At 46.2% G+C, this 42,783-nt stretch carries 32 protein-coding genes; 14 read left to right on the forward strand and 18 right to left on the reverse strand.

The annotated features are described in order from the left end of the window. Nucleotides 1–15 precede the first annotated feature (15 nt). The 14 genes from parE to leuC all read right to left on the reverse strand — a co-directional run bounded on the left by parE (nucleotide 16) and on the right by leuC (nucleotide 21,928). The gene (gene parE, locus GQF01_RS35645) at nucleotides 16–1,983 is read right to left on the reverse strand and encodes a DNA topoisomerase IV subunit B (protein WP_161412048.1); all 1,968 of its coding nucleotides are present in this window, start codon (nucleotides 1,981–1,983) and stop codon (nucleotides 16–18) included. 64 nt (nucleotides 1,984–2,047) lie between these two features. After that, nucleotides 2,048–3,040, reverse strand: a complete 993-nt coding sequence (locus GQF01_RS35650; RefSeq protein ID WP_161412049.1) for an ABC transporter permease — start codon at nucleotides 3,038–3,040, stop codon at nucleotides 2,048–2,050. Nucleotides 3,041–3,055: 15 nt separating this feature from the next. After that, nucleotides 3,056–4,021, reverse strand: coding sequence for an ABC transporter ATP-binding protein (locus GQF01_RS35655; RefSeq protein WP_161412050.1), 966 nt, complete (start codon nucleotides 4,019–4,021; stop codon nucleotides 3,056–3,058). Between the two features lie 13 nt (nucleotides 4,022–4,034). After that, nucleotides 4,035–4,850 (reverse strand): GDSL-type esterase/lipase family protein, encoded by an 816-nt coding sequence (locus GQF01_RS35660; protein ID WP_235960833.1) that lies wholly within the window; start codon nucleotides 4,848–4,850, stop codon nucleotides 4,035–4,037. A gap of 1,006 nt (nucleotides 4,851–5,856) precedes the next feature. Further along, nucleotides 5,857–7,704: an ABC transporter ATP-binding protein gene (locus GQF01_RS35665; RefSeq protein WP_235960835.1), complete on the reverse strand. Its 1,848-nt coding sequence runs from the start codon at nucleotides 7,702–7,704 to the stop codon at nucleotides 5,857–5,859. Further along, nucleotides 7,701–9,536, reverse strand: a complete 1,836-nt coding sequence (locus GQF01_RS35670; RefSeq protein WP_161412052.1) for an ABC transporter ATP-binding protein — start codon at nucleotides 9,534–9,536, stop codon at nucleotides 7,701–7,703. The genes GQF01_RS35665 and GQF01_RS35670 overlap by 4 nt, the downstream gene beginning before the upstream one ends. A 270-nt stretch (nucleotides 9,537–9,806) precedes the next feature. Next, nucleotides 9,807–13,490: a dynamin family protein gene (locus GQF01_RS35675; RefSeq protein WP_161412053.1), complete on the reverse strand. Its 3,684-nt coding sequence runs from the start codon at nucleotides 13,488–13,490 to the stop codon at nucleotides 9,807–9,809. A 93-nt stretch (nucleotides 13,491–13,583) separates the two neighbouring features. Further along, on the reverse strand, nucleotides 13,584–13,859 hold the full coding sequence (locus GQF01_RS35680; protein ID WP_127451514.1) for an NAD/NADP transhydrogenase alpha subunit: 276 nt from the start codon (nucleotides 13,857–13,859) through the stop codon (nucleotides 13,584–13,586). A 25-nt stretch (nucleotides 13,860–13,884) separates the two neighbouring features. Further along, on the reverse strand, nucleotides 13,885–14,556 hold the full coding sequence (gene nth, locus GQF01_RS35685; RefSeq protein WP_161412054.1) for an endonuclease III: 672 nt from the start codon (nucleotides 14,554–14,556) through the stop codon (nucleotides 13,885–13,887). Between the two features lie 195 nt (nucleotides 14,557–14,751). Beyond that, the gene (locus GQF01_RS35690) at nucleotides 14,752–17,466 is read right to left on the reverse strand and encodes an S-layer homology domain-containing protein (RefSeq protein ID WP_202556838.1); all 2,715 of its coding nucleotides are present in this window, start codon (nucleotides 17,464–17,466) and stop codon (nucleotides 14,752–14,754) included. A 29-nt stretch (nucleotides 17,467–17,495) separates the two neighbouring features. After that, nucleotides 17,496–18,047, reverse strand: a complete 552-nt coding sequence (locus GQF01_RS35695) for a GerMN domain-containing protein (RefSeq protein ID WP_328803600.1) — start codon at nucleotides 18,045–18,047, stop codon at nucleotides 17,496–17,498. A 105-nt stretch (nucleotides 18,048–18,152) separates the two neighbouring features. Further along, nucleotides 18,153–19,604 (reverse strand): N-acetylmuramoyl-L-alanine amidase family protein, encoded by a 1,452-nt coding sequence (locus tag GQF01_RS35700; RefSeq protein WP_161412057.1) that lies wholly within the window; start codon nucleotides 19,602–19,604, stop codon nucleotides 18,153–18,155. A gap of 269 nt (nucleotides 19,605–19,873) precedes the next feature. Beyond that, the gene (leuD, locus tag GQF01_RS35705; protein WP_161412058.1) at nucleotides 19,874–20,479 is read right to left on the reverse strand and encodes a 3-isopropylmalate dehydratase small subunit; all 606 of its coding nucleotides are present in this window, start codon (nucleotides 20,477–20,479) and stop codon (nucleotides 19,874–19,876) included. Nucleotides 20,480–20,506: 27 nt separating this feature from the next. Then, nucleotides 20,507–21,928, reverse strand: a complete 1,422-nt coding sequence (gene leuC, locus GQF01_RS35710; RefSeq protein WP_161412059.1) for a 3-isopropylmalate dehydratase large subunit — start codon at nucleotides 21,926–21,928, stop codon at nucleotides 20,507–20,509. A 237-nt stretch (nucleotides 21,929–22,165) separates the two neighbouring features. On the opposite strand from leuC, the gene GQF01_RS35715 reads away from it, so the two are divergent. The 5 genes from GQF01_RS35715 (at nucleotide 22,166) to GQF01_RS35735 (ending at nucleotide 28,342) form a co-directional block, all read left to right on the forward strand. After that, the gene (locus tag GQF01_RS35715; protein WP_328803601.1) at nucleotides 22,166–23,200 is read left to right on the forward strand and encodes an ABC transporter substrate-binding protein; all 1,035 of its coding nucleotides are present in this window, start codon (nucleotides 22,166–22,168) and stop codon (nucleotides 23,198–23,200) included. After that, complete coding sequence (locus tag GQF01_RS35720; protein WP_161412060.1) at nucleotides 23,197–25,260, forward strand: iron ABC transporter permease; 2,064 nt, start codon at nucleotides 23,197–23,199, stop codon at nucleotides 25,258–25,260. Before GQF01_RS35715 ends, GQF01_RS35720 begins: the two co-directional genes overlap by 4 nt. Nucleotides 25,261–25,450: 190 nt before the next feature. Then, nucleotides 25,451–26,344 carry a LysR family transcriptional regulator gene (locus GQF01_RS35725; protein ID WP_161412061.1) on the forward strand — a complete coding sequence of 298 codons (894 nt, stop codon included), beginning with the start codon at nucleotides 25,451–25,453 and terminating at the stop codon, nucleotides 26,342–26,344. Nucleotides 26,345–26,374: 30 nt separating this feature from the next. Next, nucleotides 26,375–27,346, forward strand: a complete 972-nt coding sequence (locus GQF01_RS35730) for a helix-turn-helix transcriptional regulator (protein ID WP_161412062.1) — start codon at nucleotides 26,375–26,377, stop codon at nucleotides 27,344–27,346. 120 nt (nucleotides 27,347–27,466) lie between these two features. After that, on the forward strand, nucleotides 27,467–28,342 hold the full coding sequence (locus GQF01_RS35735) for an SDR family NAD(P)-dependent oxidoreductase (RefSeq protein WP_161412063.1): 876 nt from the start codon (nucleotides 27,467–27,469) through the stop codon (nucleotides 28,340–28,342). Nucleotides 28,343–28,350: 8 nt separating this feature from the next. Here the strand turns inward: GQF01_RS35735 and GQF01_RS35740 are convergent, their stop codons facing one another. Continuing rightward, nucleotides 28,351–28,800: an SgcJ/EcaC family oxidoreductase gene (locus tag GQF01_RS35740; protein ID WP_235960840.1), complete on the reverse strand. Its 450-nt coding sequence runs from the start codon at nucleotides 28,798–28,800 to the stop codon at nucleotides 28,351–28,353. A 253-nt stretch (nucleotides 28,801–29,053) separates the two neighbouring features. Between GQF01_RS35740 and GQF01_RS35745 the strand changes: the two genes are divergently transcribed. Then, on the forward strand, nucleotides 29,054–29,545 hold the full coding sequence (locus tag GQF01_RS35745; protein WP_161412064.1) for a cysteine dioxygenase: 492 nt from the start codon (nucleotides 29,054–29,056) through the stop codon (nucleotides 29,543–29,545). 363 nt (nucleotides 29,546–29,908) lie between these two features. Here GQF01_RS35745 and GQF01_RS35750 read toward each other — a convergent pair whose 3' ends face one another. From GQF01_RS35750 to GQF01_RS35760, 3 genes are all read right to left on the reverse strand, one after another. Beyond that, nucleotides 29,909–31,291, reverse strand: a complete 1,383-nt coding sequence (locus GQF01_RS35750) for a glycine--tRNA ligase (RefSeq protein WP_145655236.1) — start codon at nucleotides 31,289–31,291, stop codon at nucleotides 29,909–29,911. A gap of 362 nt (nucleotides 31,292–31,653) precedes the next feature. After that, the gene (locus GQF01_RS35755; RefSeq protein WP_235960845.1) at nucleotides 31,654–32,454 is read right to left on the reverse strand and encodes a carbon-nitrogen family hydrolase; all 801 of its coding nucleotides are present in this window, start codon (nucleotides 32,452–32,454) and stop codon (nucleotides 31,654–31,656) included. A gap of 85 nt (nucleotides 32,455–32,539) precedes the next feature. Further along, nucleotides 32,540–33,067, reverse strand: coding sequence for a DUF1572 family protein (locus tag GQF01_RS35760; RefSeq protein WP_161412065.1), 528 nt, complete (start codon nucleotides 33,065–33,067; stop codon nucleotides 32,540–32,542). Nucleotides 33,068–33,221: 154 nt separating this feature from the next. Between GQF01_RS35760 and GQF01_RS35765 the strand changes: the two genes are divergently transcribed. The 8 genes from GQF01_RS35765 (at nucleotide 33,222) to mtnB (ending at nucleotide 42,416) form a co-directional block, all read left to right on the forward strand. Continuing rightward, entirely contained in the window at nucleotides 33,222–34,424 is a 1,203-nt protein-coding gene (locus GQF01_RS35765; RefSeq protein WP_328803602.1) for a pyridoxal phosphate-dependent aminotransferase, read from the forward strand. A 390-nt stretch (nucleotides 34,425–34,814) separates the two neighbouring features. Further along, on the forward strand, nucleotides 34,815–35,915 hold the full coding sequence (proB, locus tag GQF01_RS35770) for a glutamate 5-kinase (RefSeq protein WP_161412066.1): 1,101 nt from the start codon (nucleotides 34,815–34,817) through the stop codon (nucleotides 35,913–35,915). 31 nt (nucleotides 35,916–35,946) lie between these two features. Beyond that, a complete protein-coding gene (locus tag GQF01_RS35775) occupies nucleotides 35,947–37,677 on the forward strand; it encodes a proline--tRNA ligase (protein WP_161412067.1) in 1,731 nt (576 codons plus the stop codon). Then, on the forward strand, nucleotides 37,670–38,917 hold the full coding sequence (locus GQF01_RS35780) for a glutamate-5-semialdehyde dehydrogenase (protein ID WP_161412068.1): 1,248 nt from the start codon (nucleotides 37,670–37,672) through the stop codon (nucleotides 38,915–38,917). Before GQF01_RS35775 ends, GQF01_RS35780 begins: the two co-directional genes overlap by 8 nt. Before the next feature lie 27 nt (nucleotides 38,918–38,944). Then, on the forward strand, nucleotides 38,945–39,814 hold the full coding sequence (gene proC / locus GQF01_RS35785) for a pyrroline-5-carboxylate reductase (protein WP_161412069.1): 870 nt from the start codon (nucleotides 38,945–38,947) through the stop codon (nucleotides 39,812–39,814). A 42-nt stretch (nucleotides 39,815–39,856) separates the two neighbouring features. Beyond that, a complete protein-coding gene (locus GQF01_RS35790) occupies nucleotides 39,857–41,125 on the forward strand; it encodes a 2,3-diketo-5-methylthiopentyl-1-phosphate enolase (protein ID WP_161412070.1) in 1,269 nt (422 codons plus the stop codon). Next, nucleotides 41,122–41,784, forward strand: coding sequence for a 2-hydroxy-3-keto-5-methylthiopentenyl-1-phosphate phosphatase (locus tag GQF01_RS35795; RefSeq protein ID WP_161412071.1), 663 nt, complete (start codon nucleotides 41,122–41,124; stop codon nucleotides 41,782–41,784). The genes GQF01_RS35790 and GQF01_RS35795 overlap by 4 nt, the downstream gene beginning before the upstream one ends. Then, nucleotides 41,781–42,416 (forward strand): methylthioribulose 1-phosphate dehydratase, encoded by a 636-nt coding sequence (mtnB, locus tag GQF01_RS35800; RefSeq protein ID WP_161412072.1) that lies wholly within the window; start codon nucleotides 41,781–41,783, stop codon nucleotides 42,414–42,416. The genes GQF01_RS35795 and mtnB overlap by 4 nt, the downstream gene beginning before the upstream one ends. The last annotated feature ends 367 nt before the right edge of the window (nucleotides 42,417–42,783 follow it).

The raw sequence follows: 42,783 nt of genomic DNA on the forward strand, positions 1-42,783 counted from the left end.
ACCACTCTTTTTGGTCTACTCTACATATTCGGTAAAATCGACGTTCTCGATAATCCAACGTTTACGTGGATCAACTTTATCGCCCATTAAGGTTGTTACTCGGCGTTCCGCCTTCGCTGCATCTTCAATTTGAACCTGCAGCAGCTGCCGGCTCTCTGGATTCATGGTTGTTTCCCATAACTGCTCTGGATTCATCTCACCAAGTCCTTTGTACCGCTGTAATTCGGTATTCTTGCCAAGCTCTTTCACAACGACTTGCAGTTGTTCGTCGGTCCATGCATATTTGTATCCGCCATTTTTGCCTTTTCTGGTCACTTTAAAAAGCGGAGGCTGTGCAATGTACACCTTGCCTGCATCAATCATAGGCTTCATGTAGCGGTAGAAGAACGTCAGAAGCAGTACTTGAATATGCGCACCGTCGGTATCAGCATCCGTCATAATGATAATTTTACCATAGTTCATTTCTTCGACTTCGAACTCAGAGCCGACTCCTGCTCCGATCGCTGCAATGATCGCTTTATACTCGTCGTTTTTCATAATGTCGAGTAGTTTTGCCTTTTCGGGATTCATAGGCTTCCCTTTCAGCGGCAAAATAGCTTGATGCTTGGAGTCACGCCCTTGCTTCGCAGAACCTCCGGCAGAATCTCCCTCAACGACGAACAACTCATTGCGCTGCAAATCCTTGGATTGCGCAGGGGTTAGCTTGCCGCCTAGATTCGAGCTCTCGCTCTTCCCTTTTTTCCCGCTGCGAATTTCTTCTCTAGCTTTACGAGCAGCTTCACGTGCTTTGGAGGCTTGAACTGCCTTCTTCAGCATCATCTGCGCGATTTGCGGATTTTCCTCGAGAAACACTGTCATTTTGTCTGAAACGACCGCATCAACTGCACTTCTTGCAATAGCGCTTCCAAGCTGATCCTTCGTTTGACCGACGAATTCGACATCGCCCATCTTAATATTGATCACGACCATCATACCTTCTCTTAGGTCGGTACCGTCAAGGTTTTTATCCTTCTCTTTGAGAATGCCCGCTTTACGTGCATATTCATTCATGACCCTGGTATATGCCGTCTTAAAACCCGTTTCGTGCGTACCGCCGCCGCGGGTTGGGATCGCGTTCACGAATGAGGCAATCGTTTCTGTGTAGCCATCATTGTACTGAAGAGCCACTTCCACTTCAATTTCGTCCTTCTCAGAGGCAAAATGAATCACAGGATGAAGTACTGTCTTCTCTTCATTCAGGAATTCCACGAATTGGCTTGCGCCGCCTTCATACTGGAACGAATCCTGCTTATCTGTGCGATCATCTTTCAAATTTACGAGTAAACCCGAATTCAGGAAGGCAATCTCCTGCAATCTCTCGGACAAAGTATCATAAGAAATGGTGGTTCCGCCTTGGAATACGCGTTTGTCCGGCTTGAACGTAACTTTGGTCCCTGTCCGGTTCGTATTGCCAATGACTTCCAGCTTGGTAACAGGCTCGCCAACATGCTCGACACCTGCATCATCAACCCGGTATTCAAAGCGCATTTTGTGTATCTTGCTGTCGCGATATATCTCAACTTCCAACCACTCTGAGAGGGCATTCGTTACCGAAGCGCCAACGCCATGAAGTCCTCCAGATTTCTTGTACCCAGAACCTCCGAACTTGCCTCCGGCATGAAGAATCGTAAAGACAACTTGCGGCGTAGGAACTCCTGTTTTATGTATCCCTGTCGGAATACCTCGACCGTTATCTTGCACCGTGATGGACTGATCTTTATGTATGGTCACGCTGATTTTGGAGCAGTGCTTAGCTAGATGCTCATCTACCGCATTATCGACAATTTCCCAAATCAAATGGTGCAAACCGGAAGAACTCGTGCTGCCGATATACATCCCTGGTCTTTTACGAACAGCGACAAGCCCTTCCAGTACTTGAATATCATCGACATCGTAATCCGATGTTGGGGCTTTTCCATTAGCAAATTCTAGTTGCTCAGTCATTGAAGCCCTCCTTTTTCTAATATAGGGATCCTTGATAGGAGTTTCGCGGCTCCTATGTATCTTGTTAATTCAATATATCCTTGCGGGAGAAAACAGTAAAGGAAACAATCAGCGAAATTGCGGCCCAGACGCTTAGAACACTTAGCGAGAAGGCTAAATCCATACCTTTTATCGGTGGCAGACCTCCCGTAAGATACTTGGTTAAGTCCAAGTTGACCATAAACAAATATTTCGCTGTTTCCCAAGATGAAACCATGTTCGAAAGAATCGTCCCCGAAATTAAGACTGCAAGCATGACCCCCATACCAGCAGCTGTTGATCGAATGAGGACTGAGATCATTAGCGACATGAGCGCAACGACAATTGCCGCAAACCACACTAATCCAAACTCCATCAAGAGGAAGAACCACTGATCAACCGCTCTTACCAGACTGAAGTCGACATCTGTGCCATTGATCTGAATGCCTGTAAAAATGGGCATCGTCCATCCGTTATAGCCGAAAACAAGGCCAGAAATCAAGTAACACAGCGCGCCAGTCGACAGAACCGTAAGCGAAGTAAAGAAAATAACAGTTATTAATTTGCTCAATAGGATTTTCCATCGCCGGACCGGTCTTGTCAACAATAATTTAATAGTCCCCGTAGAATGCTCGGATGATACGATATCTGCTGAAATGACCATGATGATCAGAGGAATGAATAAAGAGACGGCATTTTTGACAAACTCGCGGGTGAAAGTAACCGCATTAGGCGAGCTTGGATCAACATCCTTTTCCAGATAATAATTCGCAATCTGTATCTGTACTTTAAGCTGCTGCTTCCATTCTTCCGGTGTGCGAGCAGAGCTTAAACGCTTCTCCCAATCAATAATTTTCTGACGCTGATCTGCTTTCCAGTCTGTTGTTCCAAATTGCTTTTGTGTATTTTGAGCAACACGCATTTGTGCATAAGTAAACATAGGAATAAGGGCAAGCAGAATCAGGATGATCACATAAAATCGCTTCTTCTTGATCATTTTGATGCATTCATTTTTGACAAGTTCATACAGAATACGCATTTCTTTCACCGTCCCCTATTGTATGGTTTCACCCTCGGTTAGGCTCAAGAACAAATCTTCCAGCGTTGGGTTCTTGATTTCTACAGCATACAGGCTAATTCCTGCTTCCATCAATTGCCTACTTATTTGCGGGACATGCTCTTTATCCATTTGGGTAACAATTTGTCTCACTGAAGAATGGCTATGTGTTGGATCTACGGGTCCAATTTCCTCAATCGCATTCACGAGTGGCGACGCATCGAGAAGCCCCTCAGCCTTATCGGCCGGAGACACGGACCAAACCACTTTACCGCCTTGCGCAATCAACTCATCTACTGCTCCTACTTGAATAACTTCGCCATGACTAATTATCGCTACACGGTCACACATCTGCTGAATCTCGCTCAAAAGGTGACTGGACACAAACAAGCTCAATCCATCAGCCGCCAAGCGCTGAATAAATTCCCTCATTTCCTTGATTCCTTGCGGATCCAGACCATTGGTGGGCTCGTCCAATATTAATAAGCTAGGTCGACCAAGAAGTGCTTGCGCAATCCCAAGCCGCTGCCTCATGCCAAGGGAGTATGTGCGTACTTTATCATGAATACGCCCATCCATGGAAACAATTTCTACAACTTCTTGAATTCTCTGTTCATCGACATCTGGCAGCATTCTTGCAAAATGCTCGAGATTTTCCCATCCTGTCAAGTATGAATACAGCTCCGGATTCTCAACAATACAGCCAACTTGACGCATGGCTTGATTATGCTCTTTGCGGACGTCAAATCCACAAATGTGAATCGTCCCTTCCGTCGGCCGAATTAAGTCAACGAGCATTCGAATGGTTGTCGTTTTCCCAGATCCATTGGGACCTAGGAACCCGAAGATTTCTCCGGCATAGACATCGAAGGAAATCCCTTTGATAATCTCTTTATTTTTAATTCTTTTTTTCAAATTTTTCACGGACAATACGGTCTCAGGAACGACTACTGCTTCTGTCACTTTGCTGCCCCCATTACTTCAGAATTTGTAAAATTCGATCTGCAATCCGCTCATAACCATCCCCATTAGGATGAAAATGATCAGCTGATGACAAATATTTAATCAAATTTTGTTCAAACAAATCATAAGTTGGGACTATGACCATTTGCGGATAACGATTGATCATCTCGAAAACACCATTATTCCAGCGCTGTACAATGAGTGATCCTTCTTGTTTGGGATCCAAATCTAAGAATGGATGATACAAACCAACGTACATAACAGTTGCCTTAGGGTTGGCCTTATTAATAGCTTCTAGAATTTTCTGCATTTTATCAAGTGCTGGACCCACGCGGCTTACTGCTGCTTCAGGGTTGAACTCGGTCTGGTTATCCCCTGTGAAAAGCCCATCTCCACCTGCAAAAATATCATTACCGCCGATGGTGAGCAAAATAATGTCGGCCTGCGCAAGCGCATCCTGTGTCTTCTTTAGTGCCAGATCAGCTAAAAGCTGGTCGCTTCTGTAGCCTGGAATTGCTAAATTATTAAGTACAAATACCGGTTTGCCTGTCTCTTTTTCCAGCTTTTCACGGACGCGGCCTACATAACCTTTGCCTGTATTATCGCCAGTCCCTGCTGTTAATGAATCGCCGAGTGCAACAATTTGCAGCTTGGCTTTACTGTCAATCATCGATTCCTTCTTCGGAGCCTCCGTCGCCAATTGAAGCGTTCCAGAAGCTTTCGGAAACCATATCTGATTCGCCGCGTAAGCAAATCCTACAGCGAAAACAATCGTCGTAATCGATGCGGTTAAGCCAATTGCCCCCCATATGAAGCGAGATGATCTCAAGAATGTCCCCTCCTGCGAATAAATGGCATAATTCATACTAAGAGTATAGCTTCTAGAATAATTTTGCAAACGTTGCAAATTAGCGCCGCTCAAAATTCGATCATATGTTCGTTTTTCTAGTATAACATACTTGGTCATTAATCAAACAGCCTCAATTATGTTTGTCTTGTGGTGTGCTGGTGGGGGGTGCGTTGTTACTGTTGGTGGTGCTACGGGGTTTCTGTTGCGCGTTGCGGTATTACTGTTGCTGGGGTTCGTGGTTTTCAAATTGCGAGTTGCGCCAGTCCATATGGTTACGGATACAATGATCTAACGGACTGAGGTGCCGCTATTGGTTACTTTTAGAGTAAATTTGGAATTTAACGGACACAGGGGACCTTAATCGTTATAAAACTAGCTAAAACCACTGTAAATTGCTTAAATAACAGCTCTGAGGTCCGTTAGATTCTCAAAATGGGCTAATTTGGCCAAATAGCGTCTTATAAGTCCGTTAGCAGAAGATGTAGAGTAGCGGAAGGAGCTCAGTTTGTGGAATGTAGCATATCACCGGGTTCAGCTCTGCGGAATGTAACGTTTCACTGGGTTCAGCTCTGAGGAATGTAACGTGTTACTGAGTTCAGTTCTGAGGAATGTAGAGTACCGGAAGAAGCTCAGTTTGTGAAATATAGCGCATCACTGGGTTCAGCTCTTCGGAATGTAACGTATCACGGGGTTCAGTTCGGCGAAATGTAACGTATCACGCAAGGGATTCAGTATGTGGAATGAAACGTATCACGGGGTTCAGTTTGTGCAATGTGACATATCACGGGGTTCAGCGAATAGGTGCAGTCGTGCCCAATCTTACTTGTCATGGCGGTGTAGTGGTTACTTCTGGAAACTTCCACTCACCATACTGATCCTGTTCCTAGTACGAAAGTTTGGGCATGCACCTCCGCCGCTTTTAACCAAATAAAATAAACCTAGCGGTATGAAGATCACCGCCAGGTTATCGTTTTTAGAACATAAATTAAACAGCATCCTGCAAAAACTTATACTGCGCTTGAATTAAGCCGTAATAGATTTTTTGCTCTTTCATCAATTCATCATGATTGCCGATTTCCATCATGCGGCCATGATCCAGTACAACGATTTTGTCCGCTTTCCGAATCGTAGATAGCCTGTGCGCCACAATGAAGGAAGTTCTGCCTGCAAGGAGTGTTTTGAGAGCTTCCTGAATTTTCAGCTCCGTATCCGTATCAATGCTGGCTGTCGCTTCATCCAGAATGAGCACTCGCGGATTCGCAAGCAGTGCTCTCGCAAAGGAAATCAACTGACGTTGACCCATCGATAACACGTTACCGCGTTCCTGCACTTCTGTATCATAACCGCCAGGCAAGCTGACGATAAAATCATGCGCATGAACGGCTTTGGCCACCTGTTCAATCTCTTCATTCGTTGCATCTAGCCGACCAAAACGGATGTTATCTCGAATCGTCCCTGAGAATATGAACGTATCCTGTAGCACGACCCCGATTTGCGAACGCAAGCTTTGAATCGTAACATCGCGAATGTTTACGCCGTCAATCATAATACGACCTTCTGTAGGATCATAGAATCGGCAAAGCAAATTCATAATCGTACTTTTACCTGATCCCGTATGCCCAACTAAGGCAATAGATTGTCCTGCATGTACATCCAGATTAAAACCTTTCAATGCTGGACGTCCAGCCTCGTACTCGAATACGAGATTTTCAAACTTCACATTTCCTTGGATGTTGGCCAGGTCTTTCGCACCTTCAAGTTCAGCAACAGATGGCTTCTCATCAATAAACTCAAAAATACGCTCAGCAGAAGCCATTGCAATAAGCAATTGGGAATACATTTGGCCTAGGCGCGTAATCGGCTCCCAGAAATAACCTATGTAAGTTGCAAAGGCAACCAGCAAACCGACTGAAATTTCCTCCGTTTGGATTAAATAAGCTCCAAGCCAGAATAGAATGCAGTATCCGATAGCGCCAGTAATTTCGATGAGAGGACCGAACGTCTGATTGAGCATGGAAGCACGATTCCATGACTGACGGTTGGTCATATTCATTTTAGTGAAAAACTGAATATTTTCTTTTTCCTGCGAATAAGCTTGGGTGACCTTAATCCCTTGAATACACTCATTCAAATGGGCATTAAGCCGCGATTGCTTCATCGTTACATCTTGCCAAGCATGGCGAATTTTTTTGCGCAGCTTGGTAGAGATAATAAACATGATGGGAACCGTCACAATAATGGCTGCCCCTAATTTAAAATTAAAGGTCAGCAAAATAATAATGATCCCAACCAGCTGCACGACGTCAATCAACAAGTTGACGACCCCGTTCGTAAACAAATCTTGCAGCGAGTTCACATAGTTCGTTACACGAACAAGAACAGATCCTGCAGGACGTGTATCGAAGAATCGGAAAGAAAGCTTCTGAATATGGCTGAACAGATCGTGCCGCAAATCGTAAATAACACGTTGTCCTGTCATATTCGTGTACTTAATGCGGAACGTATTTGCCAGCCATTGAATGATATATACGCCTAGCATGATACCAACAATGATTAACAGCAAGTTTGAATTTTTAGGTATAATTGCTTTATCAATCGCTTCTCTGATCAATAAGGGTACCGTCAGTTTGGTAATGGCACCAACTAACATCATAATGATGATAATCGGGAGCATTTGTTTCTTATACGGCTTCATATAACTAAATAAACGTTTCAATTGCCCCCAGTCGAAGGGCTTATCGATCAACTCATCGTCTTGGTAGACAAATCGCTGCCCGACTTGCGAGTCTTCGTTCTTCGCCGTTTCCTCGGCTTGATTCGGTTTCGTACTCAATGTGCTAACCTTCTTTCTTGCAAAGAGGAATGGTTTCGCGTTTTCGCATCTAATTCTGGATCTTTGGCTGCAGCCACTTGATCATCTTGGTCCGCTTTCTTAGGTTGATCAGCGTACTGAATATCGTAAGTTTGACGGTAAAGGCCGTCCTGATGCAGAAGCTCATGATGTTTGCCTCTTTGAACGATTCTTCCTTTATCGAGCACAATAATTTCATCCGCATGCTTCAAGGAAGATATCCGATGGGCAATAATGAATGTCGTTCTTCCTTGCATGACCTCACTAAAGCCTGCTTGAATCTCGTGTTCTGTTTCCATATCAACAGCGCTAGTTGCATCATCAAGCACGAGAATTTTGGGATCCTTGATCAGTGCTCGAGCAATGGCAATACGCTGCTTCTGACCACCTGATAAACCTAATCCGCGCTCACCGACAACAGTGTCATAGCCCTCTGGCAGCTCAGAAATGAAATCGTGTGCTTTCGCCAGTTTCGCTGCTCGAATAATTTCGTCCATCGTGACATCTTTGCGTCCATATGCGATATTGTTAAGGATCGTGGACGAGAACAAAAACGTTTCCTGGAAAACAGTCGCAATCTGATTACGATAGCTTTCAAGCTCAAGCGAGCGAATATCTTTTCCATCCAGCATCACACGGCCGTCTTTCACGTTATACGCTCTCATCAGCAGTGAAATTACCGTTGTTTTACCTGAACCCGTGCTGCCAAGCAGCCCGATTACGGAGCCTGGTTTAGCATCCAAGCTGAAGTCATATAAAGCCGGCTGCTTTTCTGGATAAGCAAAAGTAACATTGTCGAATCGTATATTTCCTTGCACTTCACTGCTTTTTACGATGGTTGCATCTGCTTGATCTTTCACATGTAAATATTGATGCAAAATATCGAGAATTTTCTCACCAGAAGCTTTCGTATTCGTAAAGTTATTGATATGGAAGCCAAGTCCCCACATCGGGCCGATGATGTACCAGATTAAGCTGAAGCAAGCCACCAGCTCACCAAGGGAAATCGTATTCTGGATAACCATGTAACCCCCGACGCCAAGCAGCATAACGACGCTCAGATTCGCCAGAATTTCCATGATCGGGAAGTACCTCGCCCAGATCCCGGAGCTTTCAATATTCATCGCCTTATAGTCCTCATTACGAGCCGAAAACTTATCCACCTCATGAGCTTCGCGCGCGAACGATTTGACGGTCCGAACACCAGTAATGTTTTCTTGTACCGCGGTTGTCATTGAGCTAAGCGATTGGCGCACCATCCGAAAAGCAGGATGAATTTTGCCTTCAAAACGAATTGCCGTAAACGCCAGAAATGGCATCGAAATCATCGTTAATAATGCTAATTTCCAATTGATCGAGAACATCATGCTCATGCCGAAGATCAGCATCAATAGCACGTTTAACAATTGAGCAAAGCCAAAGCCGATAAATTGCCTGATGGCTTCCAAATCAGCTGTCAATCTGGACATCAAGTCCCCTGTTCTTGCTTGATCGTAGTATTGAAAGGACAAATACTGCAGCTTGTTGTAGAGCGCATTCCGCAAATGGTACGCTACTCGGTTGCCCAATCGGCCTCCGCACAAGCCATGCAGGAATTGAAGCAATCCCTTAACCGATACGACAATCACAACAACAATCGCTAATCTTGGAACGAGTTCAAATTGCTTTTTTGCGATCACGTCATCGATCAAATACCGGAGTAAATTCGGATAAACGAGACCTAATGCAGTTGCTGAGGCTAAACATAGAATTGCTAGGAAAAACAGTTTTTTCTCTGGCCAAAAATAGGGCTTCAGTCGCCTGAATACATCCACTTTGGTGACCCCTCCTCAAGAAGGTGAATTTGGAAAAGCTAGGTAAGCGTTTTAATACTTAATGAATCTTAACACCATCCCCATATGCGGGCAATCAGAAGAATGCGTGATATATTCGCTTAAAAGCCCATAACTTCACAAAAACGTGCAGGAATCCCCCCTATTCTTTAAAATCATCCCGATAACCAACGATGTAAGCCTTTACATACACATGCGTGAAAAAGGGTTGGTCACGTTCAATTGAACATGGCCAACCCTTTTGTTTAAATGTTAAACAAACGACTTTAATTGATGCTGTTTGGATATTAGTTCGTTCAAATCAATCTTCATTTCAAGGGCATCGCGCATCCCTTCGGCGTGCTCACTGAGCTGCCCAAGGAGCTGATTTTTCTGTTTCATCAGCCAATTTTCCAGCTGATTCGCATAGGCCTCTTCGAGCTCAGAAGTTTGAAGCTCAATAAACTGAGCCACCGGTGTTGTCATCCGATTCTCCAGATCAGCTCTCAGTTTGCTTTTGCCATCACCCTCAAAAAATTGCTTCGGATTCTTGAAATGACTTTGCAGCAATTTAAGCGAAATCTCTGGTGCTTCCATTTTAGAGCTGATTTCAGGCGTAGTAAACGTGTTGGACTCGTAAGTACCGCTCTCGAAGCCATCCATCACTTGACGAAGCTGCTCTTCCCATCGTTTAACACGATTTCCGGATATCAGATTCATGCGATTCTCAACGCGCAGCGTCGTAGCAAGCACTTCCTGAGAAAGATCATAACCGATCATGCGCAGCAGCTCGCCCCAGGCCGACTGGAGCGCTTGTTTCGGATCTCTCGCTTCCTCACGGAATGTCGAGGGATTAAAGGCATAATTGTACAATTCGCCAAACCGGTACATCGTACGCTGTTTCACATAATACAGAAGTTCCTGAATCTCTTTCTTCAATTCTTTAAGCTCCGCTTCGAAAACCGTACGGTCAAGCAGTTCTGCGCACTCTCGCTCAGACTGTTCCAGCTTCACAAGCTGTTGCTTCCGCTGTTCTTCCCCTGTTTGGGCGCTCTCCAGCCACTGCTGCATCGTGGAAATTGCACGGTGAAGCTCTAAATTCGCTGCATGTATGGCTACATCACTAAGTTCATTGAATGTAAACTGTACAAATTCACCTTCAAACGGTCGGATACCTGATTGCGCCACAAGTGCTTCGTTACCGGTAATTTTCCCTTCAGCTGCTAAATAACTGGATATCGGGTAAATACGCGGATTCCGGATACCATGCTGTACGAGATTCGTTTCCACATGGGTCATCACACCTTGCAGTTCTTCGGGGCTTGCGGCAAGATCGGCGGCATTCACGATGAAGAACATTTTATCCATTTCAAAACTATCTTTGACACGTCCAAGCTGTAAAAGGAATTCACGGTCCGCCTGCGAGAACGCATGATTATAATAAGTCACGAAAAGGATAGCATCAGCATTTTTAATATAGTTAAAAGCAACGCCCGTATGGCGGGCATTAATGGAATCTGCACCAGGTGTATCAACGAAAATAATGCCTTGTTCCGTCAAGGGATTCGAATAATATAATTCTATAAATTCAACAAAACAAGACTTCGACTCGTCGGCAACGTAACTTGGGAACTCTTCTTTGGTGATTTTCAACTCCGTGCCCAAATGATTCTGTGCCAGCTCCCAGCCCTTCTCGACGGCCTTTAGGAAGGAATAATGCGGTTTTCCTTTCGCCGTTACATCTGCTGGCGAAAGAGCGCCTATTCGTTTCAATGAGGACGCCATATCGCTGGCTTGCACGCCTAAAATATCAAGTGAGTACAGAACGTCCTGCAGGATCGCGTCCGCTTTCTTCATCTTCACCTTGGCTGTGCCATGCGGCCAACCTTCTTGCGGCGGCATAATTTTATTAATTGCCGCCGTGGTTGGGTTCGGCGAGACCGGCAGCACTCTTTCACCAATCAAAGCATTGGCGAAAGAGGACTTGCCGGCGCTAAATGCGCCGAACAGCGCAATCGTGAACGTCCGCTGCCGCAGACGTTCCGATTTCTCGCGCATGGCGCGCGCGATCGACCGCATCGACGGCAATCCGTCGATGAGCTGGGAAGCCGCCAGCAAGTCGGCGGCTTTGCGCTCCATGCGCCTGCCGTGTTCACCCGAGGTGAACGCGGCTCCCGCTGACGCTGCCTCCACAGGGGCAGCGGTAGGCGCTGCGGCCGCGGATGCTGTCGCAGCGGCCTGCAAGATCTTATCCATGGAGGTGACATGCAGCCCCCCGCTCAGCGGGGCGGCTGCTTGCTCCTCCATGGGGGTGTACTGCTGCGCGTCCGGCAGTGCCGGCGCAGCGGGTCTTGCCCAGCTGGCCATGCGCAGCAGCTGGGCTGTCGCTGCCGCCTCGGCTTCCTCGAGGCGGCGCAGTTCACGGGCAGCGCTGAGGCGGCTGCCCAGCGCTTCTAGCTCAGCAGCAAGCGCAGCTGCGGCTGGCGCACTGTGCTCGCGGACGGCAGCCGCGAGCACATCAATCACCGCAAACGCCTTTTTGCGGTACTGCTGTTTAATATCGGACGCAACTTGCTTCATGAAGTTGAGCGTGTATTCGCCGCCGAATGTGGCCCCAGCATTGACTTGATCTGCAAGCCATTGCGACGTAACTTCCACACGCAAAGCTTCAATCTGACCCAAGAGATCCGTATCATGCTGCCCTTGATTTTGCGCAGCCTTCTTCAAAGCATCCCGCAGATGCCAATCCAGCTGCGCTTCCACTTGCTCTGATAAATCCGCTTGAAACGCTGTCAGCCGTTTCTCTGTCTCCAGAGCTGTCTGTGCAGCTCTGGAGAAGAATCCTACCTTGAACCCGGGCTTGCGGCTCTCTAAGTACGCATGAGCTTGATCGCGGGTCAAGGCTGGCGTGATGTTGGCATTCTCAATAATCGTGCCAACTTCCTTACGCAGCTGTGCCGTCAATGTTTCCGGCAATCCCTTCAAGGTCGTCAGCTCCTGCTGTTTGGCAGTCGCCTGCGCCTCGACCTTCTGTACATCGCCTTCCAGGCTGATTTGTTCCATAAGCTCAACCTTCTGGGGCTCATGCTGCTCAGCTAACCATTTGCCATGCTCGTCTGCAAGATAACGCGCAGAGGCGTCAATGCTGAAGCTGCGCAGTTCATCGCCGCGCTCAATTAAGCGGCTTAAGAGCCACTGCAGCTTCCCATACTCATTATGAGGGTGATTCGGCTCTTTCATTGTGACAAAGAGCAGGTCATCCGGCACGATTCCCCAGTTCAAAAAGGCTTGTTTCGTCCCCTCTTGATACTGCGAAAAAGGCAGCTCCCATTCTTTGTGCTTATCGATCATATTGACTATGAGATAGAGTGGTTTACCCCACTCCTTCATTTTCTTTGTAAATGCGAGATTCACTTCGGATTGCACATGATTGTAATCCATCACATAAAACACAACATCCGCCAAATGCAGCGCCGATTCCGTTGATTTATGATGGGCGTCATCCGTGGAATCAATCCCTGGTGTGTCCAGCAGTGCTGTATGTTCACCTAGAAAAGCAATGGGAAACGATATCTCCACCGTTTCAATGTCTGTACCGTTAACACAATAAGCTTCCAGCTCATCAAGTGGAATTGTATTCATTTTCCCTTGTAGACTTGTCTGTCGATGCGTTACATGAGCGCCAGGTGTCCCATTACGGATACTTACGATATTAGCACTCGTTGGTATCGGAGAGGATGGCAGCAGCGGATGCCCGCATAACTGGTTAATTAAGGTTGATTTCCCCGCTGAAAAATGTCCGCAGAAAGCAATATTCATTCTGCCTGAATCAATCTTCGCGAGAAGTTGCCCCAGCTTACTAGCGTTATCTAAATCCCCAGTTGTTTGCAGATTCAACTGCATTTTCTTAATCGCATCCGGCATGACCGAAATGCTTGTATCAATAGCTTGCGTCATTCGTCCGTTCCGCTCCTTATTAACCGGTCTTCTATCCAATCTTATATCTATGATGATACAGAAAAAAATCTCCCAGAGGGAGATTTAATTTTTTTAGGACATAACCACTTTTTCTTTTTCAGGCAAGAAAATTTCAAAAACATCACGATGCTGAAGAATCGTAATATCCGATTCTTTTACTTTCATCACAACAACCTCAGTTTTTGTTTTCATCTTGTCTATGTAATTCTGAGGAACTTCACCTGACTCACTGACTGTAATACCTTCAATGACTTTTTCCTCATTATCGGCTAATGGAGTATTAATCACTTGTTCAAAAATATCGGAGAATTGTTCAAAGCTATTGGTGTATACGGCGATGCATTTCATTTAAATCCCATCCTTTGTCTGCATATCATTTGTTTGTAATAGTTTTCCTAGTTGAGCTTGGTTTCATACGTTTCTTACCCTCGCGACAATGATCCAAAAGTGGACAAACCTCGCATTTCGGGTTTTGCGCTTTACAATGATATCGGCCAAAAAAGATCAGACGATGATGGGTTTGTGTCCACTCTTCTCGAGGAACCTTTTTCATCAGCTTCTTTTCAACCTCAAGCACCGAATCATCGATGCCTGCCAATCCTAATCGCTTGGACACGCGTTCTACATGAGTATCAACCGCAATAGCAGGCACTCCAAATGCGTTTGAGACAACGACGTTTGCCGTTTTTCGGCCTACACCAGGCAGCTCGACTAAATGTTCGTGCTTCTCTGGGATCTCACCATCAAACTTGTCCAGCAATAGCCGGCACAGTTTTTGAATATTGCTCGCTTTATTCCGAAATAATCCAATCCGTCTGATATCTTGTTCCAGCTCCTCTAAGGGAACGGCCAAGTAATCTTCGGGACGCTTATATTTCTGAAATAAATCCAATGTCACCTTATTTACGGTTTCATCGGTGCATTGAGCGGATAGCAAAACAGCAATCGTTAATTCAAATGGATTACTGTGACGCAGCTCGCAATGTGCATCCGGAAATAGTTCACCAATCGTATCCAAAATATGCCTTACTAACTTTTGCGTCATGACTTTGCTTCCTTAGGGTCGTAATATTCTCCAGTTTAGCGAATTGTGACGTTAGAATCAATGCTTGTTAGCGTCAAAATGCGAACATTTTCTAAAAAATTGCCATATTTATTTTTAAATGAATAAAAAAACCGCCTGCAGCAGGAAACAAGCTCCTACGATACAGACGGATTCGGCGTTTAATTTGTTCAAAATTTACTTTTCAATCTCAACGATTTTATTATCCAACACATAAATTGTGACTTGATCGCCAGACACAAAAGAAGCTGGACCCACAATATCTGTTCCTTTGTGATAATAAGCTCTTGGGAAAAGACTATAGGAGGTCTTATCTCCAGCTGCAGTTGCCTTCAAATACATTTGATTAACAACGGAGCTATAATTATCAACTTCTCGTTTAGAAGCAGCAGCAACTTGAATCATCAGCTTATCACTAGCGTCTTTCATTACTTGTACACGATCGCCTACTTTAATGGCAGAGAAACTGTAATCCGATCCACCATTCAGCTTAACGCCGAAATTGGTTCCCGCATTAATGACTTGACTTTTTCCGGTGAAATCTTGAATGGTCAATGAGGAGTTCGCTGGGTTTACACCCGTTACTTTCCCCCTGATTGGTGTCACGATCTCAGCTCTAATAACGGCTAAACCTTTGAAAGTAAGCTTAACATAATCGTCAAGAGCAATATCCGCAATCGTACCCGTGCTTTGGTCTGGTTTAATAATTGGAACATTGTCGAGAGACACCGCATATGACGTATTAGCTTCGTCGGTTACTGTAATCTGCTTCGCATTCGAATTGTTCAAAATTGTTTTGTACAAAGCGATTTTACTTGTCACGATTTTAGTTACAATGTTTTGATCATAGCTTAAAATCAAACTTACGCCATCTCCAACTTTCAAATCAGAAAGAGTGCTATTGGATTTGTTAGCAAGCTCAACCGTAGGAGCATACTGGAGTTTGAACGTCAAACTTTGACCGCTATCTGTTTTTAACGTAATATCGTTCGTTTGAAGGTTCAACTGGGTTAAAGTGCCGTCCAATTGGGAAGACATTTTAACTTGCGTAACGTTATTTTTGGAGACTAACAAGTCAACGTATTTGCCAGTTGTAAAAGTGGTACTAAAGCTTGCAAATGGAAGTGTTGTTCCCGCATAGGAAATAGAAACATTTTCAGTCATTTTATAAGCATGTGGATTACCAGAATTATCGGTTACCGTCAAAAGTTTGGATGTTGGATTGTAAGAGTCAATTTTCGCAAAGTATAAATTTTCAATTGAGCGATTTGTTACGGTAATTAAAGTAACTTTATTATTGAGAACATCCAGCTTAAGTTGATCACCTGGCGCAATATCATAAATGCTTGCTGTCGCTAGACCATTGATTTGTACTTGAACATTATCCGCTAATAAGTATGATGCCAAAGGTGTACCCGTCGTCTTCTCAATCGTTAGGTATGTTTTGTCATCACTCAAATCTTTGAGCGTACCTTCAATGCTAACGCCAACATCCGCTTGCTTTTTAACGGCAATCTTTACGACTTCGCTGTTCTTAACTGTGTATTCAATTGTATCCCCAACATGCAAGGAATTCAGATCTGCCAAGCTGTTATCCGTAGAAGTAATCACCAAAGCAGAAGAGTAACTGTAAGATTCAGGTTGGCCTGATTCCGTATCCAGCAGCGTAATTTGTGCGGAGTCTTTGTTCAGGTTTTGAATCGCTCCATTGGCTGTTTTATTAACCGGCACTTGTTTGACAATGATGGATGTGTATTTGTCCGTTTTGACAATTTTACTTTTACGCAACTGAATTGTACTACCGGTTACAATGTCTCCAAGACTGAGGCCGCGACCTTCCGTATCCGTTACGGCCACATCTGTCGCCAAATCATAACTTTCAAAATCATCCAAAGTAGCTTTCAGGGTGCTCATGTTTAATTTGAGCAATTTCCCCTCTTGGATGTCTAGTTGCAGCTCATCTTTCACGATTTCAACATAGTACGCAACGCCATTCACTTCAACAATCGAAACTTCATAAGTTTCTTGAAGTTCTTTCGGATCGATCGCCGTATCGTTTTTGTTACCATAGAAGACAGCGTTCGGTGAGAGTTTATATGTACTCGTGTTGCCATCTTTGTCCATAAGGCCAATCGTGCCGCTGGTGAGTGTGGTCAAATAGCCTTTCTTTGCGTGCGCTGGTAAAGACGTCAAATCTTTCTGCGAACGGCTTAAGAATGCCGCCATTTGAGCACGTGTTACCGCACCTTTAGGCTGGAACGTCCCGTCTTCGAAGCCATCAACAACTTTCAACGCCACCGCAGCATTAACATAGCCAAGCGATGTAGAACTGATGTTGTTATTATCGTTAAATGTCGTTTGTGTTTGGGATAAGCTTTGGGCGAAAGCACCTTTGCCAATCGCACGAATAACGATCTCTGCTACCCATTCTCTTGAAGCTTTGCGCTGTCCCCACTTCTCTTTGGACTTATCACTCGCGCTTCTCTCTTTCTCTTCTTCGTTCGTAATTAAACCTTTTTGAAGCGCTACAGCTACATAATTCCTCGCATAACTATCAACAAGCATGAAATCAGGAAAAACCGTTGTTGATGTCATGTCATTAACTTCATCCTGCAAGCCCATCATACGAACAGCCATAATCAGCACGTCTTGCTGGGAAACTGAATTTTCAGCGCGGTAGGCACCATCTTCATAGCCTTCGATGATTCCTTCCAATGCCAATTTCGAAATATGACGAATTCCCCAATAATCTGATTTTACATCTGGGAAAGATAATTTCACGTTGTTAGTGGAAGTTCCATTCGTGGAATCTGCGGCCAGAACTGGCGTTCCTGCTAAACTTGTTACAATTAAAGAACTTAAGATTGCGCTTGCTAACTTCTTGTTTCTCATCACTCGTTTTAACTCCTCTGCTCTTCCATTTAATTAGGTCGTTTGATTGGGTAGGGAAGCTCCAGATGCCCCATTAAGCTGTCCACTTGTTTGCCATCCTTCAGGATGTACAAAGCTTTTACTTCAGGAAATTGAAAAACCGTTTTCTTTAGTGCATTCAAAAACATTTCTTCCCCAGGGGCGCCCAATTGCGTTTTGGGTCCAAAAGTGAGATCCACTTTCAGTTCCCCTTTGGTTTTATCAAAAGTTGAACTTGCAAACTTCAAATCATCAAATAAAGGAATGGCTTTAGGATCATCACTTTTCTTAAGTGCGTTCAGGGCTGCCCCATATACATCTGAGTCCTTCTTGTAAGAAATCGTAACTTCTTTCTCTACAAGCTTCGTTTCGTCTTGATCGCTATAATAAGCTTTAATCTTTTTTTGCAAGACAGGTTCTGGTGTTGGAGTCGCCGCAACCGTTGGTGCAGGACTTTGAACCGAAGATGTCGAGATTGGGGCTGTAGATGTCTGTGCTGCATTACCGCTTACCAATTGGTTTTTTTGACCACATGCCGTTACAGACAATGTTATAGCACTCACAAGGAGTGCCCCCTGTATGAATCGTTTTGTTTGAGTCATTTCACTCACTCCTTCGCGTTTTGCTTAGCAAAACTAGCATCGTAGCATAAATAGAGCTCTCACCTCTTACTTGAGGTTCAAATATTCTTTGATAGCAGTAACGAGAGCAGCGGCTAGCTTGTCCTGGAACGCATCCTTATACATCGCAGTTTCATCGTTCTTATTAGACAAGTACCCTACTTCCAGCAGAACAGCCGGCATGGTCGTTTTCGTGATGACTCTAAAATCAGCTTCGCGTACTTTGCGATCAGGAAACCCTATAGCAGGGACCGCATATTTGTGAATGACATTCGCAAAAGCTGCGCTTTCCGGTCTGTTGTAGTACGTTTCTGTGCCGGATACCGAAGCCTTAGCACTATTCCCGTGAATAGACAAGAATAGGTCCGATTGAATGTTATTAGCAAAAGATACCCGATCATCCAGCGGGATGAACGTATCATCAGAACGAGTCATCAAAACATTAAGACGCTTGTCCTGAAGGAGAAGCTGCTCTACTTTCTTCGCCATAGACAGTGTGAAATCCTTCTCATGTCTGCCAGTTATGGATAATGCGCCAGGATCATTGTCGCCGTGGCCAGCATCAATAACAACAGTCAACTGATGTTCAGCAATTGTTGCTTTCCATTGGTTAGGCAGCTTGGAAGACTGAGCCTTAATATCAGCGGTGCTTTTCAAATCCAAAATAATTCTTACAGTAGCTGGGTTATCGTTAAAATTGGAAAAGCGAACTTTCTCAACGAGCGGATTCTTGGAGCTGAGTTCTCCCGCATTTTTGACAAGCAGTTTCTTCAAAGGCTCATCAAGAACTGTGTTAGGGAAATCTAATACAATCCGATTCGGATTGGCTAATTTCATCGTCGTCGGTACAAGCGAGCCGTCTTTGGCCGTTACCGTTAAGTCCTTATCGGTCAACACGATCGATTGCACCAGATGAACATTTGGATCTGGAATGTTGTTCCCAGTTCCAGTACCTGTGCCTGTACCAGTGCCATCCCCTGGTTTGACTGGATTTGTTGGTGTTGTTGGCGGCGTTGTGGTTGGCGGTTTCGTTGGCGTATTGTCATCAACGACATCAACCGGACCTGTTACCGGTTTGGAATCGCTCTCGTCTTTTTTGAACATATGAACGGAAGAAGTGGATGCGTCCCATGTAAATTCAATACCCATTTGCTGGCCAATGAAACGTAGCGGCAGCATGGTATTGCCTTTATCAATGATCGGAGCAACCTCCATGACTTCCTTTTTGCCCTTAATCAGCGCCGTTTTGCTATTGATCACCAATTGAATATTCACATCGTCTTTGACAATTGTTACTTTTTTCGAGGCTTCATCCCAAGTTACCTTAGCGCCAATTTCTTCAACAATAATCCGCACGGGCACTATTGTATTTCCACTAATGATACGTGGTTCAACTTCACTCGAAACTAATCTTTTTTCATTCAAAAAGAGCTTTATCGCCTTAGGAGCCTCTGCCCCCAAGGCAGTAGTAGGCAGCAGCAGCACAGAAACCAGCAGCATGAAACAAAATGCAGGAAATTTCATCATTCACCTCTATATATTGTCGGAATTATAGTCGAAATCACAAAAATGAGACCTCTGTCTCTCAAAACCTAGCAGCAATTATCCTTTATCTCATATTAGTCACTTAGCCCGACAGCAAAACCCCCGTCCGTTCGACAATCTAGTAATCTATTAGACGTAAGAAACTACCAAAAGTTGCATAATAAATTAACAAAAAAAAGACGCATCCTATGGAGTCCCCATAGAGATGCGTCTTCGACCCGAACTTATTTATAAGCCAAACGCTTTGCGTGAGCTTGCTCGTAAGCCGTAATTTTGTCTTCATGCTGGAGTGTTAAGCCGATATCGTCCAAACCTTGCAGCAAAAACTGACGACGGTGCTCGTCAATGTTAAAGCTAATTTCCAGGCCATAATCATCTGTCAGTTTGTTGCTCTCAAGGTCAACATTTAGTTTGTACCCTTCATGCTGCGCTGTGCGAGCAAATAAATCATCCACTTGTTCTTCCGAAAGTTTAATTGGCAGAATGCTGTTTTTGAAGCAGTTGTTATAGAAAATATCCGCATAAGAAGGAGCGATGATGACGCGGAAGCCAAAATCTTGAATCGCCCATGGTGCATGCTCACGAGAAGATCCGCAGCCGAAGTTCGCTCTGGAAAGCAAGACAGAAGCTCCTTGGTAGCGATCCTGATTCAGTGGGAAGCTCTCGATCACGTTACCCGCTTCATCCCATCTCCACTCGAAGAATAGGAATTGACCGAAACCGGAGCGCTCAATTCTTTTAAGAAATTGCTTAGGAATAATTGCATCTGTATCTACATTGACACGATCCACAGGACCTACTAGGCCTGTATGTTGTTTGAAAGCTTCCATGTTTTCATTCTCCTTAATCAGCCAAAATTAAGCTTGTTGGTATTCTTTAATTTCCCAATCACGAACATCGTAGAAATGACCTTTGACCGCTGCAGCAACAGCCATCGCTGGGGAAACGAGATGCGTACGTCCACCGCGGCCTTGACGGCCTTCGAAGTTACGGTTGGAAGTCGACGCACAACGTTGACCTGGTTGCAGAACGTCTGGGTTCATCGCCAAACACATACTGCAGCCAGCATCGCGCCATTCGAAGCCTGCGGCTGTAAAGATTTTGTCCAAACCTTCTTTTTCAGCTTGAATTTTAACGCGGCCTGACCCTGGTACTACGATTGCAGTAACGGTTGGATCAACGGAGTATCCTTGCGCAATTTTGGCAGCTGCACGAAGATCTTCAATACGTCCATTCGTACAAGAACCGATGAAAACATAGTCAACTTTCAGCTCTGTCATTGGTGTTCCTGGTGTTAAATCCATATATTCAAGCGCTTTTTCAGCTGCTTTACGTTCATTTTCGGTTTCAAAGCTTTGTGGATCTGGCACAAGAGCAGTAACGCTTGTCCCCATACCCGGGCTAGTTCCCCAAGTTACTTGCGGAATCAAGGAATCAGCGTCAAATTCAACTACCCAATCATACTCCGCGCCTTCGTCCGTTACATACTGGGACCATTCAGCAACTGCTGCGTCGAAATCAGCGCCTTGAGGCACATATTCACGACCACGCAGGTAGTTGAAAGTTGTCGCGTCAGGAGCAATTAGTCCTGCTCTAGCTCCGCCTTCGATGGACATGTTACAAACTGTCATACGCTCTTCCATGGAAAGACCACGAATAGCTTCGCCTGTATACTCGATAACGTAACCAGTTGCAAAATCCGTACCATATTTCGCAATTACACCAAGGATCAAATCCTTCGCTGTCACACCCGGTTTCAAATTGCCCGTAATGCGAACTTCTAGTGTTTTGGCTTTGGATTGTTGCAGCGTTTGCGTTGCAAGAACGTGCTCAACTTCACTTGTACCAATACCGAAGGCAAGCGCCCCGAAAGCACCGTGTGTCGATGTGTGGCTATCGCCGCAAACGATTGTTTTACCTGGATGTGTTAGACCCAGTTCAGGCCCCATAACGTGTACGACACCTTGGTCGATGCTGTCAAGATCGAATAGTGTTACGCCGAAATCACGGCAGTTTTGCGAAAGTGTATCAATTTGTTGTTTGGAAATAGGATCCGTAATATTGAAACGGTCCTTCGTCGGAACGTTATGATCCATTGTTGCGTACGTCAAATCTGGTCTGCGAACTTTACGACCTGATAAGCGAAGCCCTTCAAATGCTTGTGGTGATGTTACTTCATGCACCAACTGCAAGTCGATATAAATAACGCTTGGTTTGCCTTCTTCCTGGTTAATTACGTGATTATCCCAGATTTTCTCGAACATCGTCTTTTTACTCATATCCAGTCACCTCTTGTCATTATCCGCTCAATTTGTTAATGTCTTACCCTCATAACGTAGTTTAGCACGATTACCGTCATTGCTCCAAGATATAATAACTATAAGCTTGATAGATTAATCCTATAATTTAATTTACCGTTGACTTTATTATTGATAATGATTATCATTCTCTTGGCGGGGTTGAAATGGCCATCAATCCTTTCCAATTTATAGATACATACTCAGGAGGGTTTATTTGTGCGTAAATTTGTAAAACCATTAACTGTTACAGCTTCACTCATCATGCTTTTCCTTACTGCTGCTTGCGGGAATTCCGCCAGCACGTCGTCTAGTTTGGCACCTTCACCAAGTGCGGCTGCTTCAGCGAAGCCTACAACGGCTCCTACCGCTGCTGCCGACACGGTCAAAACCATTACACATGACCTTGGGACGACTGAAATCAAAGGTACTCCTAAACGAATCGTTACCTTAGAGTGGACATATGCGGAAGACTTGCTCGCCGTTGGAATTCAACCTGTCGGGTCTGCTGATAAAAAGGGATATCAAAATTGGGTGAATGTTACTCCTGCTTTGGACGCTTCTGTTGTTGATGTAGGAACTCGACAAGAACCAAACCTCGAAACGATTACAGGACTCAAACCAGATTTGATTATTACTAGCACTTTGCGTTCAAGCAAAAATTATGAAGCACTCAAAAAAATCGCACCTACGATCGTATTTAACTCCTACCCTGCTGATGGGAAAGGCGATCAATATGCAGAGATGGAAAACACTTTCAAAACCATTGCTGATCTTGTAGGTAAAAAAGCGGAAGGCGACAAAGTGCTTGCCGATCTTCAAAAATCATACGCCGATACAAAAGCAAAACTTGCTGCTGCTAAAAAAGAAGGCGCTGAAATCGCATTGACACAAGCTTTCAGCAATCAAAATAACGCTGATCTTCGTATGTTCGTAGACAACTCTATGGCTGTACAAATTCTTCAGCGTATTGGCTTGAAGAACGTATTTAAAGCCAACAAATTTGAAATGTACGGCTATTCGACAGCTTCAGTAGAAGCATTGCCTGCCGTGCAAAACGCCAACTTTATTTACATCGTTCAAGACAATGATAATGTGTTCGAGAAGCAGCTCAAAGATAATGCGGTATGGAAAGGTCTTTCTTTTGTAAAAGAGAACAAAACCTACAAGCTGCCTGGTAACACTTGGCCTTTCGGCGGTCCCTTGTCCGCAAAAGTATTCGCCGAGTTGACAGCTAACGCCTTAACAAAATGAGTCAAATTCAAGTAAAAGAAAATACCATTTTACATCGGCAATCGACCTGGAAAGCTCTTCTCGTTTTTGGAGGAGGCTTTCTAGCTCTGCTTCTGGTCCTCTTCCTGAACATCACGCAGGGTGAAGCCAACATTACCGTTCATACCATCGTGAGCGCATTGCTGAATCCACAAGATACCCCCGACCATCATATGGTTCGGGGGCTTCGCTTGCCGCGGGCCGTCATCGGCCTACTGGCCGGAGCTTCGCTCGCTGTTGCTGGAGCTTTGCTTCAAACGGTTACACGCAATCCACTTGCCTCAGCTTCTACACTGGGCTTAAATGCAGGTGCTTATTTTATTATCGTATTAGCAGCGGTGTACTTCCCTAGTCTAAAATCGGATCATTCCTTGCTGTTAGCACTCATTGGCGCATGCGGCGCGGCCGCCATGGCCTACTTGATGTCAGGCGGACGCAAAAGCACTCCGCTGCGCATGGCTTTGGCCGGCATGATCGTTTCGCTAGTCCTTTCTGCCTTCACTAGTGGACTGCAGATTATGTATGAGAATGAGACCAACGGTCTATTCATGTGGGGCTCAGGCGCTTTAGGACAGAATGATTGGCTCGGCGTGCGCTACGCTCTTCCTTGGGTTTCGATTGGGTTAGTCGCTGCCCTTTTGTTCAGTCAGAAGCTGGATATGCTAGAGCTGAGTGAGGATACAGCCGTTTCCTTAGGGGAAAATGTGAATTTGATCCGTTTCATGGCGCTTGCTGCTGCCATTCTGCTAGCCGGGGTAACGGTCAGTGTTGTTGGTCCTATTGGTTTTGTCGGACTCATTGCCCCTCATCTGATCAGATTGATTGGACTTAGACGACATAGGTTCTTAATTCCAGGCAGCGCAATATGGGGAGCGGTCGTGCTGATTTCAGCGGATACAATTGCCAAAATGTTTCGCAGTACGCTAGGCGAGTTGCCTGCCGGGTCCGTCACTGCCGTTCTTGGGGCTCCATGGCTGATATGGCTTGCTGTTCGAGGCTCGAAGATGCAATCATCATCGGATAGCGGCTCAACAATGGGTGTCGGCTATATCGGCAGCAAAATTCCGTATCCCTTGCTTATTCTGATTTCTTCTGCTTCTCTGCTTGTACTTATTCTGACTGGTTTATCTGCCGGTGCTTTAAAAATTCCATTATCCGAAGTCCTTGCCGTTCTGTCCGGTGGCGGTCCCGAGATGTCCAGCAATGTCATCCTTAACTTACGCTTGCCTCGCGTGCTAGTGGCCGCACTTGCTGGAGCTTCCCTTGCGATTGCCGGCTCCATGATGCAAGGCGCCGTTCGCAATCCGCTCGCCGACCCCTCCGTTGTCGGTGTGACGACAGGAGCTGGTATGGGAGCGCTTCTCGTGCTCACCATTTGGCCAACAGCTTCGGGCATGTGGGTGCCGATCGGCGCAATGGTCGGCGCACTTCTCTCTGCCGGCAGTGTGTATATGCTAGCATGGAAAAAAGGGCTGAACCCCGTCGTCCTCATCCTTGTCGGCATCGCCATCTCTGCGCTTGGATCAGCTGTCATCCAATTCTTAATCATTAAATCCAAGCTTGGTGCTGCTCCAGCACTCACCTGGTTGGCCGGAAGCACGTATGCCAGAGGGTGGTTGGAATTCTCCCAATTGAGCGTGGCGATGGTTATTCTTTTGCCAATCGCTTGGCTGCTTGGCCGCCGTGTGGATTTGCTTGCGTTTGGAGATCTGGTCTCACTCGGTTTGGGCCTCAAGCTGCAGAAAACCCGCCTGATCGCTGCAAGCATCGGAGTCTTGATCGCTGCAATAGCGGTAGCTTGCGTAGGCACCATCTCCTTCATCGGTCTGCTCGCTCCTCATGCCGTTCGGATCTTCATGGGACAACGTCACCAGAAATCGGTTGTATTATCAGCTTTAATCGGCGCCATATTGCTTGTCATCGCTGATATAATTGGCAAAGTAATCGCCATTCCCAAAGAGATCCCATCTGGCATCGTGGTTGCTGTCATCGGTGCTCCGTATTTACTGTTTCTGATGTACCGGAGTACAGTGAAGAAATAATGATTTACATTCATTCGAGTAAAATGGCTGTCCACATGTAGATTTATTCTATGTGTGTGACGGCCTTTTTTATTTATTGGTTATGCTAAAATACGATCATGATATATGATAAATAAAACACGACTGTCTGCTTTATAGTTAAAAGCAATAAACATGACCCTTATCATTCACTTTAGGAGTTGTAAAATCATTGGAATTACGTCAACTACAATATGCGATTCAAATAGCCATTGAACGAAACTTTTCACGAGCTGCCGAAAAACTTCATATCGCCCAGCCTTCACTCAGTCAGCAGTTGTCCAAGCTTGAGAAAGAAATCGGTGTACTCCTGTTCCAGCGCAGCACGAACTCTGTTGAACTTACACATGCCGGTTCTTTATTCGTTGAAAAGTCCCAAAAGATTCTGGATATGGTGGAGCAGCTTAAAAAAGAAATGGAAGACATTTCTCAGATGAAAAAAGGACGCCTTGTCGTAGGCAGTATGCCAATCACTGGTTCGACCATCCTCCCTTTCGTTGTCCCTGTTTTCAAAGCCGCTTATCCGGATATAGAAATTTCGCTGGTTGAAGAGACTTCAGCGAACCTGGAGACTTTGACTATGAACGGGCAAACCGATATTTCTCTCCTTTCCTTGCCGATGCGGGAAGAGTCGCTTATTTATGAAACACTTTTAGAAGAAGAAATTGTCCTTGCTGTACCCCCGCGTCATCCATTAACTCTGGCCAAAGAACCGATCTCCATCTCGCAATTGGAAAAAGAAGCTTTCATTGCCCTAAAGAAAGGACAAGGTTTTCGAAAGCTTACGCTTGATCTCTGTCAAAATGCCGGTATTGTTCCTAATATCGTGTTCGAGTCCAGCAACATGGAGACCGTCCAATCTCTTGTAGCAGCTGGGATGGGCATCGCATTCGTGCCGTACTTGATCTCAAAGCGCAGCTTCAGCGAGTTGTCCCCCGCTCACCTTGCCTTAGAAGGCAGACCCACTCGAACATTAGTCATCGCTTATCGCAAAGGCAGATATCTCTCCAAAGCAGCCGAGGCTTTCGTCAGCACCATGAAAGAGGTTATGCAGACAATTGGTTAACGGTAAGAGTCCAAGGAGGTACGAACGGTCATGAACAAAACGCAGCGTTTGATCCAGCTTATGATGGTGGTCAATGAGCGCATGGCTTTCACGACCAAGGAGCTTGCTCAGGAATTCGGCGTCTCGGAACGAACCATGCACCGCGACTTGCAAGAGCTTAGCGAGCTCGGGATGCCGCTGTATACGGAATTCGGCCCGCATGGCGGATATCGCTTGCTGAAGAAGCGGATGCTCCCTCCTATTTTGTTTACGGAGCAAGAGGCGGAAGCCATGTTCTTCGCTTTTCAGTCGCTCCAATATTATGGGGCGCTGCCTTTTGCAGCAGAATCAACTTCAGCGTTAGGTAAGTTCTATCACTATCTTCCGACAGACACCAAGAAAAGAATTGATGCTCTTAAGAGCCGCGTATCCTTCTGGACACCTACTCGAACGCAAAGTTCTCCTTACTTGGAGGAAATACTGGAGGCTTCGATCGATGGTCTCCCCCTCCACATCACCTATGCCTCCAAAGAAGGAGCAAGGGAACGAACCATTCAGCCTATCGGCATTTACGCATCGAATGGCTACTGGTACTTTCCATCCTATTGTTTTCAAAAAGACCGCATCCTGTTATTTCGTACAGATCGCTTGCAAAGTTTGGAACTCGCTGAGCCGGACCATCCGCGCAAAGACCTCAAGAACTATACAATTCTTGATTGGCTATCCGGAGGTATGGACCAAAAGGCAGGTTCCTCTGAGCACATGAAACTCCGCGTCAAGCTTACTCCTGCTGGTGTCAGAGCTTACGAGCGAAGCAGTGGCAGGGATGAGCATGTCAAGATACATGTTGATGGGAGCGGTGAATTAGCCACTGAGATGCACCAAAGCAATTTACTCTATTTCTCGAAGTTTTTCCTTGGCATGGGTGCAGATGCTGTTGTCGAAGAACCATCAGAAATGGTGGAATGGATTCGCGACCAGCTCCAGGGAATGCTTCGCGCGTATGACGCCTTGGCAGATTGATCAATTCAAGCTATTTTGCGCAAATATAATCCATGACAAGTATTGTCATGGTATCGAGGTAAGCTATACATGTAATACATGTAAATTAACTTGTTGAATGATATAGAGGAGGCATAAAGGATGATGAATAGTAAGCAGCTTCAAGGTAAGGTAGCCCTAGTGACTGGATCAAGCCGAGGCGCTGGCAGAGGGATTGCCTTAGCGCTTGGTGAAGCAGGTGCCACCGTTTACGTCACTGGCCGCAGTACTAGGGCACAATCGACTCAGACTGATCTTACAGGTACGATTGAAGATACAGCGGATGAATTGACTGCACGCGGAGGCGTTGGAATTGCGGTTCGATGCGATCATACCATTGAATCCGATGTCAAAAAACTGTATGACCAAATCAAACAGGAGCAAGGATCACTTGATCTTGTAGTCAACAACGCTTGGGGTGGATACGAGGACATTGAGAAGGATGACTTTTTAGCGCCTTTCTGGAAGCAGCCATTGAAACGTTGGGATAACATGTTTGATGCTGGTTTACGCGCACAAATGGTGTCCAGCCGATATGCCATGTCCACCTTCTTCCTTGAGCAGAATCGTGGATTAATCATTAACACAGGGGTTTACTCTGATATTGGCGGCGACTACCCTGTGAATGTATTTTATGACACTGTGAAACGTGCAGTTGTGAATATGACACGTGCTATGTCTCTCAATCTTAAGGCAAACCAACTAGATGTGACAGCACTAGCGTTAGCTCCCGGTTGGATGCGTACGGAAGCCGTGTACAAACATTACGGTCTCGAACCTGGCGATCCTGACTTCATGAAAATTGAAGAATTACATCCAACGGAATCCGTCGAGTATATTGGGCGCGCCGTTGTCGCGCTTGCCTCTGATCCACTGGTAGATCTGAAAGCTGGGCAACTACACGAGGTGGGTTCCTTAGCTGCCGAATATGGTTTCACGGATATCGACGGCAGACGGATGCCTCCATTTCGCGTCTAATTCGCCTTTTATTTCATAAACCATTGTTGAATAAAGTTCGGCGGCTGGATGCGGCAGTTGTGGAAGGCTGCGATTTTCCAGCCGTCTTTTTCTTTGATCAATACATTCGTATTAATAGAATCTCGGTTTTTCGGAGCTTTCCTCTGCCACCTAAGCTTAATCGCTCCAACACAGTGAGCAAGAGCCATGTCCGCATTCAAAAATCGAATCTGAATCGAACCTCCCTCCGTCATCAAGGAACCTCGCAATACACCGTCAAATAGCTTCTGATGAACTTCCGCAATCGCTTGACGCCCTTTCAAGTGCTGACCATTGAACGTGACATAGTCGGCCTCCTCCGTAAAACATTGGCCAAATGCCGATCCATTGTGCTCATTCCATGCAGCTTGCAGGGCGCTGAACACCCTGTGAATCTCTTGTTCATTTTGCTTTTTCAAATTCGCATCCATTACTTTCATCAGATCAATCCCTTCGATAAACTTTCGCGCTGCTCTTCTACTCCTCATTGTGTCAGACTTCATGGCCACTTGCCTATTGCACAAAAGAATGAAAACTTCCCCTTCTGCAGACCGATTGCAAGCCCTTTTCTTCTGGAAATTATGCCATTTTCCCTAACCCTTTCATCTCCAAAAGCATACAATATAATAAAAACTTATCGTTTCTCTAATTAATATTGATAAAGAGATACTCAATGCCTAGGAGGCAGAAACCATGAAGTTAGTAAAAGCAATTGAGCAGACATTCTGTAAGTTGCAAGAACCCTCATTCGAACAATTAAAATCAGCCCTTCTATCCCTAAACAGTTCACTCCATGAGGTGCCAGCTTATAAAACCGAGCCCGTGAAACTCCCTTATGGCCGAAATGTCATCTACAGCACTAAGGAGCTTGAAGTTATTATCATTCATATTCCCGCTTCTGCCGCAACAGCCATTCATAATCACGGAGCGTCCGTAGGCGCCGCTTGCCTCGTTCAAGGCAATATTGTCAATTCTAAATTCCTGCTAGACACGGAAGGTTACCCGGTTGTTCACAGCGACGATTTTATCAAAACAGGTGATTACTTTACGGCTCCGAAGGATCAAATCCATCAGCTTAGCAATCCGTTCCATGAGCCTGCCGTATCCATTCATGTTTATAGTCCGCCGCTCACTGAAGTTCACCGCTATCTGCCCTATAGTGAAGTTCTCGATTACGTTATTTAATTGAAAAAGAGGCTATCCCTATCCGTCATGAAAATGACGAGGGACAGCCTCTTTTGCAGACTTTCATCTTAGCCCATTCTAAATAACGGAACTATAGGGCTTTATTCTGGATAAAAACGACAATTCGAGGAGGAAGCGGAACTACAGGGCCTTATGTCGTGCCAACCGCGTAAATATCCACCAACACTGGAGAAATAGCGGACCACAGATCCCCTTCACCACTCAAATGGCTTTTTTGGGCAAAATAGCGCCCCGTAGTTCCCCTCACTCACTCACTCACTCACTCGCTCGCTGCAGCGAACTCGAGCAGAAAAAATAGGCTGACCACAAGGTTTATTTACCTTAATGGCCAGCCTTTTTAAATTAGAACTGAAGCGAATTCTCAATAAATGCTTTCAATTCAGAGATAGGCATCCGCGTTTGTTCCATGGTGTCACGGTCACGAACCGTTACTTGACCATCTGTCTCGGATTCGAAATCGTATGTGATACAGAATGGCGTACCGATTTCATCGTGACGACGGTATCTTTTACCGATTGAACCTGTATCATCATAGTCAACCATGAAATGTTTCGCTAGATCAGCAAACACCGCTTGTGCGCCTTCATTCAACTTCTTGGAAAGCGGGAAAATAGCTGCTTTGATAGGAGCTAGGGCAGGGTGGAAGTGAAGCACAGTACGGCTGTCGTCACCTTCCAGTTTCTGCTCTTCGAACGCGTCAATCAAAAGCGCCAACGTCACGCGGTCTGCGCCAAGGGATGGCTCGATGCAGTAAGGTACATAACGCTCATTCGTTTCTTGATCGATATAGTTGAAATCTTCACCGGAATGCTCCATGTGCTGTTTCAAGTCGAAGTCAGTGCGATCCGCAATACCCCAAAGCTCGCCCCAGCCAAACGGGAATTTGTACTCAATATCCGTCGTAGCATTACTATAGTGAGACAATTCGTCTTCATTGTGGTCACGCAAACGAAGGTTTTCACCTTTAGCGCCTAGAGACAACAGCCAGTTATGGCAGAAGCTTCTCCAGTACTCGAACCATTTCATATCTTCGCCTGGTTTGCAGAAGAACTCAAGCTCCATTTGTTCAAATTCACGAGTACGGAAAGTAAAGTTACCTGGCGTGATTTCGTTTCGGAAGCTTTTGCCGACTTGACCGATACCGAATGGCAGCTTTTTACGCATTGTGCGCTGTACATTTTTGAAGTTAACAAAAATACCTTGAGCAGTTTCAGGACGCAAGTAAACGACGTTCGAGCTTGCTTCTGTTACGCCTTGGAACGTTTTGAACATCAGATTAAACTGACGAATGTCCGTGAAATCCTTGCTGCCGCAATCCGGACAAACGATGTTATTCTCGACGATCAGCTTCATCATGTCATCGAATGTCATGCCGTCCACAACGATTTCGATGTCTTTTTCAGCTAGTTTATTTTCAATCAGCTTATCTGCACGGTGGCGTGCTTTACAGTTTTTGCAATCGATCATTGGATCGTTGAAATTTCCTACATGGCCAGATGCTACCCATGCCTGTGGGTTCATCAAAATGGCTGCGTCAAGACCTACGTTATACGGGGATTCCTGAACGAATTTTTTCCACCAAGCGCGTTTGATATTATTCTTTAATTCAACACCTAATGGGCCGTAATCCCATGTGTTAGCCAAACCGCCATAAATTTCGGAACCTGGGAATACAAAACCTCTGTGCTTTGCTAATGCGACAACTTGATCCATCGTAACACTCATTGTTCATTCGCTCCTTCAGCTTATCATAATGGGCTAAGCCCTAAGACGTCCGTTTGGATATGAGCACGCAAAAAAAGCTCCACATCCAAAGGCATCAAATCATGCCTAGGGACGAGAGCCTTACGCACCCGCGGTTCCACCCTAGTTGATACACCTGTATAAGCCTGTATCCCCTTTATCGTATCGGCTCCGGATAGCCTTTTCCTTGAGCTCCTGTCTGGGCTCTCACCGTCCCCAGCTCGCTGAACAAGAAGTTGTTCAAGTACTATTCATCCTTCACAGCCGCAATTGATCATTCAATTGGCTTTAGTTTACAGAAAAACCGACAAAAAATCAAATGTTAACCGCCTAATTCAAAAAAATTAATACAAATGCGGACGCCGATCCTCAAAGACTGGGATTTTAGCCCTCACACGCACAACTTCCTCTAAATCAATGGTTGCATGCAAGATTGCTTCGGTTTCATCGCCCTCCACAAGCACTTCGCCCCAAGGGTCAATAACCATGGAATGTCCAAAGAAACTCGTTGTACCGCTTGTTCCGACACGATTGCAAGAAACGACGTACATTTGATTCTCAATGGCTCTGGCCATGAGCAGCGTACGCCAGTGATGCAAACGAGGATGCGGCCACTCTGCGGGCACGAATAAGATTCTAGCTCCATCAAGGGCTAATTTGCGCGCCAGCTCCGGGAAGCGAATATCGTAACAAATCATAGCACCCGCTGGAACGCCTTCGAGCTCGAATTGGCCAAGCTGGTCGCCGCTGTGCAGAAATTTTTCTTCGTCCATCAAGCGGAATAAATGAATTTTGGAATACTCCGCAACTTCCATTCCTTCGCGATCGAACGCATAAATCGTGTTCAGCACACGATCCTCTTTTTTCTCGGCAATCGAACCGCCGATTATATTCACATGGTTCGCTTTGGCAAAGCCGCTCAAGAGCGCTTTCGTCCGTTCCCCATTCACGTCTGCTAGCTCCTGAATCTCAGTTAAGGCGTAGCCGGTATTCCACATCTCAGGAAAAACAATGACATCCGGCTTGGGATTATTTCGAACGGCATCTTGGAGAAGTTTCTCCAATCGTATAAAGTTCGTCTCTGGCTCACCAATCGTAATATCCATTTGAATGAGTGCCACATGAAGCTGTTTGGAATCTGACATACTGTAAATACTCCTTCCACAGGGCAAAAATAGCCATTTATGTTATCCATCATAATCGAAAATCGGTTTGAACCCAAGTGCTGACTTAAGATGGCCTGAAAGCTTTCGATTGTCCTCTTGCAATGCTGAGCGTTTTCCAGCTTTGGCTGGCCAAGTGTTTGCTCAGAAAAACAATTTGTCCCACATGATAGCCGTAGTGAGAAACTTGGCGTTGGATACCTTGAATCACAGTAAGTTCTTGTCCGCGAATGAGAACAATACGAAGAACATCATCTGGTGTTAACGCGTGCAGGGCATCAAACAGTGCCTTCCACCCTTCCTCCCACAAAGAAATGAGCTCCTCCCTCGAGTATCGACTGGTTTCAAACTCCCCATCACGCTCACGCGTCTCCTTTTCCCCATCCGATGTTAGAAAATCGACCCAACGGGATAACATATTCCCATGCATGTGTTTGATCAACACTTCCAAAGAGTTCGACTCTTCATCTAATACTTGATAAAAATGCTCGTCCGCCGCTTGCGCAAATGCTTGATCCGCCAGCTTTTTCATATTCTCAAAAGCCCGAATCGACTCCTGCAAAAAAACTTGAGCAACTTGTGAGGATTCCGACATGGCTCTCATCCCTTTCCACAGCTTTTGAACTAACTGTATGATAAGGCTGGAACATTGTAAAATCGATTTTTTTCATCACTATGAAAAAAAGACTAATCATGTTACATTTAGGTTATTAATTAAAATCCCGACCTCCGGAGTGTGAATTAAAGACGTGACTACGCTATCTACCAAAACAAGTGCTTTCCCCATACAACCTGCTGAACGTATGAAAGGCTTGCCTACCCAATTTTTTGCTACCCTCGTAGGTAAAGCGAATGAACAAATTGCCTTAGGACACGATGTTATCAATCTCGGCCAAGGTAACCCGGATCGCCCGACGCCCCCTCATATCGTAGCTTCGATGCAGGAAGCGGCGGCTAATCCCTTGTATCACAAATACCCGCCTTTCAGTGGTTTTCCATTTCTCAAACAAGCGATTGCTCAACGTTACAAAGAAGATCACCAGGTTGATCTTGATCCGGATACAGAAGTCGCCATACTTTTTGGAGGCAAAACAGGGCTCATCGAGATTGCTCAGTGTCTGCTGAACCCTGGCGATGTTTGCCTGGTGCCTGACCCAGGGTATCCCGACTATTGGTCAGGTGTTGCATTAGCCGGCGCGGAGATGGCTTTCATGCCTTTGCGAGAAGAAAATAATTTTCTTCCCGACTACTCGGCCTTGAAACAATCCGATCTGGATCGTGCGAAACTTATGTTCATCAACTATCCCAATAATCCAACTGGTGCCACTGCACCCGCTTCCTTCTATGAAGAAACGGTTCAATTCGCACAGCGCAACAGTGTGGTCGTAGCAAGTGATTTCGCATACGGCGCTATAGGATTCGATGGCGAGAAACCACTCAGCTTCTTACAAACGCCTGGCGCCAAAGAGGTTGGCATCGAGTTTTATACACTCTCCAAAACGTATAACATGGCTGGCTGGCGTGTTGGCTTTGCACTTGGTAACCGAGAGGTTATCCGCCTCATCAACTTAATGCAGGATCACTACTACTGCTCCTTGTTCGGTGGCATTCAAGCAGCTGCAGCAACGGCGCTTACCGCTTCGCAAGATTGCGTTACCGAGCTCAGAGATGTATATGAGAGCCGTCGTAATGCCTTGTACGCTGCACTTGCGGACATTGGCTGGCATGCACGTCCTTCCCAAGGCTCTTTCTTCTCTTGGCTGCCTGTTCCGAAGGGACACACGTCACAAAGCCTTGCTGACTTGCTTCTTCAAGAAGCAAAAGTTGTGGTCGCGCCAGGCATTGGCTTTGGCACACATGGAGAGGGTTATGTGCGTCTGGGTCTCTTATCTTCGGAAGAAAGATTAGCAGAAGCTGTACAACGAATCGGGAAGCTGAATCTATTTGGTTAATCAGAAGAAATAGAGGCTAATGCTTCTTTACAAACGCTCGTACCCCGTGCTATTCTATATAGAACCAAAAAGGAAGTCTTCCAAAACTTCTATATCGCAATGTTATGATGGGAATAGTAGGAACGTGCAGCACGTAACCAGAGAGTGAGCTCCAGCGACTGAGAGAGCTTGCCGTGAACCGATTCCGAACCCGCCCCTGAACCGTCAACGATGAGTTGAACAGTCCCCTGCTGTTATCCAGGGAATCTAGAGTTGGGTGCAGCCTTTTGGCGTGCGCCAATCTAAGGTGGTACCGCGGAAGCTAACAGACTTTCGTCCTTATGTTATGAGGACGGGAGTCTTTTTTGTATCTACATATACATATTTGCTCAAACAAAGGATGGGATCGTAATGATACAGCGCATCGTCGTGAAAATCGGCAGTTCTTCTTTAACTTCAGATACAGGTGGGTTAAATCCCGATAAAATCCGTTTTTTCGCATCGGAACTAGCGCAATTGCAGAAGGATGGCAACCAAGTTCTGCTCGTGACATCCGGGGCGGTTGCCGCAGGCTTCACCTCCCTTGGATACCGTACGCGGCCCAAGGTGCTGCACGAGAAACAAGCCGCTGCCGCTGTCGGGCAAGCGCTGCTCATGCAGGCGTACCATGAAGCCTTTGCGTCCCACGGCATTAGCGTGGCACAAATTCTGCTGACCCGGTACGACTTCTCCAACCGCAAGCGCGTCCAGAACGCGATTATGACGATCGACGAGCTGCTGCAGCGCGGCGTCGTCCCGATTATCAACGAGAACGACACCGTCGCGGTGGATGAACTGAAGTTCGGCGATAACGATACGTTGTCAGCCCTGGTGGGCAATTTGGCGAAAGCCAGCAAATTGATCATCATTACAGATATGGACGGCCTGTACACGGACGATCCCCGCAAGAACGCGAACGCACAGCGAATCGATCGCGTTGCTGCTATCAGCGACGAGCTGTTCAGCTTCGCTGGAGGCTCTGGGAGCGCGGTCGGCACCGGCGGCATGCGCTCGAAGGTCGAAGCCGCCCGCATCGCGATGCGCGGGGGCGTGCCGGTCTTTATCGGGCGCGTGCTGGAGCCCGGTGATCTTGCCAATGCCGTTGGCGGCAGCGGCAAGGGCACGTACTTTGACACCGTGCTGAATAATCTGCCGGTGAAGAAACAGTGGGTAGGCTTCCACTCGCTGCCCCAAGGGCAAATCCTTGTCGATCCAGGCGCGCGATCGGCTTTGATGAGCGGCGGCAAGAGCCTGCTCCCCGCCGGTATCATTGGAGCTACCGGGGACTTCCACCCCGGCGACGTGGTCGAAGTGCTCAGCAACGAAGGTACCTTGCTCGGACGCGGTGTCGTTAATTACGCAGCATGGCAAATACAAGCGGCTGCGGGGTTATCGACCGAGGAAGTTCAGAAGCGTGTAGAAGTCGCAAGAATTGAAGTCATTCACCGTGATGAATGGGTTCCGCTTGCTTAATAATGATAGATGAAAGTGAGGCACATGAGCGATGAGACAACAACGCATGTTAATCCCGACTTTACGAGACGTCCCGGGTGATGCTGAAGTCGCAAGCCACAAGCTGATGCTGCGTGCAGGATTGATACGCCAGCTATCCAGCGGTATTTATTCCTACTTGCCTTTGGGACTTAAAGCCCTTCAACATATCCAAACCATCGTTCGGGAAGAGATGGACGCCGCCGGTGCGCAAGAAATGCTCATGCCTGCGCTGCATCCTTCCGAATTATGGAAGGCATCTGGCCGTTGGGACGTATACGGACCCGAATTAATGCGTCTGGAAGACCGGCATGGTCGTGAGTTTGCTCTAGGAGCGACGCATGAGGAAGTTATTACAACGATTGTGAAAGACGAAATTCAATCCTACAAAAAGCTTCCTGTTACTCTTTATCAAATTCAAACGAAGTACCGGGATGAACGAAGACCAAGATTCGGTCTGCTGCGCGGACGCGAGTTCCTGATGAAGGATGCGTATTCCTTCGATCGTTCACAGAGCGGTCTTGATGAAAGCTACGAGAGCATGTACAACGCTTATGATCGTATTTTCACCCGTTGCGGGCTAAATTTCCGGGCAGTTGAAGCTGATTCCGGGGCTATCGGCGGTACGGATACGCATGAGTTCATGGCACTTGCCGACATTGGGGAAGATACCATTGTTCATTGCCCTTCCTGTCATTATGCAGCCAATTTGGAGAAAGCGGTTGGCCAATTGCCAGCAGCATCTGCTTCAAGCAAGCAGTCAGACCTTAACGCCAAGCCCCAGAAAGTGCATACACCACAAGTGAGCAGCATTAAACAGCTAAGTGAGTTCCTTCAAATCTCACCTGAGCAGATTATTAAATCTATCGCGATTGAAGTGAATGGCACGCCTGTTATCGTCCTTCTTCGCGGTGACTGTGAAATCAACGAAATTAAATTGAAAAATGTCTTAGGCGGTTCAGAATTCACGATGCTTTCGGAAGCTGGTATTCACAAATTAGGCTCCGTCGCTGGGTTCATAGGTCCCCTTGGACTTCCGAATATCAAGATCATCGCAGACACATCTATCATAGGCATGCAGAACGCTGTCATCGGCGCGAATGAAGCCGATTATCACCTCACTCATGTTCACGTAGAGCGTGATCTCGTCGATTTGACTTACGATGATCTGCGTAACGTTACTGAGGGCGAACACTGCCTAACTTGCGGACATGAACTCTCTTTTGCCAAGGGAATTGAGGTCGGTCATGTTTTCAAGCTAGGAACCAAATACAGCCGTTCATTAGGCGCGTCGTTCAGCGATGAGAATGGTGCTGCAGAGCCCATCATTATGGGCTGCTATGGGATTGGCGTTTCTCGTGTGCTTGCCGCCATTATTGAACAAAACTATGATGAGCGAGGCATCATCTGGCCGGACTCTGTCACCCCATTCGACGTTCATCTGCTAACGGTTCACGTGCAGGATGAGATTCAATTGAAGTTATCCACAGAGATTTACAAAACATTGACTGCTGCCGGATATTCCGTCCTTTGGGATGATCGTGAAGAACGTCCTGGCGTTAAATTCAACGATGCCGATCTGCTTGGCTTCCCACTTCGGATTACCGTAGGGAAGAAAGCAGTAGAGCATATCGTAGAATGTAAAGAACGCCGCAGCGGAGATCAATATGAGCTTACAACGGAGCAAATCGCTGCGCACTGCCAAACTTTTTTCCAAACAGGAGGTCGATCTTCCCATGAGTGAAGTCGTTCAAAAGTCCAAATTAGCGAAACAAGCCGCCCAAATAATGGGTAATCTTACCACTGAACAAAAAAACCAAGCGCTGCTGCTTATGGCTGATGCCCTTGTCACCGAACAACAAGCCATTATTGAAGCTAATGCCAAAGATTTGGAGCGTGGCAAACAATTAGGCACAAGCGCATCCCTACTTGACCGCCTTGCCCTTAACGAAACCCGAATTGCAGCCATTGCCGAGGGTTTGCGTCAAATCGCTGAATTGCCTGATCCAGTCGGAGATACACTCGAAGATTTTGATCGTCCGAATGGACTTCGCATTCGCAAAATTCGTGTCCCACTTGGCGTGATCGGGATCATCTATGAAGCTAGACCCAATGTTACCGTGGATGCCGCAGGATTGTGCCTCAAAACAGGCAACGCTGTCGTGCTTCGTGGCGGCTCTTCTGCTCTATTTTCGAATGAGAAAATTGTTGAGGTTCTGCATGGCGCACTAAACCGCTCTGCCATCCCAGCAGATGCTCTTCAATTGATCCTAAGTGCAGATCGCAGTTCAGTAGACGAAATGCTGAAGCTGAATGGCCTTATCGACGTTCTCATTCCAAGAGGCGGGCACTCACTTATTCAAAATGTTGTCAATAACGCCTCCGTCCCTGTCATTGAAACAGGAGCAGGTGTATGTCATACTTTTATAGACGAAAGCGCACAGCTTGAAATGGCCATCTCGATTGGGCTTAACGCCAAGGCTCAACGTCCTTCCGTTTGCAATTCGATGGAAACTTTGCTCGTTCATGAATCTGTGGCATCCAAGCATTTGAACGCAATTGCGGAAGCCTTTACGGGCGCTAATGTCGAGCTTAGAGGAGATCAGCAGGCTAGAGCATTAATCCCTAGCATGCAGAATGCAGCCGCACCAGAGTGGGCAACAGAGTACGGAGATTACATTCTTAATGTCAAAGTGGTCAAAGATTTGGATGAAGCGCTGGATCACATTCGTGAATTCGGTACGATGCATTCTGAATGTATTGTGACCGAAGATGCTTCCCATGCGGAGAGATTCCTGCAAGAAGTCGATGCGGCAGCGGTTTACCACAATGCGTCAACGCGTTTCACAGATGGCTTTGAATTCGGATTCGGTGCGGAAATCGGCATTTCCACTCAAAAACTGCACGCTCGCGGACCGATGGGTCTGCCAGCCTTAACTTCAACCAAATACCGCATCTATGGAAGCGGTCAAATACGTCAATAGTTCTTACAATTTGAGGAGGAATGTACGATGTCCACAACTTTATCCCAAGCCAAAATTGCCTTTGTCGGTGCAGGCTCCATGTCGGAAGCCATTATCCGCGGTCTGATCCAAACCAAAGTAGCTGATCCCCAGCATATTTATGTTATGAACCGTTCCGATCAAGACCGTTTAACTTTTCTTCGTTCGGAGTATGGCCTGCAGGCTACTTCCGATCCCATCACCAAAGAAGCTTACCTGCGCCAAGCAGATGTGGTTGTTCTTTGTATGAAACCCAAAGATGTTGTGACTGCTTTTGAGGATCTGAAGCCGCTACTGAATGAAGATCAGCTGCTCGTCTCCGTCATCGCGGGTCTATCCATCGCCAAAATGGAAGTTTTGCTGGATTCCAATATGGCCATCGTTCGGACAATGCCGAACACTTCCTCAACGATTGGATTGGGAGCTACAGGAATGAGCTTCTCTGCAAACGTTAATGATACATTCAAGCAGCTCGCAACCCAAATGTTCGAAGCTGTAGGTATCGTATCCGTTGTTGAAGAAGAGAAGCTTGAAATTCTAACCGGCGTATCCGGCAGCGGTCCTGCCTATGTCTACTATTTCATGGAAGCCATGATCAAAGCGGGTATCGAAGGCGGTCTGACCGAGGAAGATTCCCGTCAATTAACCCTGCAAACCGTTCTTGGTGCTGCACATATGGTCCAGCATACACAAGAAGATCCGGCTGAGCTTCGTCGTAAGGTCACATCACCGAATGGTGCCACGCAGGCTTCAATTGAAGCTTTGGATCAATACCAGTTTACAGAAGCTGTAACTAAGGCCGTTTTCCGCTCGGCTGAACGAGCTAAAGAAATGGGCGAGCAAATTGCAGCCCCAAGTCCAGTGAGCAAATTGTCCTGAATGAATGAGGTTTTATTCTAGCAAAGCAGGTGAATAGTTACGATGAGTGCATATTGTTTAGCTACATATCGGAGTTTCGATGAGAAAGCCGATTTTCATAAAAAAGCAACTGGCATTGCTGTCGGGCTGACAGTCGGCTCTTGGACAGAGCTGCCTGAGGCTCAGAAGGCACAAATGGAAAAGCATCTCGGCAAAGTGATTGCCGTGGAGGTTCACGAGCCTGGCCCAGGAGAGCCGATCACTACGCGTTATGCGGATATTACGATCGCTTATCCTGACGTCAATTTCAGCCGGGATATCCCTGCGCTGTTAGTCACCGTTTTCGGTAAGCTGTCCATGGACGGCAAAATTAAGCTCATTGACTTGAAATTCTCCACCGACTTCCTTGCTGGCTTCCCCGGGCCGAAATTCGGCATGCAAGGCGTGCGCGACCTTCTTGGCGTGCATGACCGTCCGCTGCTCATGAGTATCTTCAAATCCGTTGTCGGCTATGAACTCCCTGCACTACGTGAACAGTTTTATTTGCAAGCAGCAGGTGGCGTGGATTTGATCAAAGATGATGAAATCTTATTCGAGAATCCGTTGACTCCGCTTGAGAAACGGATTGAGATTTGTATGGAGGCCGCTGAACAAGCCTCTCGAGAAACCGGCCAGATGCTGCTGTACGCCGTTAATTTGACCGGTCCAACTTCCAAGCTGGCTTCCCAAGCCAAAAAAGCGATTTCTGCAGGAGCTAACGCTCTTTTATTCAATGTGCTAGCCTATGGCTTCGATGTCCTGCATGAACTAAGCGCTGACCCTGAAATTACGATTCCGATTATGGCCCATCCTGCAATGGCAGGCGCAACGTATCCTTCACCACACTATGGGATCTCCCCTTCTGTGCTGCTGGGTAAATTGATGCGTCTCGCTGGAGCAGATCTGGTTCTCTTCCCTTCTCCTTATGGCTCTGTTGTCATGCCGAGAGAAGAAAACCTAGCGATCAAACATGTGCTTTTAACAAATGATCTTCATGCCGATTACAGCTATCAGGCTTCGGCAGATGCTCATTTGAAACTGGCTGCTTCCTTCCCAGTGCCGTCTGCGGGTATACATCCTGGCTTGGTCCCTCTCATTCTGAGAGACTTCGGTCAAGATGTTATCGTGAATGCCGGCGGAGGCATTCATGGTCATCCGCTTGGCACAATCGCCGGAGGACGAGCATTTAGACAAGCAATCGATGCAACGCTACAAGGCATACAGCTCCGTGACTACGCCCAAACACATCCAGAATTACAATCAGCTATTGACACTTGGGGGATTAGAGAATGAGTAAGGAACGCATTATTTTTTGCGACTTTGACGGTACCATTACCGTGAACGATAACATAGTGGCCATTATGAAGCATTTTAACCCTGCAGGCTGGGAAGCGATCGTAGAGCGCATTTTGGATAAAAGCATTTCTATTCGTCAAGGCGTCGGCGAAATGTTCGCCCTGCTGCCCACTTCGCGCAAGGATGAAATTGTTGCGTATGCGATTGGGAATGCGGTCATCCGGGATGGCTTCGGGGAATTCGTGAACTACTGCAAAGAACAAAACATCAAGTTATTAATCACTAGCGGAGGCATTGATTTCTTTATTTACCCGCTTCTGAAACCTTTTCCCATTCCACATGAGAACATTTATAGCAATGCCTCCTCATTCGAGGGCAGCGTCATTGAAATTCTGTGGCCTAACAAATGTGATGAGCATTGCCAAACGGACTGTGGCATGTGTAAAACTAGTATTATTCGCTCTTATGATGCCAATCGGTATGAGCGGATTATCATCGGAGATAGCATTACAGATTTCGAAGGAGCTAAGTTGGTTGATACGATTTTTGCACGCTCCCATCTTGTCGACATGTGTGAGCAGTTGGGATACGCGTATTACCCATTCGATAACTTTTTCGATATTATGAAGCAACTGGAGGCTGAACCTGTAGCATGAGTATTTTACTGGAAGAGAAACAACGCGCTTTCGCTGAACTGCGCGAGATTAAAGCGAATTTAGCAGCAAGAGGTTGGTTTCCTGCAACTAGCGGCAATTTATCCGTTCGCGTAGGCGGCTTCGAGCCTGAGCAATTCACTTTTGCCATCACGTCAAGCGGCAGAGATAAATCCGTGCAAACGCCGGAAGATTTCTTGCTTGTTAACGAGAAAGGCGTCGCTACCGAAGCTACGAGCCTGAAGCCTTCAGCTGAAACGCTCATCCATAGCGAAATCTATCGCTTAACAGGCGCTGGCGCTATTTTTCATGTGCACACCATTTTCAATAACTTGGTTTCAGAACTGTATTGGGAGCGCAAAAGCATTCCCGTCGACGGCGTTGAGCTAATCAAAGCTTTCAACATCTGGGATGAAGAAGCACAAATTGAGATTCCGATTTTACCAAACTATGCCGAAATCCCTCGTATTGCCGCGCTAGTGGAAGATGCCATTATCCCGCGGATTCCAGGAATCGTCCTGCGCAAGCATGGGATTTATGCATGGGGTGCGAACGCGTTCGAAGCTAAACGACACTTGGAAGCTTTCGAATTCCTGTTTGAATACGTATATCGCTCTCATTTGCTGAATAAATAAGATGTAGTAAACCAAAGAGGCTGTCTCGAAGGTCTGATATGACCATAGAGACAGCCTCTTATTTATTATGGGAACTACGATCCCCTATTTCTCAGGATAGTCCCCTTTTCCTACAGTGGAGGGAACTATGATCCGCTATTTCGCCGATTTTAACTCCCATGTAAGGTTATTAGAACAAATAAAGCCCTGTAGTTCCGCATAGCTGTTTAGCCCCCTAATTGAATTGGAGAGTACCTAGGTAAATGAGGTACTATGAAATAAAGGGGGCTGAACGGAATGAGACAACGAAACAACGCATTCAAAGATGTTCGTAACAAAGTGGCGCAAGAAGCTTTAGCTGGGATTAAAGTTGGTGTTCTAGCAAGGA

Source organism: Paenibacillus silvestris (assembly GCF_009882985.1).
GTDB lineage: Bacteria > Bacillota > Bacilli > Paenibacillales > NBRC-103111 > Paenibacillus_E > Paenibacillus_E silvestris.

Bases quoted from the DNA above. Each gene is read 5' to 3' on its own strand.
- parE (WP_161412048.1), bottom strand. From the start codon at position 1,983: ATGACTGAGCAACTAGAATTTGCTAATGGAAAAGCCCCAACATCGGAT.
- GQF01_RS35650 (WP_161412049.1), bottom strand. From the start codon at position 3,040: ATGCGTATTCTGTATGAACTTGTCAAAAATGAATGCATCAAAATGATC.
- GQF01_RS35675 (WP_161412053.1), bottom strand. From the start codon at position 13,490: ATGACGCAAGCTATTGATACAAGCATTTCGGTCATGCCGGATGCGATT.
- GQF01_RS35680 (WP_127451514.1), bottom strand. From the start codon at position 13,859: ATGAAATGCATCGCCGTATACACCAATAGCTTTGAACAATTCTCCGAT.
- nth (WP_161412054.1), bottom strand. From the start codon at position 14,556: ATGACGCAAAAGTTAGTAAGGCATATTTTGGATACGATTGGTGAACTA.
- GQF01_RS35690 (WP_202556838.1), bottom strand. From the start codon at position 17,466: ATGAGAAACAAGAAGTTAGCAAGCGCAATCTTAAGTTCTTTAATTGTA.
- GQF01_RS35700 (WP_161412057.1), bottom strand. From the start codon at position 19,604: ATGCTGCTGGTTTCTGTGCTGCTGCTGCCTACTACTGCCTTGGGGGCA.
- leuD (WP_161412058.1), bottom strand. From the start codon at position 20,479: ATGGAAGCTTTCAAACAACATACAGGCCTAGTAGGTCCTGTGGATCGT.
- leuC (WP_161412059.1), bottom strand. From the start codon at position 21,928: ATGAGTAAAAAGACGATGTTCGAGAAAATCTGGGATAATCACGTAATT.
- GQF01_RS35720 (WP_161412060.1), top strand. From the start codon at position 23,197: ATGAGTCAAATTCAAGTAAAAGAAAATACCATTTTACATCGGCAATCG.
- GQF01_RS35730 (WP_161412062.1), top strand. From the start codon at position 26,375: ATGAACAAAACGCAGCGTTTGATCCAGCTTATGATGGTGGTCAATGAG.
- GQF01_RS35735 (WP_161412063.1), top strand. From the start codon at position 27,467: ATGATGAATAGTAAGCAGCTTCAAGGTAAGGTAGCCCTAGTGACTGGA.
- GQF01_RS35740 (WP_235960840.1), bottom strand. From the start codon at position 28,800: ATGAAAGTAATGGATGCGAATTTGAAAAAGCAAAATGAACAAGAGATT.
- GQF01_RS35745 (WP_161412064.1), top strand. From the start codon at position 29,054: ATGAAGTTAGTAAAAGCAATTGAGCAGACATTCTGTAAGTTGCAAGAA.
- GQF01_RS35750 (WP_145655236.1), bottom strand. From the start codon at position 31,291: ATGAGTGTTACGATGGATCAAGTTGTCGCATTAGCAAAGCACAGAGGT.
- GQF01_RS35755 (WP_235960845.1), bottom strand. From the start codon at position 32,454: ATGTCAGATTCCAAACAGCTTCATGTGGCACTCATTCAAATGGATATT.
- GQF01_RS35760 (WP_161412065.1), bottom strand. From the start codon at position 33,067: ATGTCGGAATCCTCACAAGTTGCTCAAGTTTTTTTGCAGGAGTCGATT.
- proB (WP_161412066.1), top strand. From the start codon at position 34,815: ATGATACAGCGCATCGTCGTGAAAATCGGCAGTTCTTCTTTAACTTCA.
- GQF01_RS35775 (WP_161412067.1), top strand. From the start codon at position 35,947: ATGAGACAACAACGCATGTTAATCCCGACTTTACGAGACGTCCCGGGT.
- GQF01_RS35780 (WP_161412068.1), top strand. From the start codon at position 37,670: ATGAGTGAAGTCGTTCAAAAGTCCAAATTAGCGAAACAAGCCGCCCAA.
- proC (WP_161412069.1), top strand. From the start codon at position 38,945: ATGTCCACAACTTTATCCCAAGCCAAAATTGCCTTTGTCGGTGCAGGC.
- GQF01_RS35790 (WP_161412070.1), top strand. From the start codon at position 39,857: ATGAGTGCATATTGTTTAGCTACATATCGGAGTTTCGATGAGAAAGCC.
- GQF01_RS35795 (WP_161412071.1), top strand. From the start codon at position 41,122: ATGAGTAAGGAACGCATTATTTTTTGCGACTTTGACGGTACCATTACC.
- mtnB (WP_161412072.1), top strand. From the start codon at position 41,781: ATGAGTATTTTACTGGAAGAGAAACAACGCGCTTTCGCTGAACTGCGC.